Annotated in this window: 53 protein-coding genes and 1 pseudogene (1 of these 54 only partly in view); 38 read left to right on the top strand and 16 right to left on the bottom strand. The window is 66.9% G+C overall.

The features are described 5' to 3' along the window. The 8 genes from QWL29_RS20650 to QWL29_RS20615 all read left to right on the top strand — a co-directional run. A protein-coding gene (locus tag QWL29_RS20650) for a Crp/Fnr family transcriptional regulator (RefSeq protein WP_305824756.1) crosses the window boundary here: on the top strand, positions 1-562 show its 3' portion. The gene continues 116 nt to the left of window position 1, outside the view; the window shows 562 of its 678 coding nt (coding positions 117-678); its start codon lies off the left edge, out of view; its stop codon occupies positions 560-562. Positions 563-598: 36 nt separating this feature from the next. Then, positions 599-1,795 carry an NnrS family protein gene (locus tag QWL29_RS20645; RefSeq protein ID WP_305824755.1) on the top strand — a complete coding sequence of 399 codons (1,197 nt, stop codon included), beginning with the start codon at positions 599-601 and terminating at the stop codon, positions 1,793-1,795. 368 nt (positions 1,796-2,163) lie between these two features. Beyond that, positions 2,164-4,437: a nitric-oxide reductase large subunit gene (locus QWL29_RS20640; RefSeq protein ID WP_305824754.1), complete on the top strand. Its 2,274-nt coding sequence runs from the start codon at positions 2,164-2,166 to the stop codon at positions 4,435-4,437. A gap of 54 nt (positions 4,438-4,491) precedes the next feature. Then, positions 4,492-4,755 (top strand): DUF2249 domain-containing protein, encoded by a 264-nt coding sequence (locus QWL29_RS20635; RefSeq protein WP_305824753.1) that lies wholly within the window; start codon positions 4,492-4,494, stop codon positions 4,753-4,755. Positions 4,756-4,764: 9 nt separating this feature from the next. Continuing rightward, the gene (locus tag QWL29_RS20630) at positions 4,765-5,232 is read left to right on the top strand and encodes an Rrf2 family transcriptional regulator (RefSeq protein ID WP_305824752.1); all 468 of its coding nucleotides are present in this window, start codon (positions 4,765-4,767) and stop codon (positions 5,230-5,232) included. Continuing rightward, positions 5,229-5,477 carry a DUF2249 domain-containing protein gene (locus QWL29_RS20625; protein WP_305824751.1) on the top strand — a complete coding sequence of 83 codons (249 nt, stop codon included), beginning with the start codon at positions 5,229-5,231 and terminating at the stop codon, positions 5,475-5,477. Before QWL29_RS20630 ends, QWL29_RS20625 begins: the two co-directional genes overlap by 4 nt. Next, complete coding sequence (locus tag QWL29_RS20620) at positions 5,462-6,727, top strand: permease (RefSeq protein ID WP_305824750.1); 1,266 nt, start codon at positions 5,462-5,464, stop codon at positions 6,725-6,727. The genes QWL29_RS20625 and QWL29_RS20620 overlap by 16 nt, the downstream gene beginning before the upstream one ends. Before the next feature lie 19 nt (positions 6,728-6,746). After that, the gene (locus QWL29_RS20615) at positions 6,747-7,259 is read left to right on the top strand and encodes a chemotaxis protein CheW (protein ID WP_305824749.1); all 513 of its coding nucleotides are present in this window, start codon (positions 6,747-6,749) and stop codon (positions 7,257-7,259) included. Positions 7,260-7,272: 13 nt separating this feature from the next. Here the strand turns inward: QWL29_RS20615 and QWL29_RS20610 are convergent, their stop codons facing one another. Together QWL29_RS20610 and QWL29_RS20605 are read right to left on the bottom strand one after the other, a co-directional pair. Further along, positions 7,273-7,722: a TonB-dependent receptor domain-containing protein gene (locus tag QWL29_RS20610; protein WP_305824748.1), complete on the bottom strand. Its 450-nt coding sequence runs from the start codon at positions 7,720-7,722 to the stop codon at positions 7,273-7,275. Next, positions 7,655-8,455 (bottom strand): TonB-dependent receptor plug domain-containing protein, encoded by an 801-nt coding sequence (locus QWL29_RS20605; protein WP_305824747.1) that lies wholly within the window; start codon positions 8,453-8,455, stop codon positions 7,655-7,657. The genes QWL29_RS20610 and QWL29_RS20605 overlap by 68 nt, the downstream gene beginning before the upstream one ends. A 407-nt stretch (positions 8,456-8,862) precedes the next feature. Here QWL29_RS20605 and QWL29_RS20600 point away from each other — a divergent pair, with 407 nt between their 5' ends. The 3 genes from QWL29_RS20600 (at position 8,863) to QWL29_RS20590 (ending at position 13,406) form a co-directional block, all read left to right on the top strand. Then, positions 8,863-9,927: a GGDEF domain-containing protein gene (locus QWL29_RS20600; RefSeq protein ID WP_305824746.1), complete on the top strand. Its 1,065-nt coding sequence runs from the start codon at positions 8,863-8,865 to the stop codon at positions 9,925-9,927. 444 nt (positions 9,928-10,371) lie between these two features. Next, positions 10,372-10,674, top strand: a complete 303-nt coding sequence (locus tag QWL29_RS20595) for a hypothetical protein (RefSeq protein ID WP_305824745.1) — start codon at positions 10,372-10,374, stop codon at positions 10,672-10,674. Then, entirely contained in the window at positions 10,671-13,406 is a 2,736-nt protein-coding gene (locus QWL29_RS20590; RefSeq protein WP_305824744.1) for an HAD-IC family P-type ATPase, read from the top strand. Before QWL29_RS20595 ends, QWL29_RS20590 begins: the two co-directional genes overlap by 4 nt. Here QWL29_RS20590 and QWL29_RS20585 read toward each other — a convergent pair. Then, complete coding sequence (locus QWL29_RS20585; protein ID WP_305824743.1) at positions 13,385-13,636, bottom strand: hypothetical protein; 252 nt, start codon at positions 13,634-13,636, stop codon at positions 13,385-13,387. The two genes, QWL29_RS20590 and QWL29_RS20585, sit on opposite strands and share 22 nt — an antisense overlap. Before the next feature lie 588 nt (positions 13,637-14,224). Between QWL29_RS20585 and QWL29_RS20580 the strand changes: the two genes are divergently transcribed. Both QWL29_RS20580 and QWL29_RS20575 read left to right on the top strand, forming a co-directional pair. Then, entirely contained in the window at positions 14,225-14,662 is a 438-nt protein-coding gene (locus tag QWL29_RS20580) for a universal stress protein (RefSeq protein WP_305824742.1), read from the top strand. 28 nt (positions 14,663-14,690) lie between these two features. Beyond that, positions 14,691-15,191 (top strand): universal stress protein, encoded by a 501-nt coding sequence (locus QWL29_RS20575; RefSeq protein ID WP_305824741.1) that lies wholly within the window; start codon positions 14,691-14,693, stop codon positions 15,189-15,191. A gap of 63 nt (positions 15,192-15,254) precedes the next feature. Here QWL29_RS20575 and QWL29_RS20570 read toward each other — a convergent pair whose 3' ends face one another. Continuing rightward, positions 15,255-15,983, bottom strand: coding sequence for a cyclic nucleotide-binding domain-containing protein (locus QWL29_RS20570; protein WP_308635869.1), 729 nt, complete (start codon positions 15,981-15,983; stop codon positions 15,255-15,257). A 375-nt stretch (positions 15,984-16,358) separates the two neighbouring features. Here QWL29_RS20570 and QWL29_RS20565 point away from each other — a divergent pair, with 375 nt between their 5' ends. From QWL29_RS20565 to phbB, 8 genes are all read left to right on the top strand, one after another. Continuing rightward, on the top strand, positions 16,359-17,618 hold the full coding sequence (locus QWL29_RS20565; RefSeq protein WP_305824740.1) for an MgtC/SapB family protein: 1,260 nt from the start codon (positions 16,359-16,361) through the stop codon (positions 17,616-17,618). Beyond that, positions 17,615-18,742: a 6-phosphofructokinase gene (locus tag QWL29_RS20560; RefSeq protein WP_305824739.1), complete on the top strand. Its 1,128-nt coding sequence runs from the start codon at positions 17,615-17,617 to the stop codon at positions 18,740-18,742. Before QWL29_RS20565 ends, QWL29_RS20560 begins: the two co-directional genes overlap by 4 nt. A gap of 521 nt (positions 18,743-19,263) precedes the next feature. Next, positions 19,264-19,701 (top strand): universal stress protein, encoded by a 438-nt coding sequence (locus QWL29_RS20555; RefSeq protein ID WP_305824738.1) that lies wholly within the window; start codon positions 19,264-19,266, stop codon positions 19,699-19,701. A gap of 30 nt (positions 19,702-19,731) precedes the next feature. Then, positions 19,732-20,229, top strand: a complete 498-nt coding sequence (locus QWL29_RS20550) for a universal stress protein (protein ID WP_305824737.1) — start codon at positions 19,732-19,734, stop codon at positions 20,227-20,229. 48 nt (positions 20,230-20,277) lie between these two features. Beyond that, on the top strand, positions 20,278-21,351 hold the full coding sequence (locus QWL29_RS20545; RefSeq protein WP_305824736.1) for an HlyD family secretion protein: 1,074 nt from the start codon (positions 20,278-20,280) through the stop codon (positions 21,349-21,351). Further along, positions 21,348-24,074, top strand: a complete 2,727-nt coding sequence (rbbA, locus tag QWL29_RS20540; RefSeq protein ID WP_370663723.1) for a ribosome-associated ATPase/putative transporter RbbA — start codon at positions 21,348-21,350, stop codon at positions 24,072-24,074. Before QWL29_RS20545 ends, rbbA begins: the two co-directional genes overlap by 4 nt. Before the next feature lie 2 nt (positions 24,075-24,076). Beyond that, positions 24,077-25,204, top strand: a complete 1,128-nt coding sequence (locus QWL29_RS20535; protein ID WP_305824759.1) for an ABC transporter permease — start codon at positions 24,077-24,079, stop codon at positions 25,202-25,204. Positions 25,205-25,235: 31 nt separating this feature from the next. Then, positions 25,236-25,958: an acetoacetyl-CoA reductase gene (phbB, locus tag QWL29_RS20530; protein ID WP_305824735.1), complete on the top strand. Its 723-nt coding sequence runs from the start codon at positions 25,236-25,238 to the stop codon at positions 25,956-25,958. A gap of 36 nt (positions 25,959-25,994) precedes the next feature. Here the strand turns inward: phbB and QWL29_RS20525 are convergent, their stop codons facing one another. From QWL29_RS20525 to QWL29_RS20510, 4 genes are all read right to left on the bottom strand, one after another. Then, entirely contained in the window at positions 25,995-26,972 is a 978-nt protein-coding gene (locus QWL29_RS20525; RefSeq protein WP_305824734.1) for a GGDEF domain-containing protein, read from the bottom strand. A 159-nt stretch (positions 26,973-27,131) separates the two neighbouring features. Further along, on the bottom strand, positions 27,132-27,968 hold the full coding sequence (locus tag QWL29_RS20520; RefSeq protein WP_305824733.1) for a universal stress protein: 837 nt from the start codon (positions 27,966-27,968) through the stop codon (positions 27,132-27,134). Between the two features lie 29 nt (positions 27,969-27,997). Further along, on the bottom strand, positions 27,998-28,447 hold the full coding sequence (locus tag QWL29_RS20515; protein ID WP_305824732.1) for a hemerythrin domain-containing protein: 450 nt from the start codon (positions 28,445-28,447) through the stop codon (positions 27,998-28,000). A gap of 86 nt (positions 28,448-28,533) precedes the next feature. Next, complete coding sequence (locus QWL29_RS20510; RefSeq protein ID WP_305824731.1) at positions 28,534-29,370, bottom strand: universal stress protein; 837 nt, start codon at positions 29,368-29,370, stop codon at positions 28,534-28,536. Positions 29,371-29,536: 166 nt separating this feature from the next. Here QWL29_RS20510 and QWL29_RS20505 point away from each other — a divergent pair, with 166 nt between their 5' ends. Further along, positions 29,537-32,224, top strand: a complete 2,688-nt coding sequence (locus tag QWL29_RS20505) for a bifunctional acetate--CoA ligase family protein/GNAT family N-acetyltransferase (protein ID WP_308635864.1) — start codon at positions 29,537-29,539, stop codon at positions 32,222-32,224. Then, positions 32,224-32,811 carry an NAD(P)H-dependent oxidoreductase gene (locus QWL29_RS20500; RefSeq protein WP_305824729.1) on the top strand — a complete coding sequence of 196 codons (588 nt, stop codon included), beginning with the start codon at positions 32,224-32,226 and terminating at the stop codon, positions 32,809-32,811. The genes QWL29_RS20505 and QWL29_RS20500 overlap by 1 nt, the downstream gene beginning before the upstream one ends. 40 nt (positions 32,812-32,851) lie before the next feature. On the opposite strand, the gene QWL29_RS26820 is transcribed toward QWL29_RS20500, so the two are convergent. Genes QWL29_RS26820 through QWL29_RS20490 form a run of 3 tightly spaced genes read right to left on the bottom strand, consistent with a single transcriptional unit; the run spans position 32,852 to position 35,670 of the window. Beyond that, complete coding sequence (locus tag QWL29_RS26820) at positions 32,852-33,034, bottom strand: cation-transporting P-type ATPase (RefSeq protein WP_370663722.1); 183 nt, start codon at positions 33,032-33,034, stop codon at positions 32,852-32,854. Then, on the bottom strand, positions 33,031-34,815 hold the full coding sequence (locus QWL29_RS20495; RefSeq protein WP_305824728.1) for a PHA/PHB synthase family protein: 1,785 nt from the start codon (positions 34,813-34,815) through the stop codon (positions 33,031-33,033). The genes QWL29_RS26820 and QWL29_RS20495 overlap by 4 nt, the downstream gene beginning before the upstream one ends. A 3-nt stretch (positions 34,816-34,818) precedes the next feature. After that, the gene (locus QWL29_RS20490) at positions 34,819-35,670 is read right to left on the bottom strand and encodes a universal stress protein (RefSeq protein WP_305824727.1); all 852 of its coding nucleotides are present in this window, start codon (positions 35,668-35,670) and stop codon (positions 34,819-34,821) included. Positions 35,671-35,870: 200 nt separating this feature from the next. Here QWL29_RS20490 and QWL29_RS20485 point away from each other — a divergent pair, with 200 nt between their 5' ends. The 12 genes from QWL29_RS20485 to QWL29_RS20430 all read left to right on the top strand — a co-directional run bounded on the left by QWL29_RS20485 (position 35,871) and on the right by QWL29_RS20430 (position 47,858). Beyond that, complete coding sequence (locus QWL29_RS20485) at positions 35,871-37,406, top strand: sensor histidine kinase (RefSeq protein WP_305824726.1); 1,536 nt, start codon at positions 35,871-35,873, stop codon at positions 37,404-37,406. Then, a complete protein-coding gene (locus QWL29_RS20480; RefSeq protein WP_305824725.1) occupies positions 37,390-37,800 on the top strand; it encodes a response regulator in 411 nt (136 codons plus the stop codon). The genes QWL29_RS20485 and QWL29_RS20480 overlap by 17 nt, the downstream gene beginning before the upstream one ends. Before the next feature lies 1 nt (position 37,801). Next, a complete protein-coding gene (locus tag QWL29_RS20475; protein WP_305824724.1) occupies positions 37,802-39,274 on the top strand; it encodes a response regulator in 1,473 nt (490 codons plus the stop codon). Beyond that, positions 39,267-39,905 (top strand): response regulator, encoded by a 639-nt coding sequence (locus QWL29_RS20470; protein ID WP_305824723.1) that lies wholly within the window; start codon positions 39,267-39,269, stop codon positions 39,903-39,905. The genes QWL29_RS20475 and QWL29_RS20470 overlap by 8 nt, the downstream gene beginning before the upstream one ends. A gap of 138 nt (positions 39,906-40,043) precedes the next feature. Next, positions 40,044-40,817, top strand: a complete 774-nt coding sequence (locus QWL29_RS20465) for a helix-turn-helix domain-containing protein (protein WP_305824722.1) — start codon at positions 40,044-40,046, stop codon at positions 40,815-40,817. 78 nt (positions 40,818-40,895) lie between these two features. After that, entirely contained in the window at positions 40,896-41,336 is a 441-nt protein-coding gene (locus QWL29_RS20460; protein WP_305824721.1) for an Hsp20/alpha crystallin family protein, read from the top strand. 30 nt (positions 41,337-41,366) lie between these two features. After that, positions 41,367-42,050 (top strand): nitroreductase family protein, encoded by a 684-nt coding sequence (locus tag QWL29_RS20455; protein WP_305824720.1) that lies wholly within the window; start codon positions 41,367-41,369, stop codon positions 42,048-42,050. Next, positions 42,047-43,087, top strand: a complete 1,041-nt coding sequence (locus tag QWL29_RS20450) for a zinc-dependent alcohol dehydrogenase family protein (protein WP_305824719.1) — start codon at positions 42,047-42,049, stop codon at positions 43,085-43,087. Before QWL29_RS20455 ends, QWL29_RS20450 begins: the two co-directional genes overlap by 4 nt. Before the next feature lie 68 nt (positions 43,088-43,155). Continuing rightward, a complete protein-coding gene (locus tag QWL29_RS20445; protein WP_305824718.1) occupies positions 43,156-43,884 on the top strand; it encodes a lipid-binding SYLF domain-containing protein in 729 nt (242 codons plus the stop codon). Between the two features lie 163 nt (positions 43,885-44,047). Next, positions 44,048-45,406: an MBL fold metallo-hydrolase RNA specificity domain-containing protein gene (locus QWL29_RS20440; RefSeq protein ID WP_305824717.1), complete on the top strand. Its 1,359-nt coding sequence runs from the start codon at positions 44,048-44,050 to the stop codon at positions 45,404-45,406. Next, positions 45,403-46,962, top strand: coding sequence for a thymidine phosphorylase family protein (locus tag QWL29_RS20435; RefSeq protein WP_305824716.1), 1,560 nt, complete (start codon positions 45,403-45,405; stop codon positions 46,960-46,962). The genes QWL29_RS20440 and QWL29_RS20435 overlap by 4 nt, the downstream gene beginning before the upstream one ends. Then, complete coding sequence (locus QWL29_RS20430) at positions 46,959-47,858, top strand: ribose-phosphate pyrophosphokinase (RefSeq protein ID WP_305824715.1); 900 nt, start codon at positions 46,959-46,961, stop codon at positions 47,856-47,858. The genes QWL29_RS20435 and QWL29_RS20430 overlap by 4 nt, the downstream gene beginning before the upstream one ends. A gap of 16 nt (positions 47,859-47,874) precedes the next feature. On the opposite strand, the gene QWL29_RS20425 is transcribed toward QWL29_RS20430, so the two are convergent. Further along, positions 47,875-49,548 carry a L,D-transpeptidase family protein gene (locus tag QWL29_RS20425; protein WP_305824714.1) on the bottom strand — a complete coding sequence of 558 codons (1,674 nt, stop codon included), beginning with the start codon at positions 49,546-49,548 and terminating at the stop codon, positions 47,875-47,877. A gap of 365 nt (positions 49,549-49,913) precedes the next feature. Between QWL29_RS20425 and clpB the strand changes: the two genes are divergently transcribed. Both clpB and QWL29_RS20415 read left to right on the top strand, forming a co-directional pair. Next, complete coding sequence (gene clpB / locus QWL29_RS20420; RefSeq protein WP_305824713.1) at positions 49,914-52,526, top strand: ATP-dependent chaperone ClpB; 2,613 nt, start codon at positions 49,914-49,916, stop codon at positions 52,524-52,526. A 14-nt stretch (positions 52,527-52,540) separates the two neighbouring features. After that, positions 52,541-52,759, top strand: coding sequence for a hypothetical protein (locus QWL29_RS20415; RefSeq protein WP_305824712.1), 219 nt, complete (start codon positions 52,541-52,543; stop codon positions 52,757-52,759). Between the two features lie 62 nt (positions 52,760-52,821). Here the strand turns inward: QWL29_RS20415 and QWL29_RS26955 are convergent. From QWL29_RS26955 to QWL29_RS20400, 3 genes and pseudogenes are all read right to left on the bottom strand, one after another. Then, positions 52,822-52,986: pseudogene (locus QWL29_RS26955) on the bottom strand (IS30 family transposase); the annotation flags it as partial. A 103-nt stretch (positions 52,987-53,089) separates the two neighbouring features. Next, positions 53,090-53,449, bottom strand: a complete 360-nt coding sequence (locus QWL29_RS20405) for a universal stress protein (protein ID WP_305824711.1) — start codon at positions 53,447-53,449, stop codon at positions 53,090-53,092. Between the two features lie 155 nt (positions 53,450-53,604). Next, a complete protein-coding gene (locus QWL29_RS20400; protein ID WP_305824710.1) occupies positions 53,605-54,561 on the bottom strand; it encodes a putative PEP-binding protein in 957 nt (318 codons plus the stop codon). Positions 54,562-54,733: 172 nt separating this feature from the next. On the opposite strand from QWL29_RS20400, the gene QWL29_RS20395 reads away from it, so the two are divergent. Next, on the top strand, positions 54,734-55,807 hold the full coding sequence (locus QWL29_RS20395; protein ID WP_305824758.1) for a DNA-binding protein: 1,074 nt from the start codon (positions 54,734-54,736) through the stop codon (positions 55,805-55,807). Between the two features lie 130 nt (positions 55,808-55,937). Here the strand turns inward: QWL29_RS20395 and QWL29_RS20390 are convergent, their stop codons facing one another. After that, positions 55,938-56,372, bottom strand: coding sequence for a hypothetical protein (locus QWL29_RS20390; RefSeq protein ID WP_305824709.1), 435 nt, complete (start codon positions 56,370-56,372; stop codon positions 55,938-55,940). Between the last annotated feature and the right edge of the window lie 367 nt (positions 56,373-56,739).

Below are 56,739 nucleotides of genomic sequence, written 5' to 3'. Positions count from 1 at the left end.
GCGGGGCCAAGTCATTTTCAAGCGCGGTGATCCGTGCAACGGTTTCCATACGGTCATCTACGGCAACGTCAAGCTGTACTTCGTTTCCTCCCAGGGAGACGAGAAGGTCGTCGAACTGATCGGCCCCAACCAGAGTTTCGGTGAGGCGTTGATGTTCATGGACCGACCATACATCGTGCAGGCGGAGGCCCTGGCCGACTGCATGCTGCTGCACGTCCAGAAACAGGTGATTTATGACGAGATCGAGCGTAGTCCCGCTTTTTCGCGACGCATGCTGTCCGGTATGAGCCGCCGGCTGCATGGCCTGATCTCGGACGTCGAGTCGTACTCGCTGCGTTCGGGCAGCCAGCGCATCGTCGGCTATCTGCTCAAGGACGACCCGGTACAAGGCGAGGAGATGACCCTCTCGGTCAGCAAGAAGATGATCGCCTCGCGCCTGAACCTCTCGCCGGAATATTTCTCGCGGGTCCTGCACGACATGGCCGGCCACGGCCTGCTGTCCATCAACGGGCGCAGCGTCACGATCCTCGACACCGAACGGCTGCGCGCCTACGAAGGCTGAGCGGCTGCCGCATCCATCCAACACGGGACTACCATCATGTCACTGCTGCGCATCGAAGACCCGGCCGCCCCTCATGCGAAGGGCGCTTTGCACGACCATCCTTTCCTGGCCCTGGGCTTTCGCCCGTTCTACCTGTTGGGCGCCGCCTTCGCGGGCGTGGCCGTCCCGGCGTGGACGGCATCGGCCCTTGGCTGGATCGCGTCCCCGCGCCTGGATCTCCTGTGGCACATGCACGAAATGCTGTTCGGCTTTGTGATCGCCATCGTCATCGGCTTCCTGTACACGGCGGGACGCAACTGGACCGGCCTGTGGACGCCGCGCGGCCGTCATCTCGCCGCGCTGGCCGGACTGTGGCTGGCCGGCCGCGCTGCCATGGTCGCGCTGCCCCCGCCGCTGGCGGCGGCGGTCGACCTGGCATTCCTGCCACTGGCGACGCTGCCCTTGTACCGTGTGATCCGGCGCGCGGGCAACACGCGCAACCTGATCATGGTGGTCTTGCTGGCGATCCTGGCCTTGGCCAACGCCGCCTTCCATGCCAGCGTGGGAGGCCTGATCGCGGTATCGCCGATGCAGCCCTTGTACGCGGCAATCGTGGCCATCATCGTGATCGAATCGGTGCTGGGCGGGCGGGTGATTCCGAATTTTACCGCGAATGCCGTACGCGGAGTGCGCACCATTTCCCATCCCCGTCTCGAGAAAGTCAGCCTGGCGCTGACCGCGGCGACCGGCCTGGCCTGGGCCGTGCTGCCGCTGTCGGTGCCGCTGGGACTGCTGGCACTGGCCGCGGCGGCGGCCCAGGCCCTGCGCATGGCCGGGTGGAAGCCGCTGTGCACGCTGCGTCAACCGCTGCTGTGGATCCTCCACCTGTCGTTCGCGTGGATTCCCGTCGGCTTCGGCGTACTGGCGCTGGCCTGCTTCGGCGTGGCGCCGCACAGCGCCGCGGTACATCTGCTGGCGGTGGGTGCGATGGGGGGGCTGATCATTGGCATGATCACCCGTACCACACTCGGCCATACCGGTCGCATGCTCAAGGCAGGAAAGGCAGAGACCGGCATGTACCTGCTGCTACAGGCCGGGGTGCTGGCGCGCCTGGCGGCGGCGCTGGGCGATGCAGGGCTGCGCGAATGGGGCCTGGTGCTGGCCACGGTGTGCTGGAGCCTGGCTTTCGCGCTGTTCTGTGTGGTGTATGGCCCCTATCTGGTGCGCCCGCGCGTCGATGGACGCGACGGCTGAGTTCAGGATGATGCGCGGGCCGGGGCGGCGCTGCAGGGTGTCGCTGCCGGGCGGCCGACCGACGCGCGTCCAAGGCCTGTGGACCAGGAAGCGTCCCTTATCTCTTGCTAGAACAGATCCGGCGCGGGCGTCGTGGCGGACCGGGACGCGCGCTGCGCGCCGCCCGACCGTGCAGGTCGATCTTGATGCCGTACTCGCCGCTGCGCCGGTCTCGAGCCGCCGTCAATCCATGGCAATGGCACCTATCCCGAATTCTTGACCTAAGCTATCAAAAAGATGCATATCGTTTGCATCATTTAATGCCGAGACCTACGATGCCGGATGGAAAAGCGCAAAAGCGCTCCATTCAAATTCACAAGGACAATGTCATGCAAGCCACGCGCAAACGCTGGACATGGCTGGCCGTCATCTGTGTGATCTCGTTTTCCGTACTCGGCTGGGTCGGCAGGGAGATCTACCTCGAGGCCCCGCCGATACCGCTTACCGTCACTGATTCGAAAGGCCAGGTGCTCTACGAAGGACCGCAGATCCAGCACGGCCAGCAGGCCTGGCTGGCCGCCGGCGGACAACAACTGGGCAGCGTCTGGGGTCACGGCAGCTACCTGGCGCCGGACTGGTCGGCCGACTGGCTGCACCGCGAGGCGCTGGCGCTGCAGGAAGCGCTGGCGGCACGCGATTTCGGGCGTCCATACGCCAAGCTCGACGCCGCCAGGAAAGGCCATGTCGACGCCGCCGTGCGTGAGGAGTTGCGCAGGAATACCTATGATCCGCAGACCGGCGCCCTGGTGCTGTCGGACCTGCGTGCCGAAGCGGTGCGTCAGGTGGCAGGCCATTACGCCGGCCTGTTCGGCAGCGACAGCCGCTTCGACGCGCTGCGCGAGCAGTATGCGATGAAGACCGGCTCGCTTCCGCTGGAAGCCGACCGTGCGGCGTTGACCGGCTTTTTCTTCTGGTCATCCTGGTCGGCCGCGGCTGACCGTCCGGGCCAGCCGGGCCTGAGCTATACCAGCAACTGGCCGCACGAGCCGCTGGCGGGCAATACGCCGACGGCCGGCGCCGGTATCTGGTCGATTGCCAGCGTGATCCTGATGATCGGTGCGATTGCCGGCATGGTGTTTGTGCATGGCAGGCACAAGGAAGAGGAAGATCCGTCGGCACCCGGGAGCGACCCCTTGGCCTCGCTGCGCATCACGCCATCGATGCGCGCCACCCGCAAGTACTTCTTCGTGGTGGTGGGACTGATCCTTGCCCAGGTGGGCATGGGCGTCATCACCGCGCATTATGCGGTCGAGGGCAGCAGTTTCTTCGGCCTGCCGATCGGCGACATCCTGCCGTTCACGGTCAGCCGCACCATCCATACCCAGTTCGCCGTGCTGTGGATCGCCACCGCTTGGCTGGCGACCGGCCTGTACATCGCGCCGGCCATCTCCGGACACGAACCGAAGTACCAGAAACTGGGCGTCAACGTGCTGTTCTATGCGCTGCTGTTCATCGTGGTCGGCTCGACCGCCACCGGCTGGCTCGGCACCCTGCGCGCCGCCGGCACCGATTTCTCATTCTGGATCGGCAACCAGGGCCTGGAGTTCACCAGCATGGGCCGGGTATGGCAGGTGCTGCTGTTCGTCGGCCTGCTGTTCTGGGCTTTCCTGCTCGGCCGCGGCCTGTGGCCGGCGCTGCGCAAGCCTTCCGAGAGCCGCGGCCTGATCGCCATGGTGTTCCTCACAGCGGTCTGCATCGGCGGTTTCTATGCCACTTCGCTGACCTGGGACCGCGGCACGCATTACTCAATGGTCGAGTACTGGCGCTGGTGGCTGGTCCACCTGTGGGTCGAAGGCTTCTTCGAGGTGTTCGCCACCGCCGTGATCGCGCTGCTGTTCACCCGCCTTGGCTTGATCCGTGCCGCTTCCGCCAACAGCGCGATCGTGCTCGAGACCATCGTGTTCCTGTTCGGCGGCATCCTCGGCACGCTGCACCACCTGTATTTCACCGGCACCCCGACCTCGGTGATCGCGATCGGCTCGATGTTCTCGGCGCTCGAAGTGGTGCCGCTGTCGCTGATTGGCATCGAAGCCTACCGCAATTACCAGCGCACCAAGGCGGCGCCCTGGGTGCGCAACTACAAATGGGCGATCCTGTGCTTCATCGCCGTCGGCTTCTGGAACACCGTCGGCGCCGGACTGCTCGGCTTCTCGATCAACACCCCAATCGCGCTGTACTACATGCAGGGACTGAACATGACCGCCGCCCATGGCCATGCCGCACTGTTCGGCGTGTACGGCATGCTCGGCATCGGCCTGATGCTGTTCTGCCTGCGTGGACTGAGCGCCGGCCTCGGCTGGTCCGATTCACTGTTGCGTCCTACATTCTGGCTGCTCAACATCGGCCTGTCGATGATGGTCTTCATGTCCCTGGTGCCGGCCGGCGTCTATCAGGCACATGCCAGCATCACGAAGGGCATGTGGTACGCCCGCTCGGCCGAAGTCGTCCATTCGGGCTTCATGGAGACCATGGTATGGCTGCGGGTCCCGGGCGACATCGTGTTCGCCATCGGGATCCTGACCCTCAGCCTGTTTGCACTGCGCCTGATGCGCGGCAAGCATGAACCACGGGCCGGCACCGGCACGGTGGCGGCGCGGGCCTGAAGCACGCATCCCGGCCGCCACGGCGGCCGATCACATCCACGAAAGGAGTACGACATGCATCACGATTGTTCCACCCCCGCTGTTCCGGGCCGAACCTATTTGTTCGACGCCCGGGGCGTCGACCGCCGCTTCCGCCATGCGGCCATCTTTGGGGCGCTGCACACCCTGTTGCCGGGCGAATCGATGAGGTTCTGCAACGGCCACGACCCGGTCCCGCTGCTCAACGAAATCGAAGACATCTTTGGCGAGCGCGTCAATGTCGTCTACCATCGCCGCACCATCGGCGATGTCGTCATCGACTTCAAACTCCGATCCTGAGGTGACGCGATGCGGCTGACCGAATTCACCGACCATGCCTTGCGCCTTTTGATGTATCTGGGCGCCTGCTACGGCCGGATGGCGACGATCGAGGAGGTGGCCAGGCAGTACGGCATGTCGCGCAATCACCTGGCGAAGGTCGTCAACGAACTGGCGGCCGACGGCGTGATCATGACTGTCCGCGGCCGTAGCGGGGGCATCTGGCTGGCCCAGGATCCCCGCGAGATCCGCCTGGGCGAGGTCGTCCGGCGCACGGAACCCAATTTCCACATGGCGCAGTGCTTCGCCGGCGCGGCTGCCGGTTGCCCGTTCGGCGCCGCTTGCCGCCTTCGCCGTTCGCTCGCCCAGGCAACCGAGGCTTATCTCGCCGAGCTGAACCGGCTTTGCCTGGCCGATCTGCTGTCCCCGGACGGGGCACCCGCGCCGGACCGGCTCCCATCCATTCCTTCCTCCTGTACCAAGGAATTCAACGCATGAGCGCGTCCACTCCCGCCACAGCCTTTCTCGATGTTTCCGGCCTGCCTCCGCCCGAACCCATGGAGCAGATCCTGGAAGCACTGGCGACACTCGCACCTGACATGGTGCTGCAAGTCCTGATCGACCGCGAGCCCTTCCCCCTGTACCGGGTGCTCGAGCGCCACGCTTATCGCCACCAGCTGGCTCCCCGCGACGACGGCAGGTTCGATCTGTCGATCCAAAGAAGACCATGCAGCGAACACTGAACTATGGCGCCATGCCTTCGATCTGGGTGCCCTTGCCCTTTCTGCTCACCGCTCCCTGCTTTGTCTTTGCCGCGGCGCTCTTGCTGATGTGGCAGGGCGAAGCGGCACTGGTCTCGCGCTGGACGCCGGTCACGCTCGCCATGACCCACCTGTTGACCCTCGGTTTCCTGACGATGACGATCGTCGGCGCCTTATTCCAGATTCTTCCGGTCGTCGCCGGCACCGCGATTGCGCTGGCCCGTCCGGTGGCGGTGCTGTCGTGGTGCGGTCTGGCAGGAGGCACCGCCGTGCTGGCCAGCGCCCTCGGGCTTGGCTTGAGTCCCGGATTCTATGTGACGGCCGCCAGCATGCTCGGCCTGGCCGGACTGGTCGTACTGATGGCGGTAGGGGCTGCGATTTCGCACCGCTACGCACCGGCGGCACAGCCACTCGTTGCAGGCGTGCGCCTGGCGATGTCGGGACTGGCCGTGACGATGGGCCTGGGCGGTGCGCTGGCCATGGTCCTGGCCGGCCACGGTACGCTGGACGTATTGCTGTTCACCGACGTACACGCTTTCTGGGGCCTGGTCGGATGGATCGTCGCCCTGACCGCCGCGGTGTCCTTCCAGGTGATTCCCATGTTCCAGGGCACGCCGGCCTACCCGCGTGCGCTGGAACAGGGCATGCCGGCGCTGCTGTTCGTGCTGATGCTCGCCTGGAGCGCCGCAGCGCTGCTGAAAGTGCCCGGCTTGCAACTGGCGGCCGAGATTGGCGTGGGCGCGCTGCTGGCGACGTACGTCGCGACCACCCTCCTGTTCTTCCACCGGCGCAAGCGGAAGGCCGACATCGGCACCTGTTACTGGAGCCTGGCCATGGCTTGCCTGGCCTTGGCGATCCTCGTGCATTTCCTGCCGTTCGAGCGCGACCAGCGCGCGCTGCTGACCGGTGTACTGGTCATTGCCGGCTTCGGGATGTCGGCCGTTAACGGCATGCTCTACAAGATCGTACCGTTCCTGGTCTGGTACCACTTGCAGTGCGACGCACGCCTTGGGCGCGAGCGCGTGCCGGGCGTGAAGTCGATCGTGGAAGAGGCGCGGGCCTTGCGTCAGTTGCGCTGGCACGTGGTTGCGCTCGGCCTGCTGCTGGCGTCCTCATTGGCGCCCTCCGTTCTCGCCAGGCCGGCAGGGCTGTTCATGATGCTGGCCATGTTTCTGCTGATTCGTGACCTGGGCGGTGCATTGCGGCTCTTTCTGCGCTTGCGCCAATCCTGAACCGTGCAAACCGATCCTGTTGCGCTTTCTTTCCTCTTCATTCATGCGCTCATTCGACAATGCCAACCCGAAGCTAGTGTATTCCGAGATGTTCGCGCCGATCCGGTTTCTACGGGTCCAGGCGCTGGGCGCAGAGCTGGCCTTTGATGCGGCCGGTCTCTGTGACGTGCTGGAGTTGGCGGACAACCATGCTCCAGTGCGTTTTGGCAGGGGTCTTGTGATGTTCTACGAAGGCCGCATCATTCCCCTTGTCGACTACCGTTCTCCCTCGATCAGGGGAACAGCACTGACGGGAGTCCAGCTGGTGATTGCAAACGTCCAGCGCTGCCGGTTTGCTCTGGCCGTTGACTGCATGAAGGAGCAGGTCAGCGTCGACTACGCCGAGATTGACATACCGGAGGGTGCGCTGGCCGACCGTTGCCCACCTTATCTCGCGGGATGCATTTGGCGCGACGGGGGCAAGGTCTATCTGGTCGATCTTGAACGCCTTCTGGGGCCGGCGATCAGAACCTACGTGAACGGATGCGAATGATGCATCCCGATCCTCAGAAGTCCGCATTCATGGCCAGCCAGAGACGCCGGCCCTCCTGGCTGTTGGCGAAACGGTTGCCGTAGGTGGGCGCAGCGCTGGCCGAGCTGCGGTAGGGCTGGTAGTCGACAAAATCGCGACCGAGAAGATTGTAGATGGCGGCATTGAGCGAAAGCTTCCTGCTGATCTGGTAGCTTCCGCCCAGATGCAGGAGCGCATAGCCGCGGTAGTCGCCGAGCGCGGCCTTCGCGGCGCGGGTCTCGGCCGAGGTGCCCGGATCGCGGAAGCGCTCGCTGCGCAGCTCCGCGCGCAGCCATGCCTTGCCTGCGGCCGAGACATCCCAGCCCAGGCGCGCATTGGCCGCGTGGCGCGGCGTATCGGTCAGGGGCATGCCGGCGTTACGGCCGCTTTTCTGCTCGCTGTCGGTATACGTGTAGTTCAGGCTCGCCGACAGCGACCTGCTCAAGCGTGTATTCCTGTTCCGGGCCGTAGCCGCCGCGTATGCCGAGCGTCCCCAATTGGCCACGCGAGTTGTCATAGCGCTGGCGGAAACTGTCCGCATCGAGCATCACCGTATGCTGCCTGTCTGGCGTAAATGCCAGCCGCAAGCCCAGGTTGTCGACTTCGGACCTGCCCGGGTTGGCGCCCATCGCGGGAGTAGCCCGGGTCCCATCCTGTTTCAGGTAATGGATGTCTGCCGCGGCCCGGCGCAGCGTGCTGCCGCGCATGGAAAGTCCGAGCATGTCTTCGCGCAGCGGACCGCTCAGGTACAACCGGGCCGAATGCTGGTCGCCGAAACGTTCGTCTTCCTGGGCCGTGTAATCGCCCGATAGCGAGGCCATCCAGCGCTTGCCGACCTTGCGCGTGATGATATTCACCACTCCTCCCATGGCGTCCGACCCAAACAGCGTGGACATGGGGCCGCGGATGACCTCGATGCGTTCGATCGCGCCCAGTGGAGGCATGAAGCTGTTCTGGGTGCCGGTAGAACCGTTGGGAGTGACGTTTCCCGCAGCGTTCTGGCGGCGACCGTCGATCATGATCAGTGTGTAGTCGCTCGGGATGCCGCGGATGACGATTTGCATGCCGCCCGTCTTGTCCGCGGCGGCGCCGACATCGATCCCTTCAAGCCTCTCAAGTGCCTGTGTCAGGTTGGCGAAGCGTTCCTGGCTCAGCTTCTCGCGCGTCAGGACCGTCACTGATGCTGGTGCTTCGCGCGACGCCTGCTCGAAACCGGCGGCAGTGACGACGACCGTTCAATGAGAGGGGGTGCGACCGTAGCGGCGCCAGAGCTGAGGCTGAAAAGTGTACTGAGCGCGATGGTAATGCCGGTGCGGGGAAGGGGAATACGGGGCATGAATGGTCCATCACATGGATATCGATGGCGTGATTCTAGGGAAAACGTTAATGATTAACATTTACAAAACTGACGCAGGTCAATTTTTTGCAAAATAAGGTAGGAAGGCCCTTCAAGCAACGGCCGGGCAGTCCAAAAGGCGCTTCATTTTTTGATCTGAAACAAGCTTTGTAAATATATATATGCGACAAGACCTTGTTCCCGCTGGCAACTTGATATGCTTGCATCATCTTTTTGTCAGTACCCGATATGGACTTTATCCTTGAAAGCGAGAAATCTCTTACCTGGCCGGTGCAAGAGCGTGCCGAAGCCGACCTGGCCCATTTCCTTCCGCGGCTCGGGCCAATGCTCGCAGTTCTGCTTGTTGTCTATTCCATCTGGGATCTATCGCTGGATCCGGCTCATGCGCTGCAGTCAGGAGTAACCCGCACGGTATTCGCGCTGCTGGCTGCCTTCGCGTTCTGGCCGATTATTCCCAACTGGTCGGCACACCACCGGGCGGCATGGGCGCACTGGATGCTTTCCAGCGGGGTCATCCTGTCGAGCGCTCAGCTCGACGGGGGATTGGTCCACGGCATGGGAGGCATCATCATTGGCTTGTTCCTGGTTCCGTTTATTGCGAATGGAACAGCCAATTTTGTGGTGGTCATTGCGCCTCCGGCTCTGCTGTTCTTTCTGTGCAGCGCCATGCGGTCCACGTTGCCAGAGTTCGCTCGGGGTGCTCTCCTGTATGGCTCGGCAGTTGCGGTGGCCTTCATACAGATGCGAATAGCTCTGCTGCTTCGCCATAAGGCTGTGTCGATTGAAAGAAAGCTGATATGGGATGCCACGCATGACCCGCTGACCAATCTCCATAATCGCGCCTGGTTGATGCAGGAAGCTGCGCAGGCATTTTCCACTGCCCGCCGCTACCGCACGGAGCTCGTTTTCGCCATGTTGGACATCGACCACTTCAAGCGCGTCAATGACACATACGGTCATCAAACCGGCGACCATGTATTGAAAGCAGTAGCGCGGGCAGTGGAGGGAGCGCTTCGTGAGACCGATTGTTTCGGCAGGTTGGGCGGGGAGGAGTTTTTCTGCATCTTTTCTCATACGTCGCAAGATGCCGCATGGCAGTGTGCCGAGCGTATAAGACAGGCCGTGGCGGCGGCCAAGGTCACTGCAGGTAATGCTAGCGTGCAGGTTACGATCAGTATCGGTCTGGCTCACATGGCCGATGGTCACACCAGCTGGGAAGATCTGCTAAAAACTGCGGATGAAGCACTTTACAAGGCCAAAGAAGCCGGGCGGAACTGCACCAAGACATCGTAAGCGCTCCAGCCAGCGCTGGAAGATCCCGTCATCGCCCCTTCGATCGACCACAAGCCGACCTGCGCGCCCGCCACGCGGTGCTGGCCGAGGCGCGCGCGGCCGAGGCGATGTTCAATGCCGCGCTCGCCGTGCGCCCGGACTGCCGGTCCCCGAGCTGCAAGCGCAAGGACTGCGCGAGCGCCTTTCCGTGCTGCCCGAGCTTGGCGCGGCGCTCGAGAGCGCGTCGCGCCACAGGTCCGAGCTGCACATGAGCGAAGCCGAGATCCGGCGCGCCTACGGGAGCGCCGCCCCGGCCGGCCGCCCAGTGCGCCCGTCGCTGCTGTCGGGATCGACGACGGCCATGCTACAACGATTTGATCCGCGTCAATGATTTCGCGCCTGTCTGTCACCTAACATGGGACAACCGAGCTCATCCTTCGCTCTGATGAACTGAAAAGGCGACACATGCGTATCGAATTCCGAACCGGCGCGGGCATCGTTACCCGATCACAATGTTTACTGACCGGCGAACCCGCGCCTTGCTGCGCGCCGGCCAGGTGCTCGACCTGGGCGGCAAGGCGAGGCCCGGGCAGGGACGGACGGTTCATCGGCGTCGACAACCGGCGCCAGGCGCGCATCGCCAGGCTGGGCGGCGAAATCCACGCGCGCCGGATGTCCGGCCACCTCGCCGCGCCGCTGCTGGTCGGGCCCGGCGCGGAAAGCGAACAATGGGGGGCCGGCACCGCCATCGACGCGGGTGCCCAATGACGGGCGCCGCGCAAGGACGGGCGGACTCACCACGTGACTGGCACGCCGTGCCGGCGGCCGGCGCCCTTGCGGCCTTCGGCACGACCGCCGAAGGGCTGGGCGCAGACGAAGCCGCCAGGCGGGCGGCCCGCTACGGTCCCAACTGCATGCCTGCGCCGCACAAGCCGCGCCGCCTGGTCGTGTTCCTGCGCCAGTTCAACAACCCGCTGATCTATGTGCTGCTGGCCTGCGCCGTGGTCACGGCCATGCTGGGACATTGGGCGGACAGCGCGGTGATCCTGGCGGTGGTGCTCGTCAACGCCGTCATCGGCTTCGTGCAGGAGGGCAGGACCGAGAAGGCGATGGACGCCATCCGCGGCATGCTGGCGCCGCGGGCGACCGTGGTGCGCGGCGGCGCCCGCACGACGGTGCCGGGCGACGCGCTGGTGCCAGGCGATATCGTCCTGATCGAGGCTGGTGACAGGGTGCCTGCCGACCTGCGCCTGTTGTCGGCGCATGCGCTCACGGTGCAGGAGGCGATCCTGACCGGAGAATCGGCAACCGTGGCCAAACAGTGCGGACCGGTCGAGACGGCCGCGGCGCTGGGGGACCGGTCCAGCATGGCGTTCTCCGGAACCATCGTCGCCACGGGTCAGGGACACGGCGTCGTGGTGGCGACCGGCCAGGATACCGAGATCGGGCGTATCGGCAGGCTGCTCATGCGGGTCGAGGTGCTCGAGACCCCACTGGTGAGAAAGATGGCGGAGCTATCGCGCTGGCTGAGCGCCCTGATCCTGCTGCTGGCCGGGCTGATACTGCTGTACGGTTATTTTGTCGGCCAGCATCCGTTCGGCGAGATCTTCATGGCCGTGGTCGGCCTTTCGGTGGCGGCGATTCCCGAGAGCCTGCCGGCGGTCTTGACTGTCACCCTGGCCATCGGCGTGCAGGCCATGGCGCGCCGGCACGCCATCGTCCGGCGCCTGCCGGCCATCGAGTCGATCGGCGCGGTCTCCGTAATCTGCACAGACAAGACCGGCACCCTGACCCGCAACGAAATGATGGTGGCCTCGGTCGTCACCGGCGAGCATGCGTTCACGCTCACGGGCAACGGCTATGCGCCGCGCGGCGCCGTGCGCCTGGACGAGACCCAGGTCGCCGCCGAGGAGTTCACCGTGCTGGGAGAGCTGGCGGCCGCGGCTGCCCTGTGCAACGATGCCGAGCTGCGTCACCGCGACGGGCTCTGGTCGGTCGAGGGCGACCCGATGGAGGGCGCCCTGCTGGCCTTTGCCGGCAAGATCGGTGTGGATGCGGCCGCACAGCGGCGCACCTGGAGCCGGGCCGACGCGATCGCGTTCGACGCCCGCCATCGCTACATGGCGACCCTGCATCACGATCACCGTTATCACGCGCTGGTGTATGTCAAGGGAGCGCCCGAACGCGTGTTCGACATGTGCAGCCAGCAACGGAGCGCGGGCGGCGGCGTCGCCAGCCTTGACCGCGCCTACTGGGAACGGCAGGCCGAGGCAATCGCAGGCTGCGGGCAAAGGTTGCTGGCGCTGGCGGTGCGGGCGATGCCGGACCGGCAGCCGGTCCTGGAACACAGTATCGTGGACGGCCCGATGACGCTGCTCGGCCTGGTTGGGATGATCGATCCGCCGCGGCCCGAGGCCGTTGCCGCGGTCAGGGAGTGCCACGGCGCCGGCATCGCGGTCAAGATGATCACCGGCGACCACGCCAGGACGGCGGCGGCGATCGCCCGCCAGGTCGGGCTGGACGCGCCGGACAGGGTGCTGACCGGGGCCGACCTGGACGGCATGGACGACCTGGCGCTGGGCGCCGCTGCGTCGGCCTGCAACGTGTTCGCGCGCACCAGTCCCGAACACAAGCTGCGGCTCGTCACGGCGCTGCAGTCGCAGGGTCAGATCGTAGCGATGACCGGGGACGGCGTCAACGACGCCCCGGCGCTCAAGCGCGCCGACGTCGGCATTGCGATGGGCGGCAAGGGCAGCGAAGCGGCGAAGGAGGCGGCGCTCCTGGTGTTGGCGGACGACAATTTCGCGTCGATCGTGGCTGCGGTGCGCGAAGGCAGGACGGTCTACGACAACATCAAGAAGGTCATCAAGTGGACACTGCCCACCAATGCCGGCGAAGCGGCGACGATCGTGGCGGCGCTCCTGCTCGGTACGCTTCTGCCGGTCACCCCGATCCAGATCCTGTGGGTCAACCTGATCACCGCGTCCACGCTCGGCGTGGCGCTCGCCTTCGAGCCGACGGAAGAGAATTCCATGCGCCGGCCCCCGCGCGCCGCGACCGCCGGGCTGATCGGTCCCGGGCTGGCCTGGCATGTGGTGCTGGTCGCGCTCCTGTTCGTCGCCGGTGTGTTCGGGGTATTCAATTTCGCGCTGGCACGCGAGTATCCGATCGAGCTGGCTCGGACCATGGCGCTCAATACCCTGGTGGTGATGGAGATCTTCCACTTGTTCTTCGTTCGCAATATCTATGGGACCTCGCTGACCTGGCAAGCCATCCGGGGCACAGGGGCGGTGTGGGTCACGATCGGTATCGTCACGGCGGGACAGTTCGCGATCACCTATCTTCGGCCGCTGCAGGAGGTGTTCGGCACGCGGCATGTCCCCCTCGTCGACGGGCTGCTCATCGTCGCCGTCGGGGCCGCATTGTTCGCCGTCGTCGAGATCGAGAAGCAGCTTCGCCTGCGCCTGTTCGCCGGGCGTCAGCCGCCCCCGGCGGCGTAAGTGGGGGCGGCGACCCCGAAGCAAGGGAAGCGCCGCTCAGCCCTGGCGGCATCGAGCGCGCCCGTCGTCGGCAGCACGCGTCCGTCGGCCGCTACCAGCTCCATGTCGTTCTGCTGCAGGTAGGCCGGATCGTGCCCCAGCCTGCGAACGATTTCGCCCAGCGCGCTGCGGGAGTCGTCCAGGCCGAAGGCCCACAGGCGGTAGGCGGAGAGGTTGACCGCGACCGCCATGCCGCGCGCCGGCCTCAGCCAGCGCAGGCGCTCCAGGGTGGCCGGCCCAGCACGCCGTCTTCGGTCAGGCCGTGGGGCGACTGGAAGCGGGGCAGCGCCGGCGCTGGCGCGGGGGTATAGTCGTGTGCCCCCTGTTCCGGGCCAGTTCGCGGTAGTGCGACAGGCTCACCTTGACTCTGCCATCGGGCGGATGGAGGGCGCAGCCGCCTCGACCGCCTTGGCCAGCTGGGCCTGACCGAAAACATAGACCGGGGAAAGCAGGATGCAGGATGCCGCGCGGGCTGTCGCCCAGGAAAGATGAATACGGCCGGCGCGACTGATGCTCATGTATCGTTGAAAGTGTCTGGACATGTGTGAACGATAGATGAGGGCGCGCAGCAATGTGTTTGCGCCAAGTCAAAATACCCCGCCTCGGTTGCAGGACCATCGCCAGTTGATTTGAATCAAACAATTGTTTGATCAATCCCCGCACACTGCGCCACGGCTTGAGTAGATCACCAAGCCGGCCGGGCAGGCGCCGAAGTGCGCTTCGCCGCCAGGCCCCATCTACATGCCGGCAACGCCGGCTCACCACTTGCGGAGACTGCAATGTACAAGCGAATCCTGTTGCCGACCGACGGCTCCGACGGCTCCCTGCGTGCGATACGCCATGGCGTCGACTTCGCCCGGACCCTCGGTGCCGAGGTGCTCGTCCTCACGACCACGCCCGAATTCCACACCTTCGCCGCCGATGCTGCGATGCTCGAGCTGACCCGGGACGACTACGAAAGGGACAGCGCCGCGCAAGCGGCGCGCCGGCTGGAGGAAGCGGCCGCCGTGGCGCGCGGGGCCGGTGTCCTCTGCGCCAGTGTGCATGTCGTTTCCGACCATCCCCACGAAGCCATCATCGGCACTGCGCGTGAGCGGCGCTGCGACCTGATCGTCATGGCCACCCATGGACGCAGGGGCATCAAGGGATTGTTGCTCGGCAGCGAAACCCAGAAGGTCCTCGTTCACAGCACCGTTCCGGTGATGGTGTATCGCTAGGAATCCGGCGGCATCGAGGAAGACAGCCATGTACAAGCGCATTCTGGTACCAACCGACGGCTCGTCCGTCGCCGACGCGGCGGCAGGGGCCGCCATCGCGCTGTCCCGGTCCTGCGGCGCCGAGATCGTCGCACTGTCGGTCGCCGTGCCCGAGCCGGTGCTGCAATCCGTTGCGGGCGCGATGGTGATCGATCCAGGGCAACAGGCCGAGGTGCTGCTGGACCGTGCCCATGCGCAGGTCGGGGCGCTGGCCGCGCACGCGCGCGAAGCGGGCGTGGACTGCCGGCCGGTGGCCATCCTCGTGCTCGACCCGGCGCGCGGTATCCTGGATGCGGCGCGCGAGTACGCCTGCGATCTGATCGTCATGGGATCGCACGGACGCAGGGGGCTGAGCACGCTGGTGGCCGGCAGCGTTGCCCAGGCGGTGCTCGCGTACTCGCCGCATCCGGTCATGGTGTTCAGGCCGGAGCTGGCGGACGGGCGTGCGCAGACGCCGGCGCGGACCTGCCGCGAGGGCATGGATGCATGAGGGCCGACGCCCGGCGGCGGGCCGCCGGGGGGGGGCGGAACCGGGTGTGTCAGGGTGCCGCGGTCAGCAGCGCTTCGAGACGGTCGCGGTGGAGCAGTTGGACTTCGCGCTTGTCGAGCGAAATCCAGCTTCCTCGCGAAAGCGGGTCAGCAGGCGGCTGATGCTCTCGATCGTCAGCCCGAGGTAGTCGCCAATATCGGCGCGCGACATGCGTAGATGGAAGCGGCGCTCCGAATAGCCGCGCTCGGCATACCGCGAGGACAGGTTGAGCAGCAGACTGGCCAGGCGCTCGGCGGCGCCCATGTCCGCGTGCAGCACCGACTCCTGCTCGCGCACGATCTCGTGGCTCAGCGCTACATGGAAGCGCTGCATCAGCGAAGGCGATTCGCGCAGGGCGTCCTGCAGCCGGCTGTAAGGTATCTCGCAGACTTCGCAGTCCTCGAGCGCCACGGCGCTGCAGGAATGGCGCCCGCCGCCGATGGCATCCAGGCCCATCAGGTCGCCCGCCATGGAAAAGGCGGTGATGTGGGGCGCGCCCCGGTGATCTGGGCGGAAGGACTTCAGGTGGCCGAAGCGCACCGCGTACACCATCGAGAAGGATTGGCCGCGCCGGAACAGCGTCTCGCCGCGCGCCACCCTGCGCCGGTAGCCGATCAGGCCATCGATGCGCACCGCGTCGCCCGGCTCGGCGCCGGAAGGTAGGCAAAGGTCGCGCACTGCGCAGCGCGAGCAGTTCGGCGTCTGTGGGGCGGCGGGCGCCGGCGCGTGCATGCTCATCGTCACTTCGTTCATTTTTTCCTCCGGACGGCCTGTGCTTGTCGATCAGGCAGTATCCGGCAGTGGCCGGCAGCGCACAATCCAGAGGATGAACTAGTCACAACGGGCTAGTTGGCGTAGTCCGGATCGATCCTGCCCGGCCGACCGTCACCGATAGGGTTATGAAGTGCACAGGCCGGCGCCCCTGTTTCCGGCCTCTGTCGGCCCGGTCCGCACGATCGACCAGGCAGGCTAGTCATTCCGGATGATAGCCCGCCCGAGGCTCGGCCGTATACCATGTCCGCCAACGCGATCCTGCACCGCAGACCTCGGGCCGACGGTGTCGTTTTAACCCACGCTGACCTCGCTCCGCTGGAGAATGAGTCGGCAAGCATGCCGCTTTGAACACAGATGCCGATACTAAGCCCTGACGTCTTCACTGGTATCGCCGTCGCGACCGGCTGCGGCATGCTGATCGGGATCGACCGCGAGCGCCGCAAGGGCAGCGGTCCGGCGCGTGGATTTGCAGGCTTGCGCAGCTTCACCATCGCAGCAGTCCTCGGTGCGCTGTCGCAGGCCCTGGGCGGCGGCCTGGTGCTCGTCGGCGCCGGGCTGGTCGCGGCGCTCGCGGCGCTCGGATACTGGCGCGCCCGTTCGGACGACCCCGGGATCACCACCGAACTTGCCCTGTTCCTTTGCTTCCTGCTCGGTGTCGCCGCCGTCGGCAACCCCGCATTCTCCGCCGGCGCTGCGGTCCTGGCCGCGGTACTGCTGCACCTGCGCGGCTCGCTGCACCGCTTCGCGCGTGAATCGCTGACGACGGCGGAATTGCGTGACGCGCTGGTGTTCGCAGGGGCGGCGCTGGTGGTGCGGCCGCTGCTGCCCGATGCAGGCCATCCCTGGCTGCTTGGCGTCAACCCACGGTCGCTGTGGACGCTGGCGATCCTGATCATGGGTATCCAGGCAGCCGCACACATCGGAGTGCGCCTGGCCGGGGCCCGGCTGGGTTTCGCGCTGTCCGGCTTGGGCGCAGGATTCATCTCGAGTGTCGCGACGGTGGCCGCGATGGGGGCGCGCTGCCGCCAGGAGCCGCAGTTGCTATCGGCCTGTGTCGCCGGTGCCTTGTTGTCCAATATCGCCACCTTCGTGCTGCTGTGGGTCGTGGCCTTGACCATCGCCCCCCGGTACCTGCGTGAGCTGGGGCCAGTGCTGGGGGCGGGGCTGCTCGCTGCGCTGGCGGTCGGCGTGGCCGGGTTGGCCGGGCAGGGCCGTGGGGCACCCGTGGCCTCCGAAAGCAGACGGGCGTTCAGTATCAGGCAAGCCGTGCTGTTCGCGGTGGCGCTGAGCACGGCGACCATGGGGCTGGCCTACCTGAACGACCGCCTGGGCCAGGGCGCGCTGCTCGGGGGCGCGGCGCTGGCGGGCTTCTTCGACGTGCACGCGGCCACGGGCTCGGCCCTGTCCGTGCTGGCGGGAGGTACGGTTGCGCCGCGTGACGCGTTACTCGCGATGCTGCTGGCAGTGACGACAAACATGATCAGCAAGGCCACCGGCGCGCTTGCCGGCGGCCGCCGGTATGCGCTGCGGGTCAACGGCGGGCTGCTGCTGGTATTGCTGGCGGCCTGGCTACCATACTGGCTGTTGTCATCATATAGAGGAGCCTTATCGTGAATCCTGCCATCAAGCGGATCGCCATCATCACGGGGGGCGGCGACGCTCCGGGCCTGAACGCCGTGATCCGCGCGGTCGTGCTCGCAGCAAGCAGGCACGGATGGGAGTGCTGGGGCATCCGCGACGGCTTCAACGGCCTGCTCGCGCCGGAAACCTGCCTGGGCGAACCGGTGCCGCGTCTGCATCCCGACGGCGTGCACGGCATCGGCCACCTCGGCGGCACCATCCTCGGCAGCACCAACCGGGGCAACCCGATGCGTTATCCGGTGCAGGGCCAGGCCGGTCCGGCAGAACAGGACCGCACCGACGAGCTGCTCGGCCTGTGCCGGCAGCGCGGCTTCGATGCCCTGGTGATGGTCGGCGGCGACAGTTCGATGGAGATCGCCGAATGCCTGCACCGCAAGGGCTTGCGCGTGGTCGGCGTGCCCAAGACCATCGACAACGACCTGGACCGTACCTTCCAGACCTTCGGCTTCGACACGGCGGTCGGCTTCGCCACCGAATGCATCGACCGCCTGCACACCACCGCGGACAGCCAGCACCGCGTCATGGTGGTGGAGGTGATGGGGCGCTATGCCGGCTGGATCGCCCTCCATGCAGGCATGGCCGGCGGCGCCCACGCGATCCTGCTTCCCGAAATCCCCTTCGACATCGACGTGGTGGCCGAGGCCATCGGGCAGCGCGACGCTGCCGGCCGGCGCCATGCGCTCGTCGTCGCCGCCGAGGGCGCACAGCAGCACGGTGGCGAACGCGCGCTGCTGGCGGCCGCGGGCGGCGGGCATGCCGAGCGCCTCGGCGGCATCGGGGCCTGGGTCGAAGCGCAGCTGGCCCAGCGCACCGGCAAGGAATGCCGCAGCGTGGTGCTGGGCCACCTGCTGCGTGGCGGCAGCCCTTCCGCCTATGACCGCGTGGCGGCCGCGCGCTTCGGCGCCGCCGCAGTGCGCGCGCTGGCGCGCGGCGAGTCGGGCGTGATGGTGGCGCTGGGCGAGCAGGAGATCGGCACCGTGCCGCTGGCCGAGGTCGCGGGCCGCAGCAAACGGGTGCCAGTCGACGGCGACACGGTGCGCACGGCGCGCGAGCTCGGCATCTGCTTCGGTGACCGTATCGACCCGTCGGCCTTCTGATGTCCTGTGGCGCACGCTTGAAATGACTCCAGGCCGCCTACGGGTGGCGCACTAACCTGGTTTGCTTGCTGCCTTGGCTGTCCGAACGCTTGCGTTCGTGGCGCCGCGCCAGTCACATGGCGAGCATCGAGGCAGACATTGTCTCGCCAAGCTCCGGCCAAGCGGCATCGCGCGCATCCTCAGGAGCCGGACCGGGATCAAGGAATTCGCCAGGACATATTGGGCAAGACTCTTGACGAAGAGCTTGTCCGCATCGTTCGGCCCATGGGTTCGCCCAGTTCGACAAATACCCGCTGAGCATGAGCGCTAGTGTCCAGCCCGCTAGATGGGGTGTTTTTGATCTGGGTCATACAAATTGTTGACTAAGCACTACACACTGGCATCAGTCTCACTAAAGGGGCAGCTCTCAGATGAAGACACCACGTTCCGCGAGGATTCCTCCCCAGCCGATCGGTCTTGTTGGACGAGACGGCTCGGTACCAGAGCGGTAGCGGACTGCCCGCCATTTCAAGGAGGTTGATATGTACCAGCGCATCCTGCTCCCGACCGACGGCTCGGAAGCGTCGCGGCGTGCGATCCATGCCGGCGTCGATTTCGCCAGGATCGTCGGCGCAAAGGTGGTCGCGATGACTGCCATCCCGGAGTTCCATACCTTTGCCGCCAGCACGGACATGATCGAGCAGGCCCGGCAGCAGTACGAAGCAGCCACGCGTGCCCGGGCCCGGCGCCTGCTGGACGAGGCCGCCGCCGTCGCACGCGACGCCGGTGTGGCCTGTACGACAGTGCAGGCCACATCGGACAGTCCTTACGAAGCCATCATCGCCACCGCGCGCGAGCAGGGCTGCGACCTGATCGTCATGGCTTCGCATGGCCGCAAGGGACTGGCCGGGCTGCTTCTGGGCAGCGAGACCCAGAAGGTTCTCGTCCACAGCACGATTCCCGTCATGGTGCACCGCTAGGCGGGCGATACGAACATAGGACAGCACATCATGTACAAGCGTATCCTGGTGCCAACCGACGGCTCGGCGGTTGCTGAACACGTGGTCCCGGCGGCCATCGAACTTGCCCGCGCCGTCGGCGCCGAGATGGTGGCGCTCTCGGTTGCCGTGCCCGAACCCGCCTTCCAGTCGATCGAGGGGGCCATGGTGGTCGATCCGGGCCGGCAGGGAGAAGTATTGCTGGAGCATGCCCGGACCCTGGCCGCGGCGATCGCCACGAGGGCCAGGGAAGCCGGCGTGAAGTGCAATCCGGTCGCGACGCTCTCGTTCGATCCCGCCGTCACCATCGTCGACACTGCCCGTGAGCAGGGCTGTGACCTGATCCTCATGGGTTCGCACGGGCGACGTGGACTGAGCCTGCTGCTGGCCGGGAGCGTGACACAGGCCGTGATGGCGTCCGCTGCGGTGCCGGTCATGGTGCTGCGTCCCACGGCCGACGCTGGCGCCCAGGGGCTGGCACGGCCGTCTCCCGCCGACAGCACCGTGTAGCGGCATTTCCGGCGCCCCCCACCATCACCGTCATGCAGAAGGAGATTCATGAACAGAACACGTCTGTGGCGCCTCGGCGTGGGGCTAGTCCTGGTCGCCGCCGTGATCGGCGCAGCGCAGGCCTGGCGCCTGTCCCGGCCTCAGGGACCGGGACCGGGCTTTGTCAGCGGCAATGGCCGCATCGAAGCAGTCGAGATCGACATCGCGACCAAGGCCGCCGGCCGGCTCGACCAGGTACTCGTCGAGGAGGGCGATCTGGTCCAGGCCGGGCAGGTCCTGGCACGGATGGACCTGCAGGCGCTGCAGGCCCAGCGCGACGAGGCCGTCGCCCGCGAACAGCAGGCGCGTGATGCGGTGGCCGGGGCCACGGCCCAGCTTGCCATGCGGCGCAGTGACGAAGCCGCCGCCGGCGCCGCGGTCACGCAGCGCCTGGCCGAACTAGACGCGGCCGGCCGGCGCCTGAAGCGCGCCACGACGCTGGCTGCGGCTGGCGCCGTCCCGGTGCAGGAGCTGGACGACAGCGAAGCGCGCATGCGCTCGGCCGAGGCCGCGCTGGCCGCGGCCCGTGCGCAGCAGGATGCCGCCCATGCCGCCGTCGAAGCGGCGCGTACCCAGGTCGTCGGGGCGCGCTCGGCGGTGATGGCTGCGGCGGCAACCACGGCACGTATCGATGCCGAGCTGCGCGACGGCGTGCTGGTCGCGCCGCGGGCCGGGCGCATCCAGTATCGCGTGGCCCAGCCGGGTGAAGTGCTGGGCGGTGGCGGCAAGGTACTGAACCTGGTCGACCTCACCGATGTGTACATGAGCTTTTTCATTCCCGAGACCGCAGCCGGCCGGGTCGCCCTCGGCAGCGAGGTCAGGCTGCAGCTGGATGCGGCGCCGGGATTCGTGCTGCCGGCCACGGTGACCTATGTGGCGAGCGTGGCGCAGTTCACGCCGAAGTCCGTCGAAACGGCCAGCGAACGGCAGAAACTGATGTTCCGGGTCAAGGCACAGGTTGACCGGCGGGTGCTCGAGCACTACACCGCCCAGGTCAAGGCCGGCGTGCCCGGGGTTGCCTGGGTACGGCTCGACCACAAAGCGGCCTGGCCCGCCGAGCTGGCGCTGCGGAGCCTGCCTTGAGTCCGGCCCTGCCGGCGCCCCCGGTGGCGCAGGTCGCGGGACTGGCGCTGCGTTACCGCGGCGCGGTCGCCCTCGACGGCATCGACCTGGACCTGCCTGCCGGCCGTATGGTGGGGCTGATCGGGCCGGATGGCGTCGGCAAGTCGAGCCTGCTCGGGGTACTGGCCGGGGCACGCCGGATCCAGCAGGGCAGCATACGGGTGCTGGGCGGCGACCTGGGAAGCAGCGCCTTCCGGCGCCAGGCTTGCCCGCGCATCGCCTACATGCCCCAGGGACTGGGGCGCAACTTGTACCCGACCCTGTCGGTCGAGGAGAACCTGCAGTTCTTTGCCCGCCTGTTCGGCCAGGAGGCGGCGCAGCGGCGCACTCGCATCGACCTCCTCACCCACAGTACTGGCCTGCATGCCTTTCTGGACCGTCCCGCCGGACAGCTGTCGGGCGGCATGAAACAGAAACTTGGCCTGTGCTGCGCCCTGATCCATGATCCCGACCTGCTGATCCTGGACGAGCCCACGACCGGGGTGGATCCGCTCGCGCGCGCCCAGTTCTGGGACCTGATCGCCGCCATCCGCTCCCAGCGACCAGGCTTGAGCGTGCTGGTTGCCACCGCTTACATGGACGAAGCGCAGCGCTTCGACTGGCTGGTCGCGCTGGATGGCGGGCGGGTACTGGCGGCGGACACGCCCCGGGGACTGCTGGCGCGAACAGCCAGTGCGAGCCTCGAACAGGCCTTCGTCGCACTGCTGCCGGCGCAGCGGCGCCTTGGTTACCGGCCGCTCGGCGCCGTGCGACCACCGCCAGCCAGCGAGGGCGAGCCGGCGGTCGAGGCGCGTGCCCTGGTGCGCCGCTTCGGCGACTTCGTCGCCGTGCAGGACGTGAGCTTTCGCATCGCGCGCGGCGAGATTTTCGGCTTCATCGGTTCGAACGGCTGCGGCAAGACCACCACCATGAAGATGCTGGCGGGCCTGCTCGAGCCCAGCAGCGGCTCGGCCCTGCTGTTCGGCCGGCCCGCAGGCGGGCGCGAGCGTGCGGCGCGGCTGCGCGTCGGCTACATGTCGCAGGGCTTCTCGCTGTACCAGGAGCTGAGCGTGCGCCAGAACCTGCTGCTGCACGCACGCCTGTACGACCTGCCCGAGGCGCGCGCCGAGGCCCGCTGCGGCGAGGTCGCGCGCCGCTTCGGCCTGGATAGCGTGCTCGATGCGTTGCCCCGCCGCCTGCCGCTGGGCATGCGCCAGCGCCTGTCGCTGGCGGTCGCCATGGTGCATGCGCCGGAGCTGCTGATCCTCGACGAACCCACCTCCGGTGTCGATCCGGTCGCGCGCGACGGTTTCTGGGAAGAGATGCTGCGCCTGTCGCGCGAGGACGGCGTCACGATCTTCATCTCCACCCACTTCATGAACGAAGCGCAGCGTTGCGACCGCGTGGCGCTGATGCATGCCGGCCGGGTGCTGGCCAGCGGCCCTCCAGACGACTTGCGCCGCGAGCGCGGGGCGGACAGCCTGGAAGATGCCTTCATCGGCTGGCTGCGCGAGGCCGAGGGAAACGTCCTTCCGGCCGCGTTGCCCCCGGCGGCCGGGCCGGCGCAGGGCGGCCGCGCAGGCGGATGGCTGCGACGCGCCGGCAGCTATTGCTGGCGCGAGACGCTGGAACTGCGGCGCGACCCGGTGCGCGCCACGCTGGCGCTGTTCGGTTCGCTGTTGCTGATGGTTGTGATCGGTTACGGCATCAGCATGGACGTCGAAGACCTGCGCTATGCGGTGCTGGATCGCGACCAGACCTCGCTCAGCCGCGACTACGCCCTCAACCTGTCCGGCTCGCACTGGTTCGTGGAGCGGCCGGCGCTGCTGGACGACGCCGAGATGGACCGGCGCCTGCGGTCGGGAGAGCTGGCGCTGGCCCTGGAGATTCCCCCCGGCTTCGCGCGCGCGGTGGAGCACGGCCGCCCGGCGCAGATCGGGGCATGGATCGACGGCGCCATGCCGATGCGCGCCGAGACCGTCCAGGGCTACCTGCAGGGAATGCACCAGCAATGGCTCCAGGCACGCGCGCTGCAGAATGGCGCGCCCCCGGGCGCCGCAGCAGTACAGGTCGAAACACGTTTCCGCTACAACCCGGACGTGCGCAGCCTGCCCGCGATGGTGCCGGGCATCATGGCGCTGCTGCTGCTCATGCTGCCCGCGATGCAGGCGGCGCTCGCGGTCGTGCGCGAAAAAGAGATGGGGTCGATCGTCAACCTGTATGTGACGCCGGTGCGACGCAGCGAATTCCTGCTGGGGAAGCAGGCGCCTTACGTGGCGCTGGCGATGGCCAACTTCCTCTTGATGACCCTGATGGCCGTGACAGTGTTCGGCGTGCCGCTCAAAGGCAGCTTTCCCGCGTTGGCCGCGGCTGCGCTGGCCTACGCCTTCAGCGCTACCGGCATCGGCCTGCTGGCCTCGACCTTCACCCGTAGCCAGATTGCGGCGATATTCTTCACCATGATCGGCACCATGATCCCGGCGATCCAGTACGCCGGACTGATCAACCCCGTGATCGCGCTCGACGGCGCAGCGCGCGCGATCGGCGAGGCTTATCCCGCTTCGCACATGCTGACCATCAGCCGCGGGGTATTCGGCAAGGCGCTCGGCCTGGAGGACTTGTCCGGCGACTTCCTGGCCCTGCTAGCCGCCGTGCCGGTCATCCTCGGGTTGGCGATCCTGGCGCTGCCCAAGCAGGAGCGATGAGCATGGGCACGGTCTCGCTGCGCAAGGTCTGGCGCCTCGGCATCAAGGAGTGGTGGAGCCTGCTGCGCGACCCGGTGATGCTGGTGCTGATCGTGTATACCTTTACGGGTGCGGTGTATGTCGCTGCAACCGCACAACCCGACACCCTGACGCGCGCCGCTCTCGCCATCGTCGACGAGGACGGTTCACCCCTGTCGCTGCGCCTGGGCAGCGCCTTTTCGCCGCCGCAGTTCCTGGCGCCCGAACTCATCACACTGGACCAGGCCGACGCCCGCCTCGACCGCGGCACCGCCACCTTCGTGCTGGTGATCCCGGCCGGGTTCCAGCGCCGCGTGCTGGCCGGGCGCCCGGCGGCGCTGCAGCTGAATGTGGACGCCACGCGCATGAGCCAGGCCTTCACCGGCAGCGGCTACGTCCAGCAGATCGTGCTGGGGGAGGTCGCCACCTACCTGCAGGGTGTGCGCATGATGCAGGCCCCTCCGATCGACCTGACCGTGCGCGCCCGCTTCAACCCGGCGCTCGCGCCGTCCTGGTTCGGCGGCCTGATGGAACTGGTGAACAACATCACGATGCTGGGCGTGATCCTGACCGGCGCGGCGCTGATCCGCGAGCGCGAGCACGGTACCGTCGAGCACCTGCTGGTGATGCCGGTCAGCGCGGCCGAGATCATGCTCGCCAAACTGTGGTCGATGGGGAGCGTTGTCTTGCTGGCGGCGCTGGTTGCGCTGCTGGGCATCCTGCGGGCGTTGCTGGGCGTCGGCATCCAGGGATCGGTGCCGCTGTTCTTGGCCGGCGCCTCCTTGCACCTGTTCGCCGCCGCGTCGCTGGGCATCCTGTTGGCCACCCTGGCGCGCAGCATGCCGCAGTTTGGCCTGCTCGTGATCCTGGTCTTGCTGCCGCTGCAAATGCTGTCCGGTGCGACGACGCCCCGCGAAAGCATTCCCTGGGTGCTGCGCGAGCTGATGCTGCTGGCGCCCACCACGCATTTCGTGGAGCTGAGCCAGGCCATCCTGTTCCGTGGAGCGGGAGCGGACGTTGTCTGGCGGCCCTTGCTGGCCCTGGCGGCAATCGGCGCCAGCCTGTACGCACTCGCGCTGGCCCGCTTCGGCAAGGCCATGCGCCAGGGGTGAAACTTTATTCCAACTCTTGAAAGGAACCAACATGGAGAGAATTGCTCTGGTCACCGGCGGCACCCGCGGCCTGGGACTGGCCATCTCGCTGGCCCTGCGCGAAGAAGGCTGCCGGGTGGCGGCGACCTACCACCGCGACGAGGTGGCGGCGCGCCAGGTGGCGGAACAGACCGGTATCGCGGTATTCCGCTGGGATGTCGCCGACGCCGCGGCCTGTCGGGAGGGAGCCGCCCAGGTCGCCGAGCGGCTTGGCCCCGTCGATATCCTGGTGAACAATGCGGGCATCACGGCCGATGCGATGTTCCACAAGATGGACGAGGAACAGTGGTGGCGGGTAATGCGTACCAACCTTGGGTCGATGTTCAACGTGACGCGCCAGGTGATCGAGGGAATGCGCGAACGACGCTTCGGCCGGATCATCAACATCAGTTCGATCAATGGGCGCAAAGGGCAGGTAGGGCAAACCAATTATGCAGCGGCGAAGGCCGGCATCCTGGGGTTTACCAAGGCCTTGGCGCTGGAAAACGCTGCGCGCAATATCACGGTCAATGCGGTGGCGCCCGGCTACTGTGATACCGCGATGGTGTCGGTAGTGCGCCCCGACGTGCTGCAGGCGATCGTGGCCGGCATCCCGGTCGGGCGCCTGGGAACACCGGCCGATATTGGCCGCATGGTCGTCTTCCTGGCGCGCGAGGACGCGGGCTTCATCACCGGAGCCACCTTCGATGTCAACGGTGGCCAATACCTGGCCTGAGTGACGGCGCTCGCCATGCCACTACGGCCGCGCCTGTCAGGCGCAGTGCGCGCAGGAGGCGTGACTCGCCATGACGGTACGGTTGCGTCCGGCGTGCTTGGCATGGTAAAGCGCCTTGTCCGCCTCGCACAGCAGCGCCTCCCAGCTGTCGTGGCCGCACAGGACGGCGACGCCGATGCTCACCGTGGCGTGGATCGGTTCGGCCGCACTCCCCACGCGGGTGCGTTCGAAATTCGCGCGGATCCGCTCGGCGCATTCAAGCGCCTCGGCCGCGCCGGTCTCGGGGAAAACGCAGACGAATTCCTCGCCGCCGACCCGGCCGACGTAGTCGTCCTGGCGCAGGCTGTTCCCGCAGGTGTCGACCAACGCGCGGATCACGGTGTCGCCGGCCGCATGGCCATGGGTGTCGTTGACCCGTTTGAAGTGGTCGATATCGAGCATGGCGACAGCCAGGGGGCGCTGGTGGCGCCGGGCCAGCGACGTGTCGCGTTGGCCGAGCTCCGTGACATAGGCGCGCGACATCGCTCCGCTCAGGCTGTCGAATCGACAGGCGTGCAGCAGTTGCTGCTCGTGGCGCAAGGCCGCGTCGCAAGCGGCGCCGTTCGCCGCCGCGATCAGCATCGCCATCGCGACGGCGATGGCGCTGGTGGCCATCGCGGCGAGCCACACCGGCTGCGCCAGCACCAGGGCGCCCACCACCACGTGGAACAGCGCAGATGGCAGCAGGATGGCCATGCAGCGGCGCGGTCGGGTTTCGATCAAGCCTGCGACAAGTACTGATATGACCAGCACCGGCATGGCCTCGGTGAGCCCGTGCGCCAGCGATGTCGCATTGACGACCAGCGCCACGGAATGCGTGGTGTAGACCAGTGTCCAGCGGGCCAGCGAAGGCACGGGGAGGCTCCGCCAGGCATAGCCTGGCATGCCGAGCAGCACCAGGGCAAGGCGCAGCAGGATGCTGGCCTCGCTCTGGCCGGCGTTGGCGACATAGTCCCAGATTCCCAGGAGTAGCACGCTGACGCTGAAGGCGGGGCCGAGCACTGGCAGACGATCGTCCGGGATGCGAATGGCGCCGCGCTTGGATACCGGCGGATGCCGCGTTACCGGCTCCGCCTCGGCTTGCGCGCTTGGCGCCGCCGCGACTCCCTCGTGCCTGGGCATGGCGGCCGAGCGTCAGTGAGCCAGCAATACCGGAATGGTGGCGTCGGCCAGTACCGTGCGGCTGGCGCCGCCGAGGCACAGTTCGCGCCACCGGGTATGTCCGTAGCAGCCCATTACCAGCAGTCCGCAGCCGCGGCTGCGCGCCAGCGCCAGCAGGTCAGCGCCGGAATCCTGGCCAAGAGGTAAGGTCAGGAACTTTGCTTCGACGCCGTGGCGGCGGAGGTAGGCGCACAGTTCTTCCTGTTCCCGCGTGTAGTCCCGTTCCGCTTCGCCGTCGCCGCACAGCCTGGCCACGGTGACCGCGCGCGCATGCCGGAGCAGGGGAAGGGCGGCACTGGTAGCAAAGGCGGCCTCCTTGCTGCCGTCCCAGGCAAGCAGGACGCTCGGGGCCGGATCCGGGGCGGGGTCCGTGCGCGGCACCACCAGGACTGGCCGGCTGCTGTTCAGGATCAGGTATTCGGGGAGGTCGAGTGCCCCGTCGGTCAAGGCCTCGTCCGGATCGTCCTGGCTGGCGACAACCAGGTCCGCGAAGCGGGCCATGCGCGCCAGGCCGTCGTCGGCCATGTCGTGGACGAGGCGGGTGTCGTAGTTTGCTGCGGTATCGCGCATGGCTGACCGGTACTCATCGAGTGCACGCCGTGCCTGTTCGACCAGCGGAGCAAAGTGGCTTGCAGACAGGCTGCCGGGCGGTGCATCGAAGCCCTTGGGGAAGACCGCGCGCGAGATGCCGGTCATGGCTACCCCAAGCAGGTGGGCGCCGTGCGCTGCGGCGATTGCCGCCGCCATGCGATAGCGTGCAGGGGCGTGGCGGGACAGGTCGACGTGGACCAGGATCGTTCGATAGACCATGAGTGCTCCAGGCGAGGAAAGGATGAGGATCAGGCGGCGATGCCGCGCCGGGCTGCCAGTCCCCGTACACGGCAGGCAGGACGGGCGCTGAACCGCTTCTGCAGGGCCGACACGGCCAGTACCACCTCGGCGGACATCCTGTGCAGCTCGAGCAGGTCGCGCAGGGCGCCGACCACCTCGCGCCCCAGCCCGAGGTTGCCGCCTTCGACCGCCGGCATCACGCGGTGCAGCGCGCTCAGGATGAGCGCATTGTTCTGCCGCCGTTCACGCAGGCCGGGAATGCCCAGCGCCTCCATGGTCAGCTCCTCGCGCCGGAATCCCGCCTCGACTGCGGCAACCAGGGCCGGGAAGCCATTCGCAAAGGGCTTGTCCGGCGCGTCGGACGCCTGCGCGACGCGCTGGCAGAGGGAGTGGCGTGCATGGCGCAGGACAGCGCACAGCGCCTGCGCGTCGGGGGCGATGGGGAGGCGGGATTTCATCGTCATCCTTTGATACATATTGATGACTATCAGTTTCCACGCCTCCCGATAAAGTTTGCTTGATGCAAATCAAAAACCTCACGGGCTTAATGGGCCAGGAGCACTGGTATTGTCATGGACTGCAGGACCGTTGCCGTTGCGCCTCCGAGCAGCAGCTCGCGGAAGCGCGATTGGCCGTAACCACCCATCACGAGCAGGCCGGCACCCGACTCCGCCGCCTCTGCCAGCAGGGCTTCTCCGACGTGCTGTCCGCCGGAACACCGGTGTGCACCTGCGCTGATGCCGTGACGCCGGAGATAGCCAAGCAGCCTTCCGGAGGGATCCCCGGCCTGATCGAGCGGCGCGGCGGCGCCGTCGCATGTCATCACGGTCACGCCGACGGCCATGCGCAGCAGCGGCAGCGCCGCGGCGGCGGCGCGCGTCGCCTCCACGCTGCCGTCCCAGGCAACCAGCGCCTTGCCGCGCAGGTCGGGCGCGCTACCGGCAGCGGGGACCACCAGCATGGGGCGCCCGCCGTGGAGCAGCAGGTACTCGGGCAGGTCGCCGAGCGTGCCGCGGGCAGGGGCGTCGCGGTCGCTTTGCCCCACCACGACCAGGTCGCAATAGCGCGCCTGCTGCGCCATGCCGCCATCGACGTCGTCGTCGATCAGTCGCTCCTCGAACGAAGCGACGCCTTCCTCGCGCACGATGCGGCCGAACAGCTCCAGCCCCGCCGCAGCGTCGCGCCGCATCGCGGCGCAGCACTCGGCAAGGGCCGGTCCGCCTTCGGCGATGATTCGCGGCGGGATGAAGCGAGAGATGCCGGTCAGCGCGCTGCCCACCAGGTGGGCATCGGACGCGCGCGCCAGGCGGGACGCGAGGCGCAGGCGGTCGGCGGCTCCCCTGGCGGTATCTGCATGAACGAGGATGGTCTTGTAGCACATGCGCGGCTCCTGTCGATGAAGGTGAAGCTGCCGAGCGTAGTGCCGGTGCCGTCGCAAGTCCACTACGAACTCGGCATTAGCAGGTTTTTGTAAGTCGATTTTGATCTCGGTCAACTTATTTTATGCTTGCTCCAGTACGCTTGGCGATATGACAAACTGAGGGGGCATGTGCATGAGTGTGCGGAATCTTGAACGGTTTTTTTCGGCGCGTTCCGTGGCCGTGATCGGTGCGTCGGCGCGTGCCGGAAGCATCGGTGCAACGGTGCTGTCGAATCTCCTGAACGCCGGTTTTCACGGTGCAGTCTGGCCGGTCAACCCCAGGTACCGCGAACTCGCCGGCATGCCGGTCTACCGCGACGTGGACGAACTGCCGGGCTGTCCGGAACTGGCCGTGATCTGCACGCCGGCCGCGACCGTCCCTGGTATCGTGGCGGCGCTCGGGAGAGTCGGCTGCCGGGCGGCAGTCGTGCTCAGCGCCGGGTTGGACGGCCCCGGACCGGGCGGACGCAGCCTGCGCCAGGCCATGCTCGATGCGGCGCGTCCCTTCCTGCTGCGCATCCTCGGTCCGAACTGCGTCGGGCTGCTGGTGCCCGGCATCGGACTCAATGCCAGCTTCGCCCCGGTTGCGGCGCTGCCCGGGAGGCTCGCCTTCGTTGCCCAGTCCGGGGCGCTGGTGACGGCTGTGCTCGACTGGGCGCGCACGCGCCGTATCGGCTTCTCGTGCTTCGTGTCCCTGGGCGATGGCAGCGACGTCGATTTCGGCGACCTGCTCGACTACCTGGCCGGCGACACCGGCACCGATGCCATCCTGCTGTATGCGGAGAGTGTGCGCCAGGCGCGCAAATTCATGTCCGCCGCGCGCAGTGCGGCGCGTGCCAAGCCCACCGTGATCGTCAAGGCCGGGCGCGTCGCCGAAGCCGCGCATGCGGCCTACAGCCACACGGGGGCGCTGGCCGGGGCCGACCGGGTCTACGACGCCGCGCTGCGGCGCGCCGGCATGCTGCGCGTGTACACGACAGCGGAGCTGTTCGACGCCGTCGCCATCCTGGCGCAGCCACGCCGTCCGGCCGGTGGGCGGCTGGCGATCCTCACCAATGGTGGCGGACCGGGGGTGATGGCCACCGACGCGCTGGTCGGCGGCGGCGGCACGCTCGCGCAGCTGGACCCGGCCACCATCGACGCCTTGTCGCAGGGCCTGCCGCCTACCTGGTCGCACGGCAACCCGGTCGATATCATCGGCGACGCTCCCGTGGAACGCTACCGCTTCGCGCTGCAGGCGCTGCTGGACGATCCCGGCACCGATGCGGTCCTGTTCATCCACGCCCCGACCGCGATCGTTTCCAGCGCCGAAATCGCACGCGCGCTGCTGCCGCTGATGCGCGCCGCCCGCTTGCCGGTACTGTGCTGCTGGCTGGGCGGCGACAGCGTCGCCCAGGCGCGCGCGCTCTGCCTCGATGCCGGCATGCCGGTGTTCGACACCCCGGAAGAAGCGGTGCGCGGCTTCCAGCAGTTGGTCGACCATGGCCGCAACCAGCGGCTGCTGACCCAGGTGCCGCCAGCCTGCGCGATGGGCGCGCCCGACTGCGCCGCTGCACGGGGGCACGTGGATGCGCTGCTGGCGCGCGGGGTGACGGCGGTCGGCGAAGCCGACGCCAAGGCGGTCCTGGACGCCTATGGTATCGGCGTGGTGCGGACAGAGACGGCCCGGAACGCGGCGGAAGCGATCGCCGCGGCGCGTGTTGTGGGCTATCCGGTGGCACTGAAGATCCAGTCGCCCGATGTCGTCCACAAGAGCGACGTGGGCGGCGTCGTGCTCGACCTGGCGGACGAGGCGGCGCTCGTGGAGGCGCTTGCCGCCATGGAAGCGCGGGTAGGCCGCCTGCGGCCCGGCGCACGCCTGGCCGGCTTCACCGTACAGGCAATGGCGCGCCGGCCCCAGGCGCACGAGTTGATCGTCGGCGTCGCCACCGACCCGGTTTTCGGCCCCGTGGTGCTGTTCGGCCAGGGCGGCGTGGCGGTCGAAGTCACTGCCGACCAGTCGATCGCCCTGCCTCCGTTGAACCGCATTCTCGCCGCCGACCTGGTCGGGCGCACCCGCGTGGCGCGGCTGCTGGAGGGTTTTCGGGACCGCCCGCGCGCCGACCTCGACGCCTTGTACGACGTGCTGGTGCGGGTCGGACAGATGGTGGTCGACCTGCCGGAACTGGCAGAGCTCGACATTAACCCCTTGCTGCTGGACGCTGGCGGCGCGGTCGCGCTCGACGCCCGCATGCGCCTGGTGCCGGTGGCCCCCGGGGCCGACCCGCTGGCAAGGATGGCAATCCTGCCTTACCCGGACTGGCTGGAGCAGCAGGTCGACAGCGTGCTCGGGCCCCTGACGCTGCGGCCGATCCGCCCCGAGGACGCGCCGGCACACCAGGCATTCTTCCACGCGCTCAGCCCCGAGGACGTGCACTTCCGCATGTTCGGCATGATGCGCGAGCTGCCGCCGGCCCAGCTGGCCCGTTTCACGCAGATCGATTATGCGCGCGAGATGGCCTTCATCGCCACCCGCGGCAGTAGCGCCAGCGCCGAGACACTCGGTGTGGCACGCGTGATCATCGATCCCGACAATACGGTGGGCGAGTTTGCGGTGGTGGTGCGCTCCGACCTGAAAGGACGCGGACTCGGCCACATCCTGATGCAGCGCCTCCTCGCGTATTGCCGGCAGCGCGGCCTGGCACGGGTGCGTGGCGTCGCGCTGGCCGAGAACGTGCGCATGCACGGACTGGCGCGGGCCTGTGGCTTCCGCCTCGACACCGGCGCGGATGGCACCGTCGAGATGACGCTCGAGCTGGGCGGGGAGCTGTGCTGATGGGCAACCGCATTCTGGTCGTCCAGGGCCATCCCGACTGCACGCGTGCGCATCTCTGTCACGCGCTCGCCGAAGCCTATGCGGAAGGCGCCCGCGCCGCCGGCCATGCCGTCGAGTTCGTCGAGCCCGCGCGTCTGGGGCTGCCGCTACTGGCCAGCCAGGAAGAGTGGCAACACGGCGCACCGCCTGCCGGCGTGCCCGCGGTCCAGGAGGCGATCACGCGCGCGCAGCACCTCGTGTTCTTCTATCCGCTCTGGCTGGGGGACATGCCGGCCGTGCTCAAGGGTTTCCTGGAACAGGTCGCGCGGCCCGGCTTTGCCCTCGACCCAACGCCGCGCAATCCGCTGCGCGCCGGCCTGCTCGCGGGACGCAGCGCGCGCCTGGTCGTCACCATGGGCATGCCGGCACCGTTCTACCGCTGGTTCTACGGTGCGCACAGCGTCAGGCTCATGCGTCGCAACATCCTCGGCTTTGCCGGTATTGGGCCGGTGCGCAGCACCATCGTGGGCGGCGTCGGCACGCTCGACGCTGCTGCCGTCGAGCGCTGGCGCAGCCGCATGCGCCGGCTCGGCGCGCAGGCCCGCTGACCGGTAAAGCGTCAGCGGCGGCGCGCCGGTCCGATGCCGGTCAGCATGAGCAGGGCAGCGCCGGCCAGCCGCAGGAACGCCGGCTCGCGCGCCGCCTCGGGGCGATCGCGGCCCAGCCGCGCCGGCGGTTGTCGGGCAGGGCATTGGGACCATCGTCCGCCAGCCGGCTTGCGGCTTCGGCATCGGATAGTCCGGCGAGTGCCCGGATCTGTTCGGCGTTCATGGGACCAACACGTAGCTGCCGGGCGCCGGCGCCAGCCCGATGATGGGCGGCGGCGGTTCGACCTGCGGTCCGGCGTGCGCCGCCAGCCATGCTTCCCATGCGGGCCACCAGCTGCCTTCGTGCGCCTCGGCGCCGCGCTCCCAGCTGTCGGGGTCCACATAGGGCGCGTCATGCGCATGCGTGGCGATCTGGTAGCTGCGGCGCGGGGTTCCCGGCGGCGAGACCACCCCGGCATTGTGGCCGCCGGAGGTCAGCAGGAAAGTGACTTCCGTATCGGCAAGCGCGATGATCTTGTACACCGAGCGCCAGGGAGCCACGTGGTCGGTGCGCGTGCCCACCGCAAACACCGGCAGGTGGATGTCGGTCAGGGACACGGGGCGGCCGTCGACGTGGTAGCGCATGCTGGACAGGCTGTTCTTGAGGAAGAGCTTGCGCAGGTACTCCGAGTGCATGCGGTAGGGCATGCGGGTGGCGTCCGCATTCCATGAAGCCAGGTCATTGTCTTTCTCCGGAAGGTCGAGCAGGTACTGGCGCAGGCGGCGCGACCAGATCAGGTCATTCGAGCGTAGCAGCTGGAAGGCCCCGGCCATCTGGCGGGTGTCGAGGTAGCCCTGCTGCCACATGGCGGCTTCCAGGAACCTGACCTCGCTGTCGTCGATGAACAGGGAAAGCTCTCCCGGCTCGGTGAAATCGACCTGGGCCGCAAGCAGGGTCATGCTGGCCAGGCGCCTGTCCTTATCACGCGCCATGGCGGCCGCGGCAATCGCCAGCAGGGTCCCGCCCAGACAATAGCCGCAGGCATTCACCTGTCCTGCCCCGGTTTGTGCAACGATAGCGTCAAGCGCGGCCATGACGCCCAGGCGCCGGTAGTCTTCCAGCGACAGGTCGCGGTCGCCGGCATCGGGATTCTTCCAGGAGATCATGTAGACGGTATGCCCACGCTCGACCAGGTAGCGCACCAGTGAATTCTGTGGTGACAGGTCGAGGATGTAGTATTTCATGATCCAGGCCGGCACGAACAGCAACGGCTTCGCGTGCACTGTCGGGGTGACGGGATCGTAGCGCAGTAGTTCGATCAGCCGGTTGCTCAGCACCACCTTGCCTGGCGTCAGTGCGACGTCCCGGCCCGGCAGATAGGCCAGCGCTGGCCGTGTCCCTGACAGCGCGTTGCGTGCATCCTTCACGGCACGCAGCATGCCATGCACCAGGTTTTGCCCGCCGCTGGAAACCGTGGTCTTCTGCACCACCGGGTTGGTGGCGATGAAGTTCGAGGGCGCCACCGCGTCCAGCATCTGGCGTGCCACGAAGGTGACGACATCGGTGTGGTGGGGCGCGACGCCCGGGACGCCGCAGGTGGCGTGGTGCCACCACTGCTGGGTGAGCAGGAAGCCCTGGCTGACCACGTTCCATGGCCACGCCTGCCAGGCCGGATCGGCGAAGCGCTTGTCCTGTGCCAGCGGCTCCACGGCTCCCGCGCTCTGGCCGGCCGCGGCAGCGGCCACGTACTGCAGCCAGCGGGCGACGTTCGAACCAGCTTGCAGCGCCAGTTCGGCCTGCTTGTCGGGCGAGAGCGCTAGGTGACTGGCCCAGTCCTGCCAGGCCAGCGCCAGCGCGGCCGGCGAGACGTGCGCGGTCAGCCGGCCGAGCCAGGCATTCAGGACCAAGTCCGCCGTCGCATGCCCGGTGTACCACTCGGGCGAGGCAGCGTGGCGGCCGCCCTGCCAGGTGCTGCCCTCCCGCCGCAGTTCGCTGGCCGGGACGCCATGTTCGGCCTGTCCCATGGCTCAGTGCGCCAGCAGCAGGGGGACGGGGGCGCGCTCGAGCAGTTCCCGCGTGACGCCGCCCAGCACCCACTCGCGGTAGCGGCTGTGGCCGTATGCACCCGTGACCATCAATCCCGCGCCGCTGTCGCGTGCCAGCGCCACCAGGGCAGCGCCGTCGGTCGACCTGGTGCGTTCGCACACCACCTCGACCCGTACGCCGTGCCGCGCCAGGTAGAGCGCCATGTCGGCGCCCGGCTCCTCGCCGTGCAGGTCGGAGAGCTGGTCCGGATTGATCAGGGCGAGCTTGACGTTCTCGGCGCGCTGCAGCAGCGGCAGCGCGGCGGCGATCGCGCGCATGGCCTGCATGCTGCCGTCCCAGCCGACGACCGCGACGCCGGGAATGCTTGCCTTTTCGTAGTGCGGCGGAACCACCAGCACCGGCCTGGCCCCGCGCAGTGCGAGGAACTCCGGCAGGTGGCGCACGCGCGCCGGCAGAGCGCGCTCGGGGGCGTCGGGACGGTCCTGGCTCAGCACGACCAGGTCGGCATAGCGCGACTGCAGCAGCAGCGCATAGCGCGTGTCGTCGTCCACCATGCGCGTTTCGAGCGATGAGACGCCGAGGCGGAGCGCATCCTGGCGGAACGCCTCAAGCCGCGCATGGGCGGCGTCACGCAAGCCCTGGAAATCGGATTCCGGTTCCGGCACCGGCACCCCGGCGGAACCGGCAACCAGGGCATAGTCGAGCCAGCTGATGCCGGTGGCCGCGCTGCCGACGAGGTGGGCCCCATGGTCGTTGGCCAGCAGTGCGGCGGCACGCAGGCGGCTGTCCTGGTCAGGTCCGCCATCGATATGCACTACGATTGTCTTGTACATGTTAGATCCTTTCAGGAACCGAAGATGGGTAAGAGGTCGGCCTGCGGGCTCCGTGTCGGTCGCGGCCGAGGCTGCAAATAACTCTAGAGCTATACCGAATCAAAGTCAGATCCGCATTTGATCGAGATCAAAAAAATAGAAACTTTAAGCAAGATTGGCATATCCGCAACAGTGGCTTCGGTTATTGTCACGGAACAATTATGATGTTGCTTGCTCATATTGACATTATCTCGATCTTGAAAACCGATACCGTTTCCGAGGGCAGCCTCGGCTGGTTGCTGCGCGCAAGTCGCGACCCCATGCTGGTAAGCGACGCATCCGGCGTCATCGTGCTCGCCAATGAACCACTCTGCGCGCTGCTCGGCTGGCCTGTGGAAGAGCTCCTGGGGGAGCCCGTGGAACTGCTGGTACCGCCGGCCGCGCGCGGTCGGCACGCAGCATTGCGGCACGCATCGACCGGCGCCGCACGCGCCATGGGCGCCGGACGTTTTGATGCGTTCACCATGTCCGGGGCCAATATTCCGGTCGAGATCAGCTTGTCGCCCTTCCAGACGGAGGACGGCATGCGCCTGACACTGGCCACCGTGTACGACCTGCGCCCGCGCCTGCGCGCCGAACAGGAACTGCGCGACAGCGAGGAACGCATGCGAGCCGTGTTCGAGACGGCGGTGGACGGCATCATCACGATCGACGAAGCGGGCCGTATCGAGCGGCTGAACCGGGCCGCGGAGCGCATCTTCGGCTATGCCGAGCACGAACTGGCGGGGCGCAACATCGCCACCCTGATGCCGCCGCTGGATCGCGAACGCCACGACGGCTACCTGCGGCACTACCTGGCGACGGGCGAGCGCCGCATCCTCGGCCGCGGCCGCGAAGTGCAGGGACTGCGCAAGGACGGGCGCCGCTTTCCGATGGAGCTGGCGGTTGCCGAGATGCGCATCGGCGAGCGCAGGATGTTTACCGGCCAGGTGCGCGACATCAGTGCGCGCAAGGCTGCCGAGCTGGAAAACGCCCGGCTGCTCGACGGTCTGCGCGTCGCCAACGAGGAACTCGAAAATTTTGCCTATGTCGTGTCGCATGACCTGAAGGCGCCCCTGCGCGCCATCGGATCGCTGGCGGATTGGCTGTCGACCGACTACGGCGACCGCTTCGACGACGAGGGCAGGGAACACATGCGCCTCCTGATCGGCCGCGTGCATCGCATGGGTGCGCTGATCGACGGCATCCTGGCCTATTCGCGCGTTGGCCGCCGCGCCAGCACGCTGCAGGTGGTCGACCTGAACGAGGCGGTGGCCGAGGCTGTCGACCTGCTCGGGCCGCCGCCAGCGGTGCGTGTCGAGGTGCAGGCCGGGTTGCCGATCGTGCTGGCGGAGCCGACGCGGATCCGCCAGGTCTTCGCCAACCTTGTCTCGAACGCCATCAAGTACATGGACAAGGCCGAGGGACAGGTCACGGTCGCGTGCACCGATGCGGGCGCGGCATGGCGTTTTTCGGTGGCCGACAATGGTCCCGGCATCGAGGCCCGGCACTTCGAACGGATCTTCCAACTGTTCCAGACCCTGGCCCCGCGCGACCGCGTCGAAAGCACCGGGGTCGGGCTGGCGCTGGTGAAGAAGATCGTCGAGATAGCCGGGGGGCGCATATGGGTCGAGTCCACGCCGGGCCACGGCAGTACGTTTTTCTTTACTTATCCAAAGCTGCCGCAGGCAGCGAACACGCATGAAACTGACGAATAAACCCATCCTGCTGGTCGAGGACGACCACGTCGACGTCCTGACCACCCGCCGCGCACTGCAAGAGATCCATGTGACCAATCCACTCGCGGTATGCGAGAACGGCGAGCAGGCGATTGGCTGGCTGCGCGACGCTGCCGAGCCCCCCTGCATCATCCTGCTCGACCTGAACATGCCGATCATGAATGGCATCGAGTTCCTCCAGAGCATAAAAGGCGATGCCCGCCTTCGCCGTATCCCGGTGGTGGTGCTGACCACCTCGGATGAGCAGGAGGACAAGGTGCGCAGCTTCGACCTCGGGGTCGCGGGCTACATGGCCAAGCCGGTGGACTACCGCCGCTTCGTCGAGGTCATGCGCTCGATCGACTTGTACTGGACCATCAGCGAGATGCCCTGACATGGATCCGACCCTGATACTGTTGGTCGACGACGACCTGGTCGACCGCATGGCCTGCCGCCGCAGGCTGGCCGGAGGCACGCCGGAATTCTTCGCGGTGATCGAAGCCGAAGACGGGGAAACGGGCCTGCAGCTGGCGCGCAGCACCCAGCCGCAATGCATCCTGCTCGACCACCACCTGCCCGACCTGAGCGGACTGGACTTCCTGGCGCGGCTCCGCGCGGAGCCGGACGATACGCTGCGCCATCTCCCGGTGCTGATGCTGACCGGGGCCGACAGCGCCGCCATCGCAACCGAAGCGATGCGCCGCGGCGCCGGCGACTACCTGGTCAAGGACGGTGAAGGACGCTACCTCGACCTGCTGTCGGCGACGGTCGAGCGCTTGGTGCGCGAACGCCGCATGATGGAGGAGAAGCGCAGGGCCGAGGCCAAGTTCCGTACCTTGGTCGAGCAAATCCAGGCGATCAGCTACGTGGTGGCGCCGGAGCGCCCCGATGCGCTGGACTACATCAGTCCTCAGATCCGCGCACTCGGCTATACGGCCGAGGAATGGCTGGCCGACCCCGGCCTGCACGCGGCCTGCATGCTGCCCGAGGAGCGCGCCGGCGTGGTACAGCTGCTGCACGATACGCGGCGCCACGGCCTGCCGCTGCGGCATGAATACCGCCTGCGCGCGCGCGACGGGACCCTGCTGTGGTTCCGCGACCAGGCCGACCTCGTGCGCGACGAAGGCGGCAGACCGCTGTTCGTGCAGGGCACACTGGTGGACATCACGGTCAACAAGCTGGCCGAGCAGAGCCTGAACCAGTCGCAGGATGCCCTGCGGCGCCTCGCCGCCTACCAGGAGCGTATCCGCGAGAACGAACGGCAGCGCATTGCCCGCGAGCTTCATGATGAGCTCGGCGGTGTGCTGACCGGTATCAAGGCCTACCTGTCCGTGCTCGGCGAACGCAGCCGCCAGTCGCGCGAGGCGCCCGATCCGCTGCTCGGCGAGGCGGGCGAACTGGCACAGAACGCGATCGACACGATGCGTCGCGTGATCACGGATTTGCGCCCGAGCGTGCTCGACCAGCTCGGCATCTGGGCGGCCCTGGAATGGCAGCTCGACCAGGTCGGAAAACGTGCGGGATTGCAGTGCAGCTGCGCGATCGATCCGGTCGCCGCCATCGCACTCGATCCGGACCGCAGTACCGTGCTGTTCAGGATCGTCCAGGAAGCGCTCACCAATGTCCAGCGCCATGCACAGGCAAGCCGGGTCGCGCTGCAGGTGAGACGCGACGGCGCTGAACTCGTGCTCACCGTCGAAGACGATGGGCGTGGCGTCCACGCTTCCTCCGACGCCAATGGCTCATGGGGTATCCTCGGCATGCAGGAGCGCTCGCGCAGTGTCGGCGGCGACCTCGCCATTCTTCCGCGGCCGGGCGGCGGGACCATGGTCAGGCTGCGCTTGCCGGTCGAGGTATGCCATGCATGAGCCGATCCGGGTATTGCTGGCGGACGATCACACGATCGCCCGCAACGGGGTACGGCTCATGCTCGGCACCGCCGACGACATCGAGGTCGCGGGAGAAGCCGCCGATGCCAGGCAGGCGCTGGAGCTGGCGCGCAGCGAGCGCTTCGATGTCGCCCTGCTGGACATCACCATGCCCGGCATGAACGGGCTGGACCTGCTGCGCCACCTGCGCAGCCAGGTCCCGGCCATGGCCGCGCTCATGCTCAGCACCTATTCCGAGGAAATCTACGCGGTTCGCGCGCTCAAGCTCGGCGCCGCTGGCTACCTGACGAAGGACGTGCCGACCGGCGTGCTGGTGGACGCCGTCCGGCGCGCCGCCAGCGGGCGCCGCTACGTCAGCCCGACATTGATGGACAAGCTGGCGGCCCTGGTGAGCGGCGATGGTGGAACGGCCGGTCACGAATCCCTGTCGAACCGCGAGCTCGAGGTGCTGCGGCTGATCGCCCGGGGCGATCCGCTGGTGCAGATCAGCGAGCGCCTGCACTTGAGTCCGCAGACCGTCACGACCTACCGTGCCCGCATCCTCGAAAAGATGGGCATGGGCAGCAATGCGGAACTGACCCGCTATGCGCTGGAGAATGGCCTGATCTGAGTACTCGCCCCGAGTAGGGGAAGCCCTACAGCATGCCCTTGGGCCGGACTGACACGATACCGCCGGGATGGCCGCTGGCGGTATTCCGCCCCGCCCCGGATACTGTTTGCATCGATTGCAACAGAAGGCGGAAACAGCATGGACAGCATGACGGGAACGGGTGTGGTCGGGATCGGCCAGGCCGGCGGCCATGGCAGCAGCAGCGGTAGCGGTAGCGGCAAATGCACGACCTGCGCTTACCGTAACCTGTGCCTGCCCCCGGGACTGAGCGGGCGCCAGCTCGCTGTCGTGGAAGGGGCGCTGGGATGCCGGCGCCGGATCGCCCGCAACAGCGCCTTGTTCCGGGACGGGCAGCCGTTCGGCAACCTGTACGCGGTCCGCGTCGGCCATTTCATGACTACCCGCGCCGACCATCGTGGCGAACACTATATTACGGGCTTCCACATGGCGGGCGAACTGCTCGGGATGGACGCGATCGGCAGCGGCAGCCACGCCAGCAGCGCGATCGCGCTCGAGGACGGTGAAGTGTGCGAACTCCCTTACGCACGCCTGCAGCGCTTGCTGGTCGAATTTCCCCAGTTCATGGAGCACTTTCACCGGATCCTCAGTCAAGAGATCCAGCGCGAGCAGTCCGCCATCCGTTTCCTGGGCATCCTGCGCGCCGACGAGCGCCTTGCCAGTCTGTTGCTGAACCTGTCGTCGCGCTATGCGATGCGCGGCTTTTCGCCGCGCCGCTTCCGGCTCCGGATGGGACGCGACCATATCGCGCGCTACCTCGGTTTGACTATCGAGACCGTCAGCCGCCTGCTGGGACGGTTCCGCGAACAGGGCCTGATCGCCATTGAGCAGCGCGACGTCGAGCTCCTCGACATGCGTCGCCTGGAAGGGATTGCCGCAGGCGCGGCGAGATGACACTGCGCGCGGCCGCAGCCTGCCGATGGCGGCCGCCCGTTCACCAACCATGCATCGGCACCAGACCAGGAGAACATCATGTCCAAGCACCTCACCCATTTCGAACCCTTCGCCGACCTGATTTCCTTCGACCCGCTGCGCGGCTTCGAGGACCTGTTCCGCGAGTTGCGCCATCCCGCGCTGCTGCGCCAGGAAGCGGCGGCGTTCCGTCTCGATGTCGACGAGACCGAACAGGCCTATACCGTGAGCGCCGAGATTCCCGGCGTACGCAAGGAAGACATCAAGGTCGACATCGACGGCAACCGGGTCGCCATTACGGCCGAGCGCAAGGTCGAGCACGAAGAGAAGCAGGGCACCAGCGTGCGCAGCGAGCGCCGTTGGGGCAAGCAGTACCGCAGCTTCGTGCTGCAGGTCCCGGTCGACGAGGGCAAGGCCGAAGCGAAATACGACAATGGCGTGCTCAAGCTCGTGCTGCCGAAGAAGGCCGACGCGGGTGGGCGCCGCCTGGCGATCGCCTGATCCGGCCCGGGCGAACAAGGACGGCAGGCCATGGATACTACTGCACGGCAACCGTGGGATCGCGGGATCGACTGGGACCGGCTGGCGGGCGAAGGGTCGGGTCTCGATACCCGGACCCGGCTCGGCGTCGCGGCGCTGCTCGACACCGTGCGCCGCTTCGCCGCACCTTGCGCGTTCCAGGCGTGCGAGCCGCCGCTGCTGACCCTGTCGGAACTGCTGTGGCAGGCTGCCGGCAGCAGCGCATGGGGGATTCGCGGGGATCCGGCGGCCGCTGACGGCGCCGTCGACGTGTACGTGGCGCTGGCGTCCGGCATCTACCGCTTCCATCCCACCAGCCTGGACCTGGAAGCACTGAACGCCCGCGATGTCCGCCCGCTGCTTGTTTGCCCGGGGCAGGGCCGGTGCGCACCCATCAATCTCATCTACGTGCGCAGCGCAACGCACGGGGGGCGCCTTCCCGAGCGCGATGCGGCCGCGCTGGCCGCCCTGCGCACCGCGACCTTGTTCGAGAACGTTTCGCGCGGCTGTGCGGCCAGGGGACTGGCGACTGCGGCGCACGGAGGGCTGGACCGGCCAACGCTGGCCGCCATCCTCGGCCTGGCGTCGCACCAGGCGGTGGTGCTGACGCAGTCGGTTGGCTACGCCGCGCCGGCGATCCCGGGCCCTCGCTGGGGCAGCCTCGAATTCGAACTCATGTCTAGGAGAACACAATGAAAGCACTGGTGTACCGCGGCCCCGGCCAGCGTGCGCTGGAAGAACGCAGCAAACCGGCGATTCGCCATCCGGGAGACGCCATCGTGCGCCTGACCCGCACCACGATCTGCGGCACCGACCTGCACATCCTGAAAGGCGACGTGCCGAGCTGCGAACCGGGCACGATTCTCGGCCACGAAGGTGTCGGGGTCATCGATTCGGTCGGCGCCGCAGTGAGCGGATTCCGCCCGGGCGAGCGGGTCCTGATTTCCTGCATCACCTCCTGCGGGCGCTGCGACTACTGCCGCAAAGGAATGTATTCGCACTGCCTGGATGGCGGCTGGATCCTCGGCAATCGCATCGACGGCACCCAGGCCGAGTACGTGCGCATTCCCCATGCGGATTTCAGCCTGCACCATATCCCGGACGGCGCCGACGAGGAGGCACTGGTCATGCTCAGCGATATCCTGCCGACCGGCTTCGAATGCGGGGTCCTGAACGGCAAGGTGCGCCCGGGCGGCAGCGTCGCCATCGTCGGGTCCGGCCCGATCGGCCTGGCAGCCCTGATGACGGCGCAGTTCTACAGTCCGGCGACGCTGGTGATGATCGACCCCGACGCCAGGCGGCTGGAGCTGGCGCTGCGCTTCGGCGCCACCCATGTGCTGAAGCCTGGACGGGACGTAGCGGCGCGCGTCATGGCGCTCACCGCGGGGCGGGGCGCCGATACCGTCATCGAGGCGGTCGGGCTGCCGGCCAGCTTCGAACTATGCCAGGAGCTGGTCGGACCGGGCGGCGTGATCGCCAATGTCGGTGTCCACGGGAACAAGGTGGACCTGCACCTCCAGCGCCTGTGGTCGCACAACATCACGATCACGACGCGCCTCGTGGATACCGGGACCGTGCCTCAGCTGATGCAAGCGGTCGTATCCAACAAGATCGATGCCGAACGATTCATTACGCACCGCTTCCCCCTGGAGCGGATCGACGAGGCCTACCGCACCTTCGCCGCCGCGGCCGACACCGGGGCGCTCAAGGTGGTCGTCACCGTCAGCGATTGAGCCAGGGACGCTTCCAGCCAGCATTACTCACAACAACACAACTTTTACTCACCATGAAAGAAGACATCATGAAAACCATGCACAAGAAACTGATTCAAATGGCCGTAGTCGCAATCTGCGCCGGCGCCGCCGGCGCGGTCGCCGCGGCAGGTGCACCGGCAAAAGCCGATACCACGTCAGCTGCGGTCAAACAGGGCGCCGCCGCAAGCCAGCACGTGACCGACGCGATCGCCGTGGTCGGCAAGATCGAGGCCGAGGGGCGCCTTCACGCCGTGCTCGGCAATGCGAAAGGCATCTTCATCGTCCCTTCCTACGGGCGTGCGGCGCTCGGCGTGGGTGCGGCGGGCGGGACCGGCATCCTGCTGGTACGCCGCGCCGAAGGCGGCTGGAGCGATCCGGTGTTCTACAAGACCGGAGGGTTGAGCGTCGGGCTGCAGGCCGGGGCGGCGGGCGGGGCCATGGCGCTCATCCTGAACAACGACAAGGCCGTCAGCGAGTTTCTGAAAAAGAATAATTTCTCCATCAATGCCAAGGCTGGCCTGACCGTGGTCAACTGGAACAAGATGGTGCAAGGATCGGCCGGCACCGGCGACGTGCTTGCATGGAGCGACACCAAGGGTCTGTTCGGCGACGTCGCCACGCTGGAATTCAACGACATCCGCTACAACCAGGCAATGACGAATGCCTATTACCAGCGCTCGCTGTCGGCAAGCGATGTCATCGATGGCAAGACCGGCAACCCGCAGGCCGGTCCCCTGGTGCAGGCGCTGGTGGCTGCGGCTGCGCCAATCCGCTGAATCAAACCGCGACACTGTCCTGCCGCTTCGCTGCGGCGGGGCAGTTTGTCCAGTACAGCTCGGTCGTAACGATTTGATATAGATCAATGCTTCGAGAGTTGCTCCGCCAATAAGATGGATGCATCGGGCTCGTCTTTGCGCCCGGACAACATAAAGGCTTCATATGCGGATTCAATTTCTCGGCGGTACAGGAACCGTCACCGGGTCGAAATACCTGCTCGCCAGCGAGCATGCCTCCATCCTCCTCGATTGCGGGCTATTCCAGGGATACAAACAGCTGCGCCTGCGTAACTGGGCCCCCCTGCCGTTCGATCCGGCACAGCTGGACGCCGTGGTTTTGACTCATGCCCACCTCGACCACAGCGGTTACCTGCCCCTGCTGGTCAAGGAAGGCTTCCGCGGCAGGATACTGTGCACCGAAGCGACCGCCGACCTGTGCCGGATCCTGCTGCCCGACAGCGGGCACCTGCAGGAAGAAGACGCCGCCTTCGCCAACCGCCACGGTTACAGCCAGCACAGCCCGGCCCTGCCGCTGTATACGGAAGAGGACGCGCGCGCCTGCCTGCGGCAGTTCGCCCCGGTTCCCTTCGATACGCATGTGCCGGTCGCGCCGGGCCTGGGTGCGAAGTTCAGTCGCGCCGGGCACATCCTGGGCGCCGCCATCGTGGCAATCGACGACGGCAGTCGACGCATTACTTTTTCGGGCGACCTGGGCCGCTCGGACGATCCCGTCATGGTGGCGCCGGCGCCGCTCGAAGCGAGCGACTACGTGGTGGTCGAGTCCACCTACGGCGACCGCCTGCACGAGCGCAGCGACCCGCTGCTGGAACTCGGCGCGGTGATTCGCGACACGGCCGCGCGCGGCGGCGTCGTGGTGATCCCGGCCTTCGCGGTCGGCCGGGCGCAGAACCTGCTGTACGCCATGCACCAGCTCAAGCAGTCCGGGGCGATCCCGGCGTACCTGCCGGTCTTCCTCGACAGTCCGATGGCCAGGGACGCTACCGCGATCTATCGCAAGCACCGCCAGGATCACCGCCTAAGCGGCGAGCAATGCGAGGCGATGTGCCATGCCGCCACCATCATCAATACGGTCGAGGAATCGAAGGAGCTGGACCGCAGGCAGAGCCCCAAGGTGATCATCTCCGCCAGCGGCATGGCGACCGGAGGGCGTGTGCTGCACCACATCAAGGCTTTTGCGGACGATCACCGCAATACCATCCTGTTTGCCGGCTACCAGGCCGGTGGCACGCGCGGCGCGGCGCTGGTGGGCGGGGCCGACACGGTGCGCATCCACGGGCAGCCCGTGCGCATCCGCGCGCAGGTCGCATGCGTCGACAACCTGTCGGCGCATGCCGACAGTGACGACATCATGGCCTGGCTCGGCGCGCTCGGCAAGGCGCCCCGGCGCACCTTCGTCACCCACGGAGAACCCGCCGCGTCGGAAGCCTTGCGCAGCAGGATCAAGCACGAACTGAAGTGGGATTGCCTGGTGCCTGAACACCTGCAGGAGCTGCGCCTGTGAGCGCCGGCAACGCCGCCGGAGCGCCACAGGCGCCCGCCATGCCGGACCGGCCCGGTGCTTTCGGTGCGGCGCTGCGCCGGATGGGAATCGACAGCGGCCATACCGCGCTGCTGTACGTCGCCTCCGACAGCGCGGCCTGCACGGTGCACGGCTTCGTCACCGGCAGCAAGGCCGAAGTCGTGGCCGGCGAAAGCTCGGTGATCGCTCAGGTGAACGTCGTGACGCCGGGCCTGCTGCGCGCTGGCGAAGCGGCCCTGTCGGAAGCCGCCTGGGCGCGGCTTGGCGCCCCCGAAGGGGCATCGGTGCACATCGCCGCAGCGCCGCCGGCGCGCTCGTTCGCGCTGGTGCGCTCGAAGATCTACGGACAGGCACTCGACCGCGAGGACGCCAGCGCCATCGTCGGGGAGATCGCCCGCGGGCTGTACGCCGACATCGAGATCGCCAGTTTCATCACCGCCTGCGCCGGCCAGCGCCTGAACGTGGACGAAGTGGCAGCCCTCACGGAGGGAATGGTGCAGGCGGGCAGCCGCCTGGCCTGGCCGCGCACGCCGGTCGCCGACAAGCACTGCGTGGGCGGCCTGCCCGGCAACCGTACCACGCTGGTGGTGGTTCCGATCGTGGCCGCCTGCGGCCTGTTGATCCCGAAGACCTCGTCGCGCGCGATTACCTCGCCGGCCGGCACCGCCGACGCCATGGAGACGTTGGCGCCGGTCACGCTCGGCATTGCGCAGATGCGGCGCGTGGTGGAGCGGGAGGGGGGCTGCATCGTGTGGGGAGGGGCCGTCAGGCTCAGTCCCGCCGACGACATCCTGATCCGCGTCGCGCGTCCGCTCGATTTCGACGGCGAAGCCTCGCTGGTGTCGTCCGTGCTTTCCAAGAAGATCGCGGCCGGCTCCAGCCACGTGCTGATCGACATCCCGGTCGGGCCGAGCGCCAAAGTGCGCACGCCGGGCGCGGCCGCCGCGCTGGCCCGACTGTTCCACAGCGTCGCCCCGATGTTCGGGCTTACCGTCAGGACCGTCGAAACCGACGGCCGCCAGCCGGTCGGCAGCGGTATCGGACCGGCACTGGAAGCGCGTGATGCACTCGCGGTCCTGCGCCGGGCTCCGGATGCGCCGGCTGACCTGCGCGCACGTGCGCTGATGCTGGCGGGCCAGGTACTGGAACTGGGCGGGAAAGCCGCGCCGGGCGCCGGCCTGGCGATGGCAAGGGACGTGCTCGACAGCGGCGCGGCATGCCGCAAGTTCGAAGCGATCTGCGAGGCCCAGGGCGGGCTGCGCACGCCTCCGGTGGCGGCCTTCCGCCAGGAGCTGTGCGCGGCGCGCGCCGGCCGGGTCGTCGCTATCGACAACCGCCGCCTGGCCCGTATCGCCAAGCTGGCGGGCGCGCCGCTGGAAGCCGCAGCCGGCGTCCTGTTCCAGGCGCCGCTCGGCACCACGGTCAGCCGTGGACAGCCGCTGCTGACCGTCCACGCGGCGTCTCCCGGAGCGCTGGCGCGCGCGATGGAGTATGTCCGCATGCACGAGGACATCGTGGCCATCGGGGAGGAAGCATGAAGCCGCTACTGTTCGCGCTGCCGGGCAACGAAGCGATGGCGGCGGCACTCTGCCGCGCCGGCGGCTTCGAGGCGGGCCGTTGGGAATTGCGCTCTTTCCCCGACGGTGAGAGCCACGTGCGCTTCCTGTCGGAGGTCGGCGGGCGAGAGGTCGTCCTGGTGTGCAGCCTCGACCGGCCGGACGACAAGGTGGTCCGGCTCTACCTTGCAGCTTGGGTGGCGCGTGAACTGGGCGCGGCACGGGTCGGCCTGGTCGCGCCTTACCTGGCCTACATGCGCCAGGATGCGCGCTTCCATCCGGGCGAAGGCGTCACGGCGAAGCACTTCGCACGCCTCTTGTCCTCCGCCGTGGATTGGCTGGTGACCGTCGATCCGCACCTGCACCGGATCGCCAGCCTGGACCAGGTCTACAGCATTCCCGCCCGCGTCGTGCCTGCCGCGCCCGAACTGGCCCGCTGGATCGGTGCCCGCGTGCCGCGGCCGGTGCTGGTCGGCCCGGACGAGGAGAGCGCGCAATGGGTCGCCGAGGTCGCCGCCGTCATCGGCTGCCCCTGGATCACCCTGCGCAAGGACAGGCACGGCGACCGCGAGGTGACGGTGTCGGTTCCCCAGATGGGACCGTGGCGGGTCTGCACCCCTGTGCTGGTCGACGATATTGCTTCCACCGGCAGGACCCTGGTTGCGGCAGTGGCCCGTATCCGCGATGCCGGGATGGGTACGCCCGTGTGCGTCGTCGTGCATCCGCTGTTCGCAGGGGACGCCTACCAGGCGCTGCTGGGCGCCGGGGTCGAGAAAATCATCGGGACCAACACCGTCGCCCATCCCAGCGGCGTGATCGACATGGCCGAGGCGATCTGCTCAGCGGCGGGTGAACTGCTCGCGGCCGGCGCAGCGTGAACCAGGGGCCGGCTGTCTACTGCAGGCCCAGGCGAGCGATCAGGGCCTGGTCGCGACCGTAGATGTCCTGGGCGAACAGCGCGCGGCCGTGGTGGTCGGCCAGCGCGGTGGCGTAGAACAGCACCACCGGTACCGGCTGGCGCAGGCTGACGGTACGGTTTTTCCCGTCCGACATGGCCGCAGCGACGCTCGCCGCGCCCCAGCGCTGTGGATCGTCGAGCACGAACTGCGCCAGCTCGGCCGGTTGCTCGACGCGGATGCAACCATGGCTCAGGTCGCGGCGGCTGCGCTTGAACAGCTCCTTCGAGGAGGTCGAATGGAGATAGATATTCATCGGGTTGGGCATGGCAAACTTGACTTCGCCGAGCACGTTACGGGCGCCGGGGCGCTGCCTGACCCTGGCCCCTCCACTACGGAGGGCAGCCAGCGCCGCGCTGGGCGCGAGATCGAGCACGCGCCCATCCGCGCCGACCACTTCCATGTCGTTCTGCTGCAGGTAAGCAGGGTTGCGCGCGAGCTTCGGGACGATTTCCCCTGCCTGGATGCTGGGCGGGACGTTCCAATAGGGATTGAATTCGAGATAGCGCATCCGGCCGATGAACAGCGGCGTCTGGGTCCTGGCTGCCGTGCCGACGATGACCCGCATCTCCAGCGCAGGGGTGGAAAAATTGTCGCGGGCGTCGAAGGCCCACAGCCGGTAGGTGGGCACGTTCACCGCGACGACGCGGCCGCTGGACGGCGGCGGCACCCAGCGCAGGCGTTCCAGCGTGAGCGCGAGTTGCGCCACGCGCCGGCTGACGGGTACCGACAGGGCCGCAAGGGTTCCCGAACCGAGCAGGCCGTCCTCGAGCAGGCCATGGCGCGCCTGGAAGCGCCGGACCGCCGACGAGAGGGCGGGGGTATAGATGCCGTCGTCGGCCTCCGGCTCGTCGGCGCCGAGGTCGCCCAGCAGGCGCAGGCGTTCCCGCAGCAGGGCTGCGCCATCGTAGGGTTCACCGGGCCGGACGGGGTTACGGCCCGGAGACGGCAACGCGGCCCAGGCCTGAGCTGCGCGCGCCAGAGCCCGGTAGTGGGCCAGTACAGACTTGACCCTGCCGTATAGGGGAATGGCCGGCGCCGCGGCCTCGACCGCCTCTTCGAGGCCGCCTTCGTCCAGCGCCTGGCGTAGCTGCGCCACAGGATCGAAGCGGCTGTCGGCGCCCGCGGGCTGCCGGTAAGCGGAGGCGACCCGGCCGAAGTGGATGTCGGCGAGGTACTGCAGCATTGCCGTGCTGAGCGCGCGGTCGAATTCCTCCGCCAGGGCAAGGTCGTGCAGGTTCTCCAGGCGACGCTCGAGGCTGTCCACCCCGTAGCGGCCCGGGTCGAGGCCGTGCTCGGGAGCCTTGCGCAGCAGGCGCAGGGCCAGGCGTGCGCGCTCCGGACCTTCGGCGAGCCAGAGGAGGGTGCTCTGCCCGCCGTACAGCCGCGGGACCAGCTCCCTCGCATCGACGGTGGGGCGCATGTCGACCGCTGTCATCGGACTGGGTGTGGCCAGGGTCCCGGATGAAGCCGTGCTGCTGCCTGCGCATGCCAGGAGGACGACGAAAGACAGGAGGGTGGCAGTCCTGCAGCTGGCGAGGGCGGCGCGGCGGCCGTGAAGCTGGATATGCATGAAGTCGAGACGCTGGCGCGGGTCCGTGATGGGAAACATTGGTAACGCCGCAACGATACGTTTTCTCCTGCAGACGAGTCATTGACTCAGATCAAATTGAGTAGCTTCAGTGCCGCGAGGCGCTACATCATGCATGGCGCGAGCGAAGAACAATTTTTTGGATGAGTATTTTGATGTGGATCAAGCAACCCTCGTGACATCATGGTCGAGGAAGCTTAGCGTGGACGCCATGGGATGGATGCATCACCGAATACCTTCTTTATCGTGGAGTAGACCATGCGGCAAGATNATGAGTATTTTGATGTGGATCAAGCAACCCTCGTGACATCATGGTCGAGGAAGCTTAGCGTGGACGCCATGGGATGGATGCATCACCGAATACCTTCTTTATCGTGGAGTAGACCATGCGGCAAGATAAATTGACGACCAAGCTCCAGGAAGCGCTGGCGGATGCCCAGAGCCTGGCGGTCGGCAACGATAACCAATACATCGAAGCGGTCCACCTGCTCACCGCCCTGTTGAACCAGGACGACGGCGGCGCGCGTTCGCTCCTCCAGCGCGCCGGCGTGAACGTCGGGGGGCTGAGCAATGCCTTGAAGAGCGCGATCGAGCGCTCGCCCAAGGTCTCCGGCACCGGCGGCGAGGTGCTGCCCGGACGCGACCTGGTCGCCTTGCTGAACCTGGCCGACCGCGAATCGCAAAAGCGCGGCGACCAGTTCCTGTCGAGCGAGATGGTGCTGCTGGCGCTGGCCGAAGACAAGTCCGAGGCCGGCCGCCTGGCGCGCGAACACGGCCTGGGGCGCAAGTCGCTCGAGGCCGCGATTTCCGCCGTGCGCGGCGGCGAATCCGTGAATTCGCAGGACGCCGAAGGCCAGCGCGAAGCGCTGAAAAAATACACGCTGGACCTGACCGAGCGCGCCCGGATGGGCAAGCTCGACCCCGTGATCGGCCGCGACGACGAGATCCGCCGCGCGATCCAGGTGCTGCAGCGCCGCACCAAGAACAACCCGGTGCTGATCGGCGAGCCGGGCGTCGGCAAGACCGCGATCGTCGAGGGCCTGGCCCAGCGCATCGTGAACGGCGAAGTGCCCGATTCCCTCAAGGGCAAGCGCGTGCTCTCGCTCGACATGGCGGCGCTGCTGGCCGGCGCCAAGTACCGCGGCGAATTCGAGGAACGCCTGAAGGCTGTGCTGAAGGAGCTGGCCCAGGACGAGGGCCAGACCATCGTCTTCATCGACGAGATCCACACCATGGTCGGCGCCGGCAAGGCCGAAGGCGCGATGGACGCCGGCAACATGCTGAAGCCGGCCCTGGCGAGGGGCGAATTGCACTGCGTCGGCGCCACCACGCTCGACGAATACCGCAAGTACGTCGAGAAGGACGCCGCGCTCGAGCGCCGCTTCCAGAAGATCATGGTCGACGAGCCGAGCGTGGAGGCGACCATCGCCATCCTGCGCGGGCTGCAGGAAAAATACGAGCTGCACCACAAGGTCGAGATCACCGACCCCGCGATCATCACCGCGGCCGAGCTCTCGCACCGCTACATCAGCGACCGCTTCCTGCCCGACAAGGCGATCGACCTGATCGACGAAGCCGCTTCGAAGATCAAGATCGAGATCGACTCCAAGCCGGAAGTGATGGACAGGCTCGAGCGCCGCCTGATCCAGCTGAAGATCGAGCGCGAAGCCGTGAAGAAGGAAACCGACGAGGCCTCGCTGCGCCGCCTGGAGCTGATCGGCGACGAGATCGCGCGCCTCGAGCGCGAGTACAACGATTACGAGGAGATCCTCAAGGCGGAAAAGGCGGCGGTGCAGGGCACCACCCACATCAAGGAAGAGATCGAGCGCATCCGCCACCAGATGGAGGAAGCCAAGCGCCAGTCGAACTGGCAGAAGGTCTCGGAACTGCAGTATGGCCGCCTGCCGGAACTCGAAGCGCAGCTGAAGCATGCCGAGGAAGCGGCCGCAGGCAAGGACGGCGAAGTGGAAAAGCCCAAGCTGCTGCGCACCCAGGTCGGCGCCGAGGAAATCGCCGAAGTGGTCTCGCGCGCGACCGGCATTCCGGTCTCGCGCATGATGCAGGGCGAGCGCGACAAGCTGCTGCACATCGAGGAGAAGCTGCATGAGCGCGTGGTCGGCCAGGACGAGGCGATCGAGGCCGTGTCGGACGCGATCCGCCGTTCGCGCGCCGGCCTGGCGGACCCGAACCGTCCGTACGGCTCCTTCATGTTCCTGGGCCCGACGGGCGTGGGCAAGACGGAATTGTGCAAGGCCCTGGCCGCCTTCCTGTTCGATACCGAGGAAGCCCTGATCCGCATCGACATGAGCGAATTCATGGAGAAGCATTCGGTCGCCCGCCTGATCGGCGCGCCGCCGGGCTATGTCGGCTACGAGGAGGGCGGTTACCTGACCGAGGCGGTGCGGCGCAAGCCCTACAGCGTCATCCTCCTGGATGAAATCGAGAAGGCGCACCCGGACGTCTTCAACGTGCTGCTGCAGGCGCTCGACGATGGCCGCATGACCGATGGCCAGGGCCGCACGGTGGACTTCAAGAACACCGTGATCGTGATGACCTCGAACCTGGGTTCGAACAAGATCCAGTCGATGGACACCGACGAGCCGGCGGTCGTGAAGCTGGCCGTGATGGCCGAGGTGCGCGGACACTTCCGCCCCGAGTTCATCAACCGTATCGACGAGATCGTGGTCTTCCACGCCCTGGACGAGCGCAACATCGGCGACATCGCCCGGATCCAGCTGCGCAACCTCGAAGCGCGCCTGGAAAAGATGGAAATGAAGCTCGACATCGACGACGCGGCCCTGCAGAAGATCGCCGAGGCCGGCTTCGATCCGGTGTATGGCGCGCGCCCGCTCAAGCGCGCGATCCAGCAACAGATCGAGAATCCGCTGTCGAAGGCGATCCTGGTTGGGCGCTTCGGGCCGAAGGATACGATCCCGGTGCGCGTGCGTGGCGAAGAACTGGTGTTCGGGCAGGCGGCCGAGCTGGCGAGCGCTGCGTGAGCAGGAGCACATCCGTGACCGCCTTCGCCATCGCAGAGTGCCAGTCAGCAGCGCTGCAGGATGTCCAGACCCTGGACGAACTGTTTGCGTGGCGGGTCCGCCAGAGCCCCCTGGCGCCGGCCTACCTCTCCTACGACATGGCCGCGCAGGACTGGCGTTCCGTCCAGCGCGTATCGGCGGTGTCTCGGCGGCCCTCGCGGCCCTCGGCTTGCCCAGTGGCGCCCGGATTGTGATCCTGCTGCCGAACGGGATCGATGCAGTCAGCGTGGACCAGGCCGCGCGTCTGCATCGATCCCTCAGGCATAGCACTTACTTCCCGGATCAGTGCACTCACCACACTATCGGTGTCCTTCCCGTCGAGTTTCACGAGCGCCACATATCGAGAACGGCGCTCGACCAATGTAGCGATATGGGTATTCTTCGCGCCGGAAAGTAGATCACCTTCCCAGTACCCCGGAATAGTCCCTTGGCAAGCGCCTGGCGAGCTAGCTTGTTCGGGCGCTATTTGACCAGTGTGACGGGCACCTCGGCCAGGCGCACCACCTGCGTGGCGACGGAACCGATCACGAGATTCGCCAGCGCTCCCGGCCGCGCGTTCCCATGACGATCGCGTCGCAGGCGGCCTCGCGCGCCTGGGCCGCGATCTCGGGCGCGGGCTCGCCGAATCGGCAATGCAGGGTGTACCCGACGCCGGCCTGGTCGAGGATCGCGATGGCGGGCTGCAGCGCCTGCGCCGCTTGGGGCGGGAAGCGCTCGTCGAGCCGCGCTGCGGAGAAGGCTTCCGACAGCGCGATCGGCGTCATGGGCTCGATGACGTGGATCAGCTGGAGCTCGGCCGCCGCCGGCCCGGCCACGGCGACGGCATGCCGGACGGCCCGCAGTGCGCTCTCCGAGCCGTCGCATGGAACAAGGATTCTTTTCATGTCGTGCTCCCGGTTGCCGGCCGCGTTCGCAACGCGTCCGCTCGTTCGGCGTTAGATGCATGCGGGCGCTATAAGTGCCGCGTTCCCTTCGTGCCGCGTTCCCTTCGCCCTGCGATCGGCACCCGCCCGCTCCGGCTGTGCCGGCCGGGCGCGCATCATCCCGCTGGCGTACGCGGCGCGAACCCGAGCCCGCGCTCGACCTCGACCAGGTTGCGTACCGTCGCCACCACCGAATCGGGATTCAGGCTGATCGAGTCGATGCCCTGTTCCACCAGGTAGCGCGCCACTTCCGGATAATCGGACGGCGCCTGGCCGCAGATGCCGACGTGGCGGCCATTGCGTTTCGCGCCGATGATGGCCTGGCGCAGCATCTCGAGCACGCTGGGGTCGCGTTCGTCGAAGTCGAAGGCGACGATCTCGGAATCGCGGTCCACGCCCAGCACCAGCTCGGTCAGTTCGTTCGAGCCGATCGAAAAGCCGTCGAAGAGGGCGGCCAAGGCGTCGATCTGGATGACGTTGTTCGGGATTTCGCACATCACGTAGATCTCGAGTCCGTCCCTGCCGCGCTCGAGTCCCTGGCCCGCCATCGCGGACAGCACCGCGCGCGCTTCCTGCACGCGCCGGCAGAAGGGGACCATCAGGCGCAGGTTCGAGAGGCCCATCTCCGCCCGCACGCGGCGCATGGCGCTGCACTCGAGCGCGAAGCCGTCGGCGTAGGCCGGGTGGGCGTAGCGCGCGGCGCCGCGAAAGCCGATCATCGGGTTGTCCTCGCGCGGCTCGAAGTCCGCGCCGCCGAGCAGGCTGGCGTACTCGTTGGTCTTGAAGTCGGACATGCGCACGATCACCGGTTTCGGCCAGAAGGCCGCGTCGATGGTCCCGACGCCTTCGGAGAGCTCGCGCACGAAATAATCCGCTGGCGAGACGTAGCCTCGGGTGCGCCGGTCGATCTCGGCGCGGGCGGCGGGATCGGCGACCCGCTCCGGGTGGGCCAGCGCCATCGGGTGGACGCGGATGTGCTCGGCGACGATGAATTCCATGCGCGCCAGGCCGACGCCGTCGTTCGGCAGGAAGCGCGTGCGAAAGGCCGTGTCCGGATTGCCGATGTTGGCCATATGGCGACGTTGGTTGACAAGAAGCAATCACTTTTCCCGGTCCAAACACGAAGTGAAAGATATGGCAACTCGGCGTTATCCGACATTATAGAAGTAATGTCATATTTTCGGAGCAGGGGGCCAGTTTTACTACGTTATACGTAGTATTACAGGAAAAAGAAAGGTGGCCTACATGCTCGGAAATACTCACACCACAGCCTCAATGCAAGAAGACATCGATTGCCTGCGTGATCGGTTTCCTCGCACCGCGGATCTCTACAGGGAAGCTTGTGCTGTCATGTTCTTCAGATACGGCGTGACTCCAACAACGAACGCCCTATACCAGCTAGTCCGGAAAGGGAACATGTCTGTCCCAGCTGAAGCATTGAAAGGGTTCTGGAGCGATTTGCGCAAACGGGCGAGGGTTGACCTTCAGCACGCCGACTTGCCAGATCAGGTAAAGCACTCGGCCGGCCAGCTGATCGCTGAGATTTGGTCGCTGGCCCAAAAGGCTGCTGACGAGTCGATCACTGTATTGCGCCACAGCGCAACGGTAGAACGCGACGCTGCACTGGCCGAAAAGGCCCGTCTGGAAGATGACATTGCTCAACTGGCTGCCCAGCTCGAGAACGGCCGCGATCAAATGGCATCAGCTAAGGGGACGATCGTAAAACAGCGGGAAGAACTTGGCGCGGTAGCAGCAGCCCAGCAAGAAACGGACTTAAGACTGAGCGAGGCTAGAGCGGACATTGAAACGTTGCGCGACCAGCTCAGTTCGATGTTAAGAGAGCGCGCGGCGGAGAACGAGAAATTAACCGACCGAATCCTTCATGCTGAGCAGCGTTACACCGATTTGGCGAAAAGAACCCTAGTTGACCTGGACAGAGAGCGAACTGCGGCGACTAAACTGCAGAAGCAACTCGACGCCGAGCGCCGGACGTCCGCGTCCCGCATTGAGGAAATCCAGTCCGAGGCACAGCGGGCTCAGTTCCAGCTTGCCCGACAAGGCCAAGAGCTCGGCGCCTATATGACCAAGGCGGAACTACTTGCCGACGAGCGAGACCGAGCGGCTAGCCAGACCATGAGAGCCGCACTCCAGTGCGGGGAACTGGAGAGCCAGCTCGCTGCAGAGCGAGCAAAGGTTGCCGAGTTGCGTGGACAACTCGAGCGATTCGCCAGCACATCGAAACCAAGCAGGCGGGCGCCGCGCTCGACGCCTACAGTCCCTCGCCAGCCGCGTCGTCCCGGCAGCAAACAAGACGAATAGATTGGTAGCGTCGAACGAAGTTCGATACCGATCGAGACAGCAAACTGTCGGCCAACTCGGAGCAAGTCGTGCAGCGTTTGCTCTCGGAACTTGCGCACTTGAGGTGTAATTCCGAGCGCTCTAGACGAGCTCAGGCTGCTTCTCGTTTTGGTCGAGCCCTGTAAATCGACTTCATCTTCTGCTTCGCTTCTTCTCGCGTCAGGCCAACGGCTTCACCGGCATCAGTGAAGTAGACAGGTATCTCGACATCATCTTCGACATATAGCCGAATATTCAACACCGATGTCCAGCGCCAGGTATTGACCCTCTCCCTGCGGTAAGGCTCAAGTAGCGAAATCTCAACAATTTTAAGTGACTTGTTGCCGCTGCAAGTGCGGCAGAACTGTAGTACGTCGCGAGGATCCCAGAGGATCGTCGTCTGATGGACCCAGTGGCGCCCTTCCTTAAATGCGTAGTTGATGAACACGTAGAGCATACCTAGGCTTAGCGTAGCTGCACGCCAGGTCGCGATCCCTGGCCCCATTGAGAACATGGGTGCTTCATGTGCTTTGTCCGTAGTAATCACTTGAATGCCTCTGTAGCACGAAATGAACACTATAGATTGTAGTCCTAAAGTGTTCGCCATGAGTACATCGTGCATTTTGTGCGGAGGTGCTCGTGGGGTTGCTCAAACAATTTGGAACAGGACTGCAGAAGGCGAGGAAGAGTCGAGGTCTGACACAAGAGGATTTTTCGGTAGTCTCGAGTCGAACCTATCTCAGCAGGAAGACAGGGGGCAGAGTTCTACAAGACAATGTGGGACACAATACGAACGCGGGGTTTCTGGCAAGGCCAGGCATGGAACCGGCGTAAAGATGGAGCTCACTTCGCCGAAGACATTACGGTCACAATGTAGTGGTCAAGTAATTTCGGACACGACGATAAGTTCTTTC

This window comes from Massilia brevitalea (assembly GCF_030711405.1).
GTDB lineage: Bacteria > Pseudomonadota > Gammaproteobacteria > Burkholderiales > Burkholderiaceae_D > Telluria > Telluria brevitalea.
The sequence above is the reverse complement of the archived record's forward strand: the minus strand, read 5'-3'. Positions and strand labels throughout refer to the sequence as shown.

Excerpts from the sequence above, each read along its gene's own strand:
- QWL29_RS20645 (WP_305824755.1), top strand. The coding sequence starts at position 599 with ATGTCACTGCTGCGCATCGAAGACCCGGCCGCCCCTCATGCGAAGGGC.
- QWL29_RS20640 (WP_305824754.1), top strand. The coding sequence starts at position 2,164 with ATGCAAGCCACGCGCAAACGCTGGACATGGCTGGCCGTCATCTGTGTG.
- QWL29_RS20635 (WP_305824753.1), top strand. The coding sequence starts at position 4,492 with ATGCATCACGATTGTTCCACCCCCGCTGTTCCGGGCCGAACCTATTTG.
- QWL29_RS20630 (WP_305824752.1), top strand. The coding sequence starts at position 4,765 with ATGCGGCTGACCGAATTCACCGACCATGCCTTGCGCCTTTTGATGTAT.
- QWL29_RS20625 (WP_305824751.1), top strand. The coding sequence starts at position 5,229 with ATGAGCGCGTCCACTCCCGCCACAGCCTTTCTCGATGTTTCCGGCCTG.
- QWL29_RS20620 (WP_305824750.1), top strand. The coding sequence starts at position 5,462 with ATGCAGCGAACACTGAACTATGGCGCCATGCCTTCGATCTGGGTGCCC.
- QWL29_RS20600 (WP_305824746.1), top strand. The coding sequence starts at position 8,863 with ATGGACTTTATCCTTGAAAGCGAGAAATCTCTTACCTGGCCGGTGCAA.
- QWL29_RS20595 (WP_305824745.1), top strand. The coding sequence starts at position 10,372 with ATGCGTATCGAATTCCGAACCGGCGCGGGCATCGTTACCCGATCACAA.
- QWL29_RS20590 (WP_305824744.1), top strand. The coding sequence starts at position 10,671 with ATGACGGGCGCCGCGCAAGGACGGGCGGACTCACCACGTGACTGGCAC.
- QWL29_RS20585 (WP_305824743.1), bottom strand. The coding sequence starts at position 13,636 with ATGGCGGTCGCGGTCAACCTCTCCGCCTACCGCCTGTGGGCCTTCGGC.
- QWL29_RS20580 (WP_305824742.1), top strand. The coding sequence starts at position 14,225 with ATGTACAAGCGAATCCTGTTGCCGACCGACGGCTCCGACGGCTCCCTG.
- QWL29_RS20575 (WP_305824741.1), top strand. The coding sequence starts at position 14,691 with ATGTACAAGCGCATTCTGGTACCAACCGACGGCTCGTCCGTCGCCGAC.
- QWL29_RS20570 (WP_308635869.1), bottom strand. The coding sequence starts at position 15,983 with ATGAACGAAGTGACGATGAGCATGCACGCGCCGGCGCCCGCCGCCCCA.
- QWL29_RS20565 (WP_305824740.1), top strand. The coding sequence starts at position 16,359 with ATGCCGATACTAAGCCCTGACGTCTTCACTGGTATCGCCGTCGCGACC.
- QWL29_RS20555 (WP_305824738.1), top strand. The coding sequence starts at position 19,264 with ATGTACCAGCGCATCCTGCTCCCGACCGACGGCTCGGAAGCGTCGCGG.
- QWL29_RS20550 (WP_305824737.1), top strand. The coding sequence starts at position 19,732 with ATGTACAAGCGTATCCTGGTGCCAACCGACGGCTCGGCGGTTGCTGAA.
- QWL29_RS20545 (WP_305824736.1), top strand. The coding sequence starts at position 20,278 with ATGAACAGAACACGTCTGTGGCGCCTCGGCGTGGGGCTAGTCCTGGTC.
- QWL29_RS20535 (WP_305824759.1), top strand. The coding sequence starts at position 24,077 with ATGGGCACGGTCTCGCTGCGCAAGGTCTGGCGCCTCGGCATCAAGGAG.
- phbB (WP_305824735.1), top strand. The coding sequence starts at position 25,236 with ATGGAGAGAATTGCTCTGGTCACCGGCGGCACCCGCGGCCTGGGACTG.
- QWL29_RS20520 (WP_305824733.1), bottom strand. The coding sequence starts at position 27,968 with ATGGTCTATCGAACGATCCTGGTCCACGTCGACCTGTCCCGCCACGCC.
- QWL29_RS20515 (WP_305824732.1), bottom strand. The coding sequence starts at position 28,447 with ATGAAATCCCGCCTCCCCATCGCCCCCGACGCGCAGGCGCTGTGCGCT.
- QWL29_RS20510 (WP_305824731.1), bottom strand. The coding sequence starts at position 29,370 with ATGTGCTACAAGACCATCCTCGTTCATGCAGATACCGCCAGGGGAGCC.
- QWL29_RS20505 (WP_308635864.1), top strand. The coding sequence starts at position 29,537 with ATGTGCATGAGTGTGCGGAATCTTGAACGGTTTTTTTCGGCGCGTTCC.
- QWL29_RS20500 (WP_305824729.1), top strand. The coding sequence starts at position 32,224 with ATGGGCAACCGCATTCTGGTCGTCCAGGGCCATCCCGACTGCACGCGT.
- QWL29_RS26820 (WP_370663722.1), bottom strand. The coding sequence starts at position 33,034 with ATGAACGCCGAACAGATCCGGGCACTCGCCGGACTATCCGATGCCGAA.
- QWL29_RS20495 (WP_305824728.1), bottom strand. The coding sequence starts at position 34,815 with ATGGGACAGGCCGAACATGGCGTCCCGGCCAGCGAACTGCGGCGGGAG.
- QWL29_RS20490 (WP_305824727.1), bottom strand. The coding sequence starts at position 35,670 with ATGTACAAGACAATCGTAGTGCATATCGATGGCGGACCTGACCAGGAC.
- QWL29_RS20485 (WP_305824726.1), top strand. The coding sequence starts at position 35,871 with ATGATGTTGCTTGCTCATATTGACATTATCTCGATCTTGAAAACCGAT.
- QWL29_RS20480 (WP_305824725.1), top strand. The coding sequence starts at position 37,390 with ATGAAACTGACGAATAAACCCATCCTGCTGGTCGAGGACGACCACGTC.
- QWL29_RS20475 (WP_305824724.1), top strand. The coding sequence starts at position 37,802 with ATGGATCCGACCCTGATACTGTTGGTCGACGACGACCTGGTCGACCGC.
- QWL29_RS20470 (WP_305824723.1), top strand. The coding sequence starts at position 39,267 with ATGCATGAGCCGATCCGGGTATTGCTGGCGGACGATCACACGATCGCC.
- QWL29_RS20465 (WP_305824722.1), top strand. The coding sequence starts at position 40,044 with ATGGACAGCATGACGGGAACGGGTGTGGTCGGGATCGGCCAGGCCGGC.
- QWL29_RS20460 (WP_305824721.1), top strand. The coding sequence starts at position 40,896 with ATGTCCAAGCACCTCACCCATTTCGAACCCTTCGCCGACCTGATTTCC.
- QWL29_RS20455 (WP_305824720.1), top strand. The coding sequence starts at position 41,367 with ATGGATACTACTGCACGGCAACCGTGGGATCGCGGGATCGACTGGGAC.
- QWL29_RS20450 (WP_305824719.1), top strand. The coding sequence starts at position 42,047 with ATGAAAGCACTGGTGTACCGCGGCCCCGGCCAGCGTGCGCTGGAAGAA.
- QWL29_RS20445 (WP_305824718.1), top strand. The coding sequence starts at position 43,156 with ATGAAAACCATGCACAAGAAACTGATTCAAATGGCCGTAGTCGCAATC.
- QWL29_RS20440 (WP_305824717.1), top strand. The coding sequence starts at position 44,048 with ATGCGGATTCAATTTCTCGGCGGTACAGGAACCGTCACCGGGTCGAAA.
- QWL29_RS20430 (WP_305824715.1), top strand. The coding sequence starts at position 46,959 with ATGAAGCCGCTACTGTTCGCGCTGCCGGGCAACGAAGCGATGGCGGCG.
- QWL29_RS20425 (WP_305824714.1), bottom strand. The coding sequence starts at position 49,548 with ATGTTTCCCATCACGGACCCGCGCCAGCGTCTCGACTTCATGCATATC.
- clpB (WP_305824713.1), top strand. The coding sequence starts at position 49,914 with ATGCGGCAAGATAAATTGACGACCAAGCTCCAGGAAGCGCTGGCGGAT.
- QWL29_RS20405 (WP_305824711.1), bottom strand. The coding sequence starts at position 53,449 with ATGAAAAGAATCCTTGTTCCATGCGACGGCTCGGAGAGCGCACTGCGG.
- QWL29_RS20400 (WP_305824710.1), bottom strand. The coding sequence starts at position 54,561 with ATGGCCAACATCGGCAATCCGGACACGGCCTTTCGCACGCGCTTCCTG.
- QWL29_RS20395 (WP_305824758.1), top strand. The coding sequence starts at position 54,734 with ATGCTCGGAAATACTCACACCACAGCCTCAATGCAAGAAGACATCGAT.